Source organism: Clostridium sp. AF50-3 (genome assembly GCF_003477445.1).
Lineage (GTDB): Bacteria > Bacillota > Clostridia > Lachnospirales > Lachnospiraceae > Otoolea > Otoolea fessa.
Genome location: NZ_QUDH01000012.1, coordinates 1 through 57,671 on the forward strand (window position 1 = coordinate 1; position 57,671 = coordinate 57,671).

General features: G+C 50.7%; 57 protein-coding genes and 2 pseudogenes. 6 read left to right on the forward strand and 53 right to left on the reverse strand.

What is annotated here, in order from left to right:
• From DW085_RS12945 to DW085_RS12960, 4 genes and pseudogenes are all read left to right on the forward strand, one after another.
• Positions 1-391 (forward strand): annotated as a pseudogene (locus DW085_RS12945) (replication protein); the annotation flags it as partial.
• Positions 388-1,226: pseudogene (locus DW085_RS12950) on the forward strand (ATP-binding protein). The pseudogenes DW085_RS12945 and DW085_RS12950, both read left to right, overlap by 4 nt.
• 12 nt (positions 1,227-1,238) lie before the next feature.
• Entirely contained in the window at positions 1,239-1,430 is a 192-nt protein-coding gene (locus DW085_RS12955; RefSeq protein WP_005946147.1) for a transposon-encoded TnpW family protein, read from the forward strand.
• 134 nt (positions 1,431-1,564) lie between these two features.
• Positions 1,565-3,172: a recombinase family protein gene (locus DW085_RS12960; protein WP_118493002.1), complete on the forward strand. Its 1,608-nt coding sequence runs from the start codon at positions 1,565-1,567 to the stop codon at positions 3,170-3,172.
• A 55-nt stretch (positions 3,173-3,227) separates the two neighbouring features.
• Here the strand turns inward: DW085_RS12960 and DW085_RS12965 are convergent, their stop codons facing one another.
• From DW085_RS12965 to DW085_RS13070, 20 genes are all read right to left on the reverse strand, one after another.
• Positions 3,228-4,727: a SpaA isopeptide-forming pilin-related protein gene (locus DW085_RS12965; RefSeq protein WP_118493004.1), complete on the reverse strand. Its 1,500-nt coding sequence runs from the start codon at positions 4,725-4,727 to the stop codon at positions 3,228-3,230.
• Positions 4,728-4,801: 74 nt separating this feature from the next.
• The gene (locus DW085_RS12970) at positions 4,802-5,497 is read right to left on the reverse strand and encodes a hypothetical protein (RefSeq protein ID WP_118493006.1); all 696 of its coding nucleotides are present in this window, start codon (positions 5,495-5,497) and stop codon (positions 4,802-4,804) included.
• A gap of 254 nt (positions 5,498-5,751) precedes the next feature.
• Entirely contained in the window at positions 5,752-6,564 is an 813-nt protein-coding gene (locus tag DW085_RS12975; RefSeq protein ID WP_118493008.1) for a hypothetical protein, read from the reverse strand.
• 91 nt (positions 6,565-6,655) lie between these two features.
• Positions 6,656-7,555: a hypothetical protein gene (locus DW085_RS12980; RefSeq protein ID WP_118493010.1), complete on the reverse strand. Its 900-nt coding sequence runs from the start codon at positions 7,553-7,555 to the stop codon at positions 6,656-6,658.
• 13 nt (positions 7,556-7,568) lie between these two features.
• A complete protein-coding gene (locus tag DW085_RS12985; RefSeq protein ID WP_347475096.1) occupies positions 7,569-8,600 on the reverse strand; it encodes a ParM/StbA family protein in 1,032 nt (343 codons plus the stop codon).
• Positions 8,601-8,608: 8 nt separating this feature from the next.
• Positions 8,609-8,800 (reverse strand): hypothetical protein, encoded by a 192-nt coding sequence (locus tag DW085_RS12990; RefSeq protein ID WP_118493014.1) that lies wholly within the window; start codon positions 8,798-8,800, stop codon positions 8,609-8,611.
• Positions 8,801-9,219: 419 nt separating this feature from the next.
• Positions 9,220-9,900, reverse strand: coding sequence for a class B sortase (locus tag DW085_RS13000; RefSeq protein WP_118493018.1), 681 nt, complete (start codon positions 9,898-9,900; stop codon positions 9,220-9,222).
• Positions 9,901-10,244: 344 nt separating this feature from the next.
• Complete coding sequence (locus tag DW085_RS13005; RefSeq protein ID WP_118493020.1) at positions 10,245-11,189, reverse strand: hypothetical protein; 945 nt, start codon at positions 11,187-11,189, stop codon at positions 10,245-10,247.
• A 276-nt stretch (positions 11,190-11,465) separates the two neighbouring features.
• A complete protein-coding gene (locus DW085_RS13010; protein WP_147353953.1) occupies positions 11,466-13,253 on the reverse strand; it encodes a hypothetical protein in 1,788 nt (595 codons plus the stop codon).
• A gap of 136 nt (positions 13,254-13,389) precedes the next feature.
• Positions 13,390-14,172 (reverse strand): hypothetical protein, encoded by a 783-nt coding sequence (locus DW085_RS13015; RefSeq protein ID WP_118493024.1) that lies wholly within the window; start codon positions 14,170-14,172, stop codon positions 13,390-13,392.
• A gap of 48 nt (positions 14,173-14,220) precedes the next feature.
• Entirely contained in the window at positions 14,221-15,957 is a 1,737-nt protein-coding gene (locus tag DW085_RS13020; protein ID WP_118493026.1) for a hypothetical protein, read from the reverse strand.
• Positions 15,958-15,973: 16 nt separating this feature from the next.
• Positions 15,974-16,189 carry a hypothetical protein gene (locus tag DW085_RS13025; RefSeq protein ID WP_118493028.1) on the reverse strand — a complete coding sequence of 72 codons (216 nt, stop codon included), beginning with the start codon at positions 16,187-16,189 and terminating at the stop codon, positions 15,974-15,976.
• Positions 16,190-16,365: 176 nt separating this feature from the next.
• The gene (locus tag DW085_RS13030) at positions 16,366-17,259 is read right to left on the reverse strand and encodes a 3'-5' exonuclease (RefSeq protein ID WP_118493030.1); all 894 of its coding nucleotides are present in this window, start codon (positions 17,257-17,259) and stop codon (positions 16,366-16,368) included.
• 11 nt (positions 17,260-17,270) lie between these two features.
• Positions 17,271-19,157 (reverse strand): hypothetical protein, encoded by a 1,887-nt coding sequence (locus DW085_RS13035; protein ID WP_147353954.1) that lies wholly within the window; start codon positions 19,155-19,157, stop codon positions 17,271-17,273.
• 133 nt (positions 19,158-19,290) lie between these two features.
• Complete coding sequence (dnaE, locus tag DW085_RS13040; protein ID WP_182430877.1) at positions 19,291-23,355, reverse strand: DNA polymerase III subunit alpha; 4,065 nt, start codon at positions 23,353-23,355, stop codon at positions 19,291-19,293.
• A 123-nt stretch (positions 23,356-23,478) separates the two neighbouring features.
• On the reverse strand, positions 23,479-24,288 hold the full coding sequence (locus DW085_RS13045; protein WP_118493036.1) for a hypothetical protein: 810 nt from the start codon (positions 24,286-24,288) through the stop codon (positions 23,479-23,481).
• 76 nt (positions 24,289-24,364) lie between these two features.
• The gene (locus tag DW085_RS13050; protein ID WP_118493038.1) at positions 24,365-26,494 is read right to left on the reverse strand and encodes a hypothetical protein; all 2,130 of its coding nucleotides are present in this window, start codon (positions 26,492-26,494) and stop codon (positions 24,365-24,367) included.
• Positions 26,491-26,712, reverse strand: coding sequence for a hypothetical protein (locus DW085_RS13055; protein ID WP_118493040.1), 222 nt, complete (start codon positions 26,710-26,712; stop codon positions 26,491-26,493). The genes DW085_RS13050 and DW085_RS13055 overlap by 4 nt, the downstream gene beginning before the upstream one ends.
• On the reverse strand, positions 26,709-28,355 hold the full coding sequence (locus DW085_RS13060; RefSeq protein WP_118493042.1) for an AAA family ATPase: 1,647 nt from the start codon (positions 28,353-28,355) through the stop codon (positions 26,709-26,711). Before DW085_RS13060 ends, DW085_RS13055 begins: the two co-directional genes overlap by 4 nt.
• A gap of 278 nt (positions 28,356-28,633) precedes the next feature.
• A complete protein-coding gene (locus DW085_RS13070; RefSeq protein WP_118493046.1) occupies positions 28,634-29,788 on the reverse strand; it encodes a hypothetical protein in 1,155 nt (384 codons plus the stop codon).
• Between the two features lie 912 nt (positions 29,789-30,700).
• Here DW085_RS13070 and DW085_RS13080 point away from each other — a divergent pair.
• Together DW085_RS13080 and DW085_RS13085 are read left to right on the forward strand one after the other, a co-directional pair.
• The gene (locus tag DW085_RS13080) at positions 30,701-31,156 is read left to right on the forward strand and encodes a sigma factor (RefSeq protein ID WP_118493050.1); all 456 of its coding nucleotides are present in this window, start codon (positions 30,701-30,703) and stop codon (positions 31,154-31,156) included.
• On the forward strand, positions 31,153-31,602 hold the full coding sequence (locus DW085_RS13085) for a hypothetical protein (RefSeq protein ID WP_118493052.1): 450 nt from the start codon (positions 31,153-31,155) through the stop codon (positions 31,600-31,602). The genes DW085_RS13080 and DW085_RS13085 overlap by 4 nt, the downstream gene beginning before the upstream one ends.
• A 121-nt stretch (positions 31,603-31,723) precedes the next feature.
• Here the strand turns inward: DW085_RS13085 and DW085_RS13090 are convergent, their stop codons facing one another.
• The 33 genes from DW085_RS13090 to DW085_RS13240 all read right to left on the reverse strand — a co-directional run bounded on the left by DW085_RS13090 (position 31,724) and on the right by DW085_RS13240 (position 57,587).
• Positions 31,724-32,155 carry a single-stranded DNA-binding protein gene (locus DW085_RS13090; RefSeq protein WP_118493054.1) on the reverse strand — a complete coding sequence of 144 codons (432 nt, stop codon included), beginning with the start codon at positions 32,153-32,155 and terminating at the stop codon, positions 31,724-31,726.
• A gap of 108 nt (positions 32,156-32,263) precedes the next feature.
• The gene (locus DW085_RS13095; RefSeq protein ID WP_118493056.1) at positions 32,264-33,520 is read right to left on the reverse strand and encodes a hypothetical protein; all 1,257 of its coding nucleotides are present in this window, start codon (positions 33,518-33,520) and stop codon (positions 32,264-32,266) included.
• A gap of 127 nt (positions 33,521-33,647) precedes the next feature.
• Positions 33,648-35,867: a VirD4-like conjugal transfer protein, CD1115 family gene (locus tag DW085_RS13100; RefSeq protein ID WP_118493058.1), complete on the reverse strand. Its 2,220-nt coding sequence runs from the start codon at positions 35,865-35,867 to the stop codon at positions 33,648-33,650.
• Positions 35,868-35,944: 77 nt separating this feature from the next.
• Complete coding sequence (locus DW085_RS13105; RefSeq protein ID WP_118493060.1) at positions 35,945-37,252, reverse strand: type IV secretory system conjugative DNA transfer family protein; 1,308 nt, start codon at positions 37,250-37,252, stop codon at positions 35,945-35,947.
• A gap of 78 nt (positions 37,253-37,330) precedes the next feature.
• Complete coding sequence (locus DW085_RS13110) at positions 37,331-38,650, reverse strand: type IV secretory system conjugative DNA transfer family protein (RefSeq protein ID WP_182430878.1); 1,320 nt, start codon at positions 38,648-38,650, stop codon at positions 37,331-37,333.
• A gap of 366 nt (positions 38,651-39,016) precedes the next feature.
• Entirely contained in the window at positions 39,017-40,393 is a 1,377-nt protein-coding gene (locus DW085_RS13115; protein ID WP_147353956.1) for a hypothetical protein, read from the reverse strand.
• 11 nt (positions 40,394-40,404) lie between these two features.
• On the reverse strand, positions 40,405-40,593 hold the full coding sequence (locus DW085_RS13120; protein WP_118493066.1) for a hypothetical protein: 189 nt from the start codon (positions 40,591-40,593) through the stop codon (positions 40,405-40,407).
• Positions 40,594-40,672: 79 nt separating this feature from the next.
• Entirely contained in the window at positions 40,673-43,015 is a 2,343-nt protein-coding gene (locus DW085_RS13125) for a hypothetical protein (RefSeq protein WP_118493068.1), read from the reverse strand.
• 3 nt (positions 43,016-43,018) lie between these two features.
• Positions 43,019-43,765 carry a hypothetical protein gene (locus DW085_RS13130; protein ID WP_118493070.1) on the reverse strand — a complete coding sequence of 249 codons (747 nt, stop codon included), beginning with the start codon at positions 43,763-43,765 and terminating at the stop codon, positions 43,019-43,021.
• A gap of 209 nt (positions 43,766-43,974) precedes the next feature.
• Positions 43,975-44,199 carry a hypothetical protein gene (locus DW085_RS13135; RefSeq protein ID WP_118493072.1) on the reverse strand — a complete coding sequence of 75 codons (225 nt, stop codon included), beginning with the start codon at positions 44,197-44,199 and terminating at the stop codon, positions 43,975-43,977.
• Positions 44,200-44,227: 28 nt separating this feature from the next.
• Positions 44,228-45,010, reverse strand: a complete 783-nt coding sequence (locus tag DW085_RS13140; protein WP_347475097.1) for a DNA/RNA non-specific endonuclease — start codon at positions 45,008-45,010, stop codon at positions 44,228-44,230.
• Complete coding sequence (locus DW085_RS20630) at positions 44,905-45,249, reverse strand: hypothetical protein (RefSeq protein WP_347475091.1); 345 nt, start codon at positions 45,247-45,249, stop codon at positions 44,905-44,907. Before DW085_RS20630 ends, DW085_RS13140 begins: the two co-directional genes overlap by 106 nt.
• A 75-nt stretch (positions 45,250-45,324) precedes the next feature.
• Entirely contained in the window at positions 45,325-45,921 is a 597-nt protein-coding gene (gene recR / locus DW085_RS13145) for a recombination mediator RecR (RefSeq protein ID WP_118493074.1), read from the reverse strand.
• Complete coding sequence (locus DW085_RS13150) at positions 45,918-46,163, reverse strand: DUF4314 domain-containing protein (RefSeq protein ID WP_243034030.1); 246 nt, start codon at positions 46,161-46,163, stop codon at positions 45,918-45,920. Before DW085_RS13150 ends, recR begins: the two co-directional genes overlap by 4 nt.
• A 232-nt stretch (positions 46,164-46,395) precedes the next feature.
• The gene (locus DW085_RS13155; RefSeq protein ID WP_118493075.1) at positions 46,396-47,019 is read right to left on the reverse strand and encodes a hypothetical protein; all 624 of its coding nucleotides are present in this window, start codon (positions 47,017-47,019) and stop codon (positions 46,396-46,398) included.
• Positions 47,020-47,061: 42 nt separating this feature from the next.
• Complete coding sequence (locus DW085_RS13160; RefSeq protein WP_118493077.1) at positions 47,062-47,589, reverse strand: hypothetical protein; 528 nt, start codon at positions 47,587-47,589, stop codon at positions 47,062-47,064.
• Between the two features lie 107 nt (positions 47,590-47,696).
• On the reverse strand, positions 47,697-48,479 hold the full coding sequence (locus tag DW085_RS13165; protein ID WP_118493079.1) for a hypothetical protein: 783 nt from the start codon (positions 48,477-48,479) through the stop codon (positions 47,697-47,699).
• A complete protein-coding gene (locus tag DW085_RS13170) occupies positions 48,419-48,802 on the reverse strand; it encodes a hypothetical protein (RefSeq protein ID WP_118493080.1) in 384 nt (127 codons plus the stop codon). Before DW085_RS13170 ends, DW085_RS13165 begins: the two co-directional genes overlap by 61 nt.
• 331 nt (positions 48,803-49,133) lie before the next feature.
• The gene (locus tag DW085_RS13175; protein ID WP_118493081.1) at positions 49,134-49,739 is read right to left on the reverse strand and encodes a hypothetical protein; all 606 of its coding nucleotides are present in this window, start codon (positions 49,737-49,739) and stop codon (positions 49,134-49,136) included.
• A 4-nt stretch (positions 49,740-49,743) separates the two neighbouring features.
• Entirely contained in the window at positions 49,744-49,998 is a 255-nt protein-coding gene (locus DW085_RS13180; protein WP_118493082.1) for a hypothetical protein, read from the reverse strand.
• Positions 49,999-50,008: 10 nt separating this feature from the next.
• Positions 50,009-50,341, reverse strand: a complete 333-nt coding sequence (locus DW085_RS13185; protein WP_118493083.1) for a hypothetical protein — start codon at positions 50,339-50,341, stop codon at positions 50,009-50,011.
• A gap of 14 nt (positions 50,342-50,355) precedes the next feature.
• On the reverse strand, positions 50,356-50,790 hold the full coding sequence (locus tag DW085_RS13190; RefSeq protein ID WP_118493084.1) for a hypothetical protein: 435 nt from the start codon (positions 50,788-50,790) through the stop codon (positions 50,356-50,358).
• A gap of 69 nt (positions 50,791-50,859) precedes the next feature.
• On the reverse strand, positions 50,860-51,147 hold the full coding sequence (locus DW085_RS13195) for a hypothetical protein (RefSeq protein WP_118493085.1): 288 nt from the start codon (positions 51,145-51,147) through the stop codon (positions 50,860-50,862).
• Positions 51,148-51,357: 210 nt separating this feature from the next.
• Positions 51,358-51,795 (reverse strand): DUF2493 domain-containing protein, encoded by a 438-nt coding sequence (locus DW085_RS13200; protein ID WP_207663896.1) that lies wholly within the window; start codon positions 51,793-51,795, stop codon positions 51,358-51,360.
• Positions 51,785-52,105 carry a hypothetical protein gene (locus DW085_RS13205; protein ID WP_118493086.1) on the reverse strand — a complete coding sequence of 107 codons (321 nt, stop codon included), beginning with the start codon at positions 52,103-52,105 and terminating at the stop codon, positions 51,785-51,787. Before DW085_RS13205 ends, DW085_RS13200 begins: the two co-directional genes overlap by 11 nt.
• Before the next feature lie 125 nt (positions 52,106-52,230).
• Positions 52,231-53,586 carry an IS200/IS605 family element transposase accessory protein TnpB gene (locus tag DW085_RS13210; RefSeq protein ID WP_118493088.1) on the reverse strand — a complete coding sequence of 452 codons (1,356 nt, stop codon included), beginning with the start codon at positions 53,584-53,586 and terminating at the stop codon, positions 52,231-52,233.
• Positions 53,587-53,740: 154 nt separating this feature from the next.
• Positions 53,741-54,244, reverse strand: a complete 504-nt coding sequence (locus DW085_RS13215) for a hypothetical protein (RefSeq protein ID WP_118493090.1) — start codon at positions 54,242-54,244, stop codon at positions 53,741-53,743.
• A 74-nt stretch (positions 54,245-54,318) separates the two neighbouring features.
• A complete protein-coding gene (locus DW085_RS13220) occupies positions 54,319-55,074 on the reverse strand; it encodes a hypothetical protein (RefSeq protein WP_118493092.1) in 756 nt (251 codons plus the stop codon).
• Positions 55,075-55,298: 224 nt separating this feature from the next.
• A complete protein-coding gene (locus tag DW085_RS13225) occupies positions 55,299-55,895 on the reverse strand; it encodes a hypothetical protein (protein WP_118493094.1) in 597 nt (198 codons plus the stop codon).
• Positions 55,896-55,914: 19 nt separating this feature from the next.
• Positions 55,915-56,406, reverse strand: coding sequence for an LPD11 domain-containing protein (locus DW085_RS19410; RefSeq protein ID WP_207663897.1), 492 nt, complete (start codon positions 56,404-56,406; stop codon positions 55,915-55,917).
• A complete protein-coding gene (locus tag DW085_RS19195) occupies positions 56,396-56,572 on the reverse strand; it encodes a hypothetical protein (protein ID WP_182430879.1) in 177 nt (58 codons plus the stop codon). The genes DW085_RS19410 and DW085_RS19195 overlap by 11 nt, the downstream gene beginning before the upstream one ends.
• Before the next feature lie 10 nt (positions 56,573-56,582).
• Positions 56,583-56,963, reverse strand: a complete 381-nt coding sequence (locus tag DW085_RS13235; RefSeq protein WP_118493096.1) for a hypothetical protein — start codon at positions 56,961-56,963, stop codon at positions 56,583-56,585.
• A 42-nt stretch (positions 56,964-57,005) separates the two neighbouring features.
• Positions 57,006-57,587 (reverse strand): hypothetical protein, encoded by a 582-nt coding sequence (locus DW085_RS13240; RefSeq protein ID WP_118493098.1) that lies wholly within the window; start codon positions 57,585-57,587, stop codon positions 57,006-57,008.
• Positions 57,588-57,671 lie beyond the last annotated feature (84 nt).

Here is a 57,671-nt window from a genome sequence, read left to right on the forward strand (position 1 = left end):
CGCCGCAAGGCTTGAAAATAAGGCACTTTTGCCGCCGCGGACAAATGGCGGACATTTGTCCGACATTCGTCCACCAGAGATAGAGATAAAGAAAGAGATAGATATAGAGTTAGAAAAAGAGGGAGAGTTAAAGGGACAAGCCCTCGCCCGCAGCTATGGCAGATATGAGAATGTATTTCTGACTGATACGGAGCTTTCCGAACTGCAAGCGGAGCTGCCCGAAAAATGGGCGTACTACATTGAGCGGCTTTCCGGCTATATCGCGTCCACGGGCAAGAAATATAAAAACCACGCCGCCACTATCCGCAGATGGGCGGCAGACGATACCGCAAAGGCTGCCCCGAGACAGGGCATACCCGAATACACCTGCAAGGAGGGCGAGAGCTTATGAGTAATCTGTTTACAGAACGAGTTTTGAATATGGCGGCTGTTACCCCACAGCCGGAGGACTACACGGGCGAGGACGGACTGCTTTACTGCGGCAAGTGTCACACTCCGAAAGAAGCCTACTTCCCGGAAAAGCAAGCCGCCCTGTTTGGGCGTGACCGCCACCCGGCAGAATGTGACTGCCAGAAAGCCCAGCGTTTGAAGCGTGAAGCCGCCGAACAGCGCAGAAAGCACCTTGACACCGTGGAGGACTTGAAACGCCGGGGATTTACCAATCCTACCATGCAGGAATGGACTTTCGCCAACGACAACGGGAAATGCCCGCAAATGGAGATTGCACACTTCTATGTGGAGCATTGGGAAATCATGCGCGAGGAAAATATCGGCTATCTGCTATGGGGCAAGGTCGGCACAGGAAAAAGCTATTTTGCCGGGTGTATCGCTAATGCCCTCATGGAGCAGGAAGTCGCTGTCCGCATGACGAACTTCTCCGCGATTTTGAATGACCTGACCGCCAGCTTTGAGGGGCGCAACGAGTATATCGAGCGTCTTTGCCGTTTTCCTCTGCTTATCATTGATGATTTTGGAATGGAGCGCGGCACAGAGTACGGTTTAGAACAGGTCTACAATGTGATTGACAGCCGCTACCGCAGCCGCAAGCCTTAATCGTTACCACCAATCTGACATTGGACAGCCTGCAAAATCCGCTGGACACCGCCCATGCCCGGATTTATGACCGCCTTTTGGAAATGTGCGCCCCTATCCTCTTTACGGGAGAGAACTTCCGCCGTGAAACGGCGCAAGCCAAGCTGAACAGACTAAAAGAATTAATGAAATGAAAGGAGTTGCCTATGGCAGAGAACAAGCAGAACACCACCCCGGAACGCCGCCCGGACTGCGTGACAGAGATCCGCATGGGCAACACCGTCCTTGTCGTTTCCGGCTTTTTCAAAAAAGATACCACCGACACAGCAGCCGATAAGATGATGAAAGTGCTGGAGGCGGAAGCCGCCGCAGGACACAAAGCCCAGCTTTCGCCCTAACGCTACAAGCCGCACAGAAAAATCACCATTTTACCGGGCGGTAAAGAAGCAGAAGCCGCTATACAGACAGCCGCCCCATGTGGTATAATCGAAATACGGAATAGTGGGGCTGGCTGTCGGAAACGGAGAATTTTATGTTAAGACAGGCCACCCAGAAAATCACTGCCCTTTATCCAAGACTATCCCATGAGGACGAGCTGCAAGGCGAAAGTAATTCCATTTCCAACCAGAAGCGTATCCTTGAAACCTACGCAAAGCAGAACGGCTTTTCCAATCTGCGCTGGTACACGGACGATGGCTATTCTGGTGCGAACTTCCAAAGACCGGGCTTTCAATCCATGCTTGCGGACATTGAAGCCGGGAAAGTGGCTACCGTTATCGTAAAGGATATGTCACGGTTAGGGCGAAACTACCTGCAGGTGGGAATGTATACCGAGATGATTTTCCCACAAAAAGGCGTCCGCTTTATCGCCATCAACGATGGAGTAGACAGCGCACAGGGCGACAATGATTTTGCCCCTCTGCGGAACATTTTCAACGAATGGCTGGTGAGAGATACGAGTAAGAAAATCAAAGCTGTAAAACGGTCAAAAGGCATGAGCGGCAAGCCTGTTACGAGCAAACCCGTGTACGGCTACCTCATGGACGAGGACGAAAACTTCATCATTGACGAGGAAGCCGCACCCGTGGTCAAGCAGATATACCGTCTGTGCCTTGCCGGGAACGGTCCGACCAAGATAGCCCGTATGCTGACCGAGCAGGAAATCCCAACGCCGGGAACGCTGGAATACCGCAGGACGGGCAGCACACGCCGCTATCACCCCGGCTATGAGTGCAAATGGGCGACAAATACCGTGGTGCATATCCTTGAAAACCGGGAGTACATGGGCTGTTTGGTGAACTTCAAGACGGAGAAACCGTCCTACAAGACCAAGCACAGCATAGAAAATCCCATTGAGAAACAGGCAATTTTCGAGAACCACCATGAGCCTATCATCGACACCCAGACATGGGAGCGTGTGCAGGAATTACGCAAACAGCGCAAGCGTCCGAACCGCTATGATGAAGTGGGCTTGTTCTCTGGTATGCTCTTTTGCGCGGACTGCGGCAGCGTCATGTATCAGCAGCGTTACCAGACCGATAAGCGGAAACAGGACTGCTATATCTGCGGGAACTACAAAAAGCGCACCCATGACTGCACCGCACATTTTATCCGCACCGACCTTTTGACTGCGGGCGTTCTCTCCAATCTACGGAAAGTGACGAGCTATGCGGCAAAGCATGAAGCCCGGTTTATGAAGCTGCTGATTGAGCAGAACGAGGACGGCGGCAAACGCCGGAACGCCGCCAAGAAAAAGGAACTGGAAGCTGCCGAAAAGCGTATCGGTGAACTTTCCGCTATTTTCAAGCGGCTGTATGAGGACAGCGTAAGCGGTCGCATTTCTGACGAGCGTTTCACGGAGCTTTCGGCAGACTATGAAGCCGAACAGCAGGAATTGAAAGAGCGTGTTGCCAGAATACAGGCGGAGCTTTCCAAAGCACAGGAAGCTACCGTAAACGCAGAAAAGTTTATGAACATTGTCCGCAAGCACATGAACTTTGAAGAACTGACCCACACCCTCTTACGTGAGTTTGTAGAGAAAATCGTTGTGCATGAGTGCAGCTACGATGAAAACGGCACACGCAGACAGGATATTGAGATTTACTATTCTTTCGTCGGCAAGGTGGACTTGCCCGAATGACCGCCTGCCCAATCCGATACCAAAGACAAGTATCGGATAGGAAAGGCAAAATTTTTTACACTTCTATTACTTCTTTATCACACATAATCAAACCATCCGGGGATGTCACCTCTGTTAAGGTATACGTGCCATCCGACATGTTTTCGATCACATGCGGGGTTGTGGTTGACGTCCATGTTTCCACGGTCGTGCCGTCCTTTGTGATCGTAAGCTCTGCACCTGGAAGTTCGTCGGAGGTTGCAGCATCTTTTTTGGAAATGGTAACCGTCTTCGGCACTGGTGCGTCATACATGATAACCGTGTTGTCCGTCCAGACTCCGATTACTTTGCCGCCTTCGATCGCAAAATCAATGCTTTCAGCTTTCTGGTAGCCATCCGGTGCCGTCACTTCCGTGAAACGGTAAGTGCCGTCTGCCGGCATCTCGATGGTCTTCGGGGTGGAGCCGGAGGTCCACTGTGCGGTCACCTCGTTGGTTGCCGTATTGGTCAACGTCAGCTCTGCACCCGGCAGTTCCTCTGTTCCGGATACTGCTTTTTTAGAGAGGGTGAGTGTTTCAACCTGCGGGCGGACAACGATCGTATATGGGACGGACGCTGTTTCCGTGTTGGTTGCGGATACCAGGACATGCTGGTAATCACTGCCCTGCGCCGGGTCGTAGTAATCGAGTGCTGCCTGCTTATAGGAGAAGGTAACCGGCTTTGCGTCTGCGGATGTATCCGGTTTTGCAGCGGCGCTCAGACGGATCGTCTCTCCTGTATGGAATACGTTTCCTGCATGGTTTACAACGGTAAAGCCACTGCCTGTCATGGTCATTTCGATCTGATAAGCATCTGTTTTCTGACCGTCACCGTTATATGCATAAACAGAAAATTCATCGCTTAAGTAGCTGCCATCCTCCTGTTCCCGGAAGGTAAGGGCGTTGCTCTCTCCACCAAGCTCAAATACAGGGGTAAATGTGTATTTCTCGCTTTCATTTGCTGCTGTTTCAAGGTCACTTAAGTAGGAATCGACATTCTCTTTCGTGAAGCAGTCAATGGAGCCGATTCCCTGGATCGTCTCGATGGATTTACCGGATACCGTTTTGTGGATCGCGGATGCCACGGCGTTTAAGGCTGCATTATCCTTTTTATCGGATGCGGCCAGTCTCGCCAACGCCTCGTCGTAAGAGCAGCCAAAGTTCTTTTTAAAGAGTCCTGCTCCGTCGTACGGGACGCCTGCGAACATGATTGCGTTCACCTTCTGATATTTGTCTTTTCCGATAAGTTCGGAGAAGTTGCCGTGCTTTCCGTCCTGCAGATCCAGGTTGACAACGCTGTCCGGGACTGCCTTATCGTAATTGAAGCAAAAGCCCACATCGCCGTTTACCATGAATACGCTGTTGTTCTGGTTATAGAACTGGAATACGGTGTTTTTCATGGATGCCTTGACGTTGTCCGGGATTTCCGGGTACAGCTTTTGATACTGCTGCAAGCTGTCAAATGCGTCCTTGGATACGGATGTGATCTTTGTCCAGTCAACATTTGAGATTTCTGCGTCGGAGGATAATTTTAACAATTCTCCGTCATCCGTGTACAGACAGTCGCCGTTTGTTTTCAGGTAAGCGCCGGAATCATTTTTCGTTGTTTCTGCTACGACAAACTGTTTGGCATGGAGCCATGGCCTGAAAAATGGACGTTATTGCTCCCGCTTTTGGTCTTTAAGTTATTACGCAGAGTCAGCGTATCGACGTACGTACCTGCAAAGGAATCGTACGCTACAAGGTTTACCTGGTTTAAATCCAGAGAACCGAATTTGGCATTATCCATGGAATAGATTACCGCGGTCGCGTCTGGCACCTTAAAGTCGGTTTTTTCTGCTGCAGATGGGTAATCCATGAGGACAGTACCATCGTATCGGTATAGGACCGGATTCTCTCCCGTTTCTACTTTCAGAATTCTGCTTTCTGCGTTTACCTGATATCCTTTGACGGATAACGCCTCCAAAAACGCATCCGAGTTAAAGGCGCGGATGTTTTTTCCAATCGTGACTGTTTCAGCGCCAGAATTTGCCATGAAACGCCGATTCAAAGCGTATACTGGCTTGCCATTTGCTTCGTCTGGGATCGTCAGCGTTCCGCTTTGGATGGCCGCAGCAGAAGCATTCTCCACTGCGTATCCGGATGGCAGGGTCGTATCACTCGGCGAATAATCCGAATAATCGATGCCATCTGCGCTATGCGTGATCTTTACTGACGCTCCGGATGCCATGGACTGGATCGGAGTCGTGAGTGCCATCACGCCGCATAAGGAGCAGGCGATCGCTTTTGTGATCCTCTTCCTTTTCATAATGACATTCTCCTTTCTGTGTCTTTTCTCTGTTTTTTGACCCCGGAAAACAGAACCGGTGTCCGACAGATTTTTTCACAGTTTCAGTATGGAGGATGGATGCGAAATGGCGGCTTCAAAATTCTGGTTTTGCGGATACGGCATTTGTGATTTTTGCGGATAACACTTTTTGGTCACAAAAAAAACAGCCGGATGGCTGTTTCTTTCTGGGTGCAGCAGACCGTGTGCCGGCCCACTGCGTATATACTGACGGGTTACATTTCTTCTGCCTGTTCCGCTTCCAGTTTTTTGTCCTTGCGTTCCTGTTCCCTGCGAAGTTTTTCTTCGATCGCGCGGCCAAAGGAATCGTCCCCGCATTTAATGTTCTGGCAGAGAAGGTTGATTGCACGGTATGCTTTCTGCTCCTGTGCGCGGTTATCCTGCTTGATGAGCGGTTCGTTTCCTTCCCAGGTGAACTGGCAGGCTGAGAAGTTCTGGTTTGTATCCTTGACCATGGTTTTTAAAGCTTCCTCATTGACGATCGGCGGCATGAAATGCGGCGCATCGGCTGGTACTTTCTGTGCGTTGTCCGCTTCCGCATCTGGAAGCACCTTTTCCGGTTCCTTGGACTTCCGTACGGTATCCTGGAGCATCTGGCGGATGCTCTGGTCAACAGCAGCTTCATCCGCTTCATCTGTGTCGTCCGTGATCGGTTCCAATGCATCTTCCCCGATGATGGATTCAATCTGCTCTTTACTATATATGGAATGGACGTCCGGCGTCTGCTTCGCGAGCTCTTCATCCGCCTGGATGGTTGCCAGGGAACGGTCTTTTGAATATACGGTTTCAACGCCGTTGGTTTCAAAACCGTTGAACAGGTTTAATGCCTCCCTGAAATAATCCTGTGATAATGTCAGTCCTAATGGTCCCGGGCTAAAAATCTTCATATTGTATTCTGTTTTTTTACCGTCATCCGCAGCCGCACAGATGAACACGAATGGGATCCTTTTGATTATCATTTTCTCCAGGTAATCCTTTTTTAATCCCTTATAAAGTTCGTCACATTCTTTCTTTTTGTCAAAGCCCATGTTTTATACTCCTTTCAGATGAATTTGGCTTTTTCTTCTGTACTTTTTTCTTTCGTGTGATTTGTCCGTTTTTGCGGATAACGGTTTTTGATCAGTTGTTTTTTATACTCTGGAACATCTGGTACACATCGTAATCGTCATCTGCGTCTTCATCGTTCGTCAGGTTATCGTCCGGTTCCTGCGTTGTGGCAGCAGGTGCGGGCGTCTTTTCTGGTTTCTCTTGAAGCACAGGCTCCTGTGCTCTCATATTTTCCCTGGTATCCGGTATGGTTTCCAGTTTTTCTTTCTTTAATACGGACCCGTCCAGTTCTTCTGGTGTGGCTGGTTCTTCTTGTATGATACCATATTCCTGTCCATCTGGCGCATCTTTTTTACGGATCACCGATTCCTGTGGGAACAGATCCTCTGCTGTCATATCTTCATCCTGCCGTTTTTCCCACTTTGGCCGCTGCGGGGTTAATAACTCCTGCAATGGGGCTTCCCGGATTTCTTCCACGGCTTTCTCTTTTGCTGCTCCAGTAAGCCCGTGCCTGGTCTTCCCGGTACTGATACGGTCCAGCCATTCATCCGGGTCTTCCTTCTTTCTGGTCCGCTGAAGGAGTGGGACTTCAATTTCCTTTACGTGTTCCGGACTGGCCGGCGCCCATTTCCCGGACCGGTAAAAGGCATTGAACGGGCTGATCCCGCCCGCATACAGATACATGCGGGCGATGTTTTTGATCGCCTGGTTGCGGTAATATGGCTCGAACCCCTCTAACCACGTGCAGAGTTCGCTCTGCGTCCGGTCATCCAGCCAGATCTTAACCCTGCTGTTCTTTTTCCTGGTCTTATTCAGTGTCAGCGGTTTCGGGAATGTAAAGCAGATCTCTTCCTGTAAGAAGCAAGCTCGTAAAGCCCTTGTGAAAATAAAACCCAGGTCAAGCCCGTTTAAGCGGATCTGCAGCAGGTCGTCATCATGGTAATTATACAGCCTGATCTCCATGTATGCCACTTGCTATCCCTCCTTATTCCCCGTCTGCCTTGGCTGCGTCGCGTTCTTTCCGGCGCAGGCCGCTGACTGCATACAGATAATATCCGCGGACGTTGGTATAGATCAAATCCGTCGTATCCTTGCAGTTCTCATTACCCATTAAAATGGTTAACCCGTTGCCGCCGATCTCGCAGAGTGCGCCGAAATACTCCTTCATGGCCTGCTCCCACGGGGCGAAGGTTCCGCCGGTGAGTACCAGGTAGCGGTATTCGCTGATGCTGTCCTTGATATTTTCCCCGATTTGGCTGCAGAGATCATCGAATACCTCATTGACCGCCTCTTCCAAGAATGGCGCGATCTCATGGTAAACACGGCGCGGACGCCCGTTGCCCGGGTTCCACTCCACCATGGAGACTTTTCCTGCTTCTAAAGCTGCCTGGATCGTCAGCTGGTCCACCTGCACACCACCGCATTTTTCCTGCATTTTTTTGATAGTCTTATCCAAAATCGCGTGCATGCCGACGCTTGTGAACGTCGCACGTCCGCGGATCTGGCGGTTGTAGAGCTCATAAAGGTCTACGGTCTCAAATCCGGCGTCTGCAATCAGTACGTTGGAAGAAAAATAATTTCTTGCGGATTTGGTGCTTCTCGTGTCATCGTTCATGCTGATGCTCATGAGCGTACCTTCCGGCTGCGCCATGATACCGATATCCTTTTCTTCCAGTGTAAAGTCAAAGGACTGGGTCCGGTCTCTGAAGCGGAGGGTAAATTTATGGTGTCCGGTCAGTGCCTGGGTGAGTTCCTGGCGGTCCGTTCCTTTTAAATAAGCTGGCGGAAGTCCGGTCTGTACATACGGCGCGAGACCTGCATTATAAGCACCCGCTCCCGTGTTCATCATGCCGAAGCCAATACCGGTACGGGCGATGATGCGGAACATTTCAGAAAGGTAACGGTGTCTGCTGAATAATTTCTCATCCGTTTCGTTCGTGTCGTTCGCGCTGACGGAGCGCATGGCGGATTCTCCGACCCTCCATACCTCATTTGTAGTATCGTCGATATACCAGATTTCATCCTTTACCGGGGATCCACGATCGTTTCACGCAGTCCCAGCTTCTTCGCATAGGAAGGGAAGCAGCTGCAGGCATTCGGGGAATAGGTTTTTACTGCGGAGTATCCGATATCGATGGCAACCGGCCAGTAGGTGCGGCAGGATGCGTGCTTGACGCTTTTAAATTCTGTTTTTGTTCTGAAATCCAATGTTTCCAATGATGGTTCCTCCTTTGCGTAACAAACTTATCTTCAGTATGTCTTACGGATATCAGTCATTTTTTTGCGGATAACACTTTTTGGTCATTTTCCGTTTTGGATGTCCGCGCCTTAATCCCCGCACAACGGGGTGCTGGTATTTTTAATGCCTGGTGTTATCAATTGACAGACAGGTTTCTTGGTGTTTCTGACATTGTGTCAAGAAATCATCCTGATGCGTCTGGCCGTCCGCAAGACTGTGTTCACCGTCCGTACGGATTCTCATGGTGTTCCCCGGGAACACCACCTGCCGGAGCGGTTTTAACATGATCTCTTTCAGTATGTGATATAAAAATAGGGCGTATTTTTGCGGATAACACTTTTTGGTCATTTTTGTCATACAAAAAGCCCCGGGAAAAATTCCCGGGGCTCATGCTGAATCATTGTTCCGGCACGCAGTATAAATACGTGCGTTCATCCTGGCTACCATAAGAACAGGTCACCAGAACGTACAGGTCATCGGCATCGATATCAAGCCCCGTATGGGACTTAATAAAGTCGATGACCTGGCCATGGTTTTCCAGTACATTTCGATAAGAGCCGTCCGCTCTACCTGCATAACAATATACAGGTTTTAAGCGGACTTCCCGATCGGAAGCCTGGATCGTAATGCTCTGATGTTCCGCAAGGTAAGACGCGTCTGTGAAACGCGCTACATCACGGAACATCGAGCCATTTCTCATGTGGTGGCCATAAATTACATGCAGCCCCTTCTCATGAATATCATGATTAGAGTCCATGTAGATGCAGCCACCGACTGATTTCTTACCCTCCATGTCGCGATGAAGGTAATATTCATTATCTTCATTCTGCATGATCGGGTAAGAAACCTTCGTCCCCTCAATGGTAATGTATCCGATGCAGTCCGGATACTGCTCCATGAGGGCCCTTAATGTTTCAGATGGTTCGTAAGCCGGCTCTGTCGGCTCGTCCCCACCCTCTTCTTCTGTTGCGGGTTCCGGCTGCGTCTCCGGGACAATTTCTGTCTCAGACATCGCAGCCTGGATCGCCGCAAAGTCCTGCGCCTCCTGTTTCAGGCGCAGGTTTTTCTTTACGATCATAGTACCAGAGATTGCATGATGGCTACCAACAGTACCATGATCATGGTTTTAATATTTTTCATATAACCTCCTTGGGGCGGAAGCTGAGTAAATTACAGCTTCCGTCCTTTTTTAATATTTTTTCGTTTTCTTACCGGGTCTGCAAAAGCAAATTATTTATCAGAGACCGGATGCTCTCAATGATTTCAGCATGTTGTACTCAATGCCTCATCACTTATATATCATCAGTATGTATCACGTGTTCAGGCTTTTTCTTCCCGTTTTCGGCCTGTATCAGCGCGTAATCCGGATGTCCGGCAAAAAATAAGGGCAGGATACGATCCTGCCCCGAAATGGTCATCTGGTTATTCGTTTGCGCTGCTTCCTTCCGTTTCCGTTCTTTCAGCATCCGCCTCCTGGATATCTTCCGTCTCCTCGTAGGAATCGGAGGTCTCATAAGCCTCTGTTTCGGATGCGACCGCTTCCTCTTCGGCGGTTGCTTCCGCCTCGTCCGGGGTTACCGGCTCCTCATAAGCAGCAGCTTTTGCGCGCTCAGCGGCATCACGTTCCCTCTGTGCGGACTGCGCCTTTTCCTGTTCCTTGCGCATCCGGTTATAGGCGGCTAAAACATCGCTCTGTTTTACCATCTCATGGATGACAAAGGTCTGGAGGAAATAGATCTTACCGCGGAACTCATTTCTCGCGGACTCCATGGTACCGATCACGTAAACGATGTCATTCATATGGAAATCATTCTCCAAGTTACGCGGGGAACGGTAATACATGGCCGTTACCGGGTAGGTACGCCCGTCCTTCTCGCATTCTAAACGGAGTTCGTAGATCGTATCGTAGCGCTTTGTGATACCGATGATCTTGGCCTCAACGCGGACTTCACAGGTCGGTGTCGCATAGCGGCTTCCAAATCCGGGAACGCCGAGCAGCTGTTCCATCTGGGTATGGTCATGCTCCACTGTGTCGATGAAGAGCACGGTATGTTCGTCATAGCCGGTACCGCTCGGGGTGGCATAGGAGCCTAAGTACCCCTTGATGATCACGTTGTCGTTTTTGCTGAAATCCTGGATGATCTCCTTGGTCACGGTATACTGGTTGTACAGAGCTTCCGGGAAAAACGTATTCGCGGAATCCACGAAAGTCACATTGCCTTCCTCGTCACGGACAGGTTTGCGGGCCGGTACGGAATACGGGACCGTTAAGGATCCACCGCGTTCACTTCCGTACACGTGGGAAATTCTTCCCCTTAAAAAAACTTCATTCAGTCTCGGTGTTGTGTTTGTGTTTTTCTTTGCCATAAGTTTCTTCTCGTCCTTTCATTCTTTTTTGCCTGATTGTTCTTGTTTGCGCTTTCAGTCCGCTCCGGGAATTGACGGACCGTCTTCCTTCTTTTTTTCTTCTGCTTGTTTTTTTATTCATCTTTTCGTCCGACCGCCGTGGCAGGTGGCTGTCTGATATCAGTATGTCGACTGTTCCGGTTTTGCTGGCGGGTATTTTCAGATATCCGTTTTTACTGGCACGATGGCAAAAAAAGAGCCTGCCCGTTTTCCGGGAAGGCTCCTTTGTATGGAATGCTAAACTCTTGTCACGCCTGTCTTGTCATTGAAAACTTCCATGACATCATGGTTATTGACGCCGCACACAAAAACGTGGTCATATCCTTCCAGGAATTCCTTGGAAGTGATCGTCTTATGTACGTACTCAAGCGTCTGCCGGTCCAGCTGCTCCAGGTTATCGATGAATGCCATCCGCATGCCGGTCAGGCTGTTTAACATATCGATCACCAAGAATGTCACGATAATCTTCTCACCGCTTGACAATCCCATGTAGTAGACCGGTTCCTTGCTTGCCGGGGTGGATGCATAGACTTTGATACCATTATCCAGCTTAAAGCTGATCTGGTAGCCGTTGGAATGCTCCGCGTGGGCATTGCATACGGATTCAAAGTCTTCCACATAGTGCTTAACGATACCCTGTTTAACCGGTCCTTTTTCCGCGAGTGCGTCAATGAGGACGGTATACTGGGCAATCTCGTCCGTCAGCTTCCGGTTCATCGCTTCCATCCGGCTCTTCATGACGCCGTTTAGAATATTCTGCTTTTCGGCTTCCAGTGCCTTTCTGCGTTCTGCGATGTCCGTTTTGCCGGCTGCGATCGGTTTTACCGGGAGGACCGGGAGTGTATCCTTTAAGGTCTTGACCTTTTCCTGTGTCAGACGGACATTATTATAGGCTTTCGCCTGCTTTTCCTCTGCAAGGATCTGGTCGTTTAACTCCTTGATCCGCGCGGTTGCCGCCACAATCTCTTCCTCCGCTTTTTTAAGGGCTGCTTCCTGGGTAGCCACTGCCTTGGAGATCTCATCTTTCACGGTTGTTTTGTCCGTGGTACAGGTAAGCTGCTTTGAAATCGGGCATACGGTGGATTCCAGGTTGGTCAAGGTTGCGCGCAGGCTCTTTAAGGTTGTCTCCGCGGTGGCCCTGGTAGTCAGCGCTGCGGATTTGGACTGATCCAGTTTCGCAAGCTCTGTACGGCACGCCTTTAAAGTCTCCGGATCAGGTTCCGCTACGGAATGGATCAGCAGCCAGTCCTCACACTTTTTGATCAGCGCTTCCTGGTCATCGCGTTTCTTTTTCGCGATCTCATATTCCTTCAGCCTTGCACTGTTATCCGCGTACATCCGGTCCTGCGCCTCCAAGTCATACCGGTCAGCTTCCACTTCCTCTAAAGTCCTGGCAGCCGGCTCGCATTTCATGGCTGCGATCTGCACCTCATTCTGCTTGACTGTCGCTTTCTTTGCCTTTCTGGTATCGGTAAGTGCGTCCCTGCATACATCCAGCGCATAGATCCCAAACGGGAAACCGTCCGGGCAGAGGTACTGCTCTAAGATGGTGCTCTGCTCCTCCGTAAGTGCCGGCATGTAGGATAAGATATCCTGGAAGGTGAATTCCTCCGGGAGGTACTCCAAAAGGAGTGCCAGGAATTCATCCGGCTTCATGTGTGCGAAGATATCGCTGGAGCTGATCACCTGCAGGTTTGACGGGGATACTCCGGTGATTTCGGAGACCTTGGCGTTTAACTGTTTCTCTGCCATGCGGTTCCCGTCCGGCCCGCCGATCTTACAGGTCGTGCTTCCGGCCACGCGCTCCCGGTAAATATCCAGTCCCGTTTCCGCCTCCGTGAGTTCCACGGCACAGTCGCGGATCTCCGCGCCTTTTGGGAGGCTGCCGGAAATGCCGTAGCGCAGCGCGTTTAACAGGCTGCTCTTGCCGTAGCCGTTTTCATGGAATACGTAAACAAGCTTTTTGGGGGCAAATTCAAATTTCTTACCGTTCCAGTTATGGATCTGGACCTTCTTTAATTTCATGTTTTTTCCTTTCTGCATCCCTTACCGCAAATGCTGCGGGGATGTCTCTCCTCTGGTGTTCGTCCGTTTCCGCAATCTGACGCAGGCCCGCTATGGCGGGCCTGTGGATTGTCTTTCTTATGATGCGCCTGCCTGGTTACGCGCGGAGTGTCGTGATCTCACCGGTTACGATATAGTCGGTCGCGAAAGCACTTTCCTGCTTTTTGCCAGGCTCCGGTTCCTGCGTGATGCCACAGTCCGCACAGCACATGCAGTTATCCGTCGGGTCATATGCCATCGGTTCCCCGCAGATCGGACACGGTACTGAATGATAATAGACCGCGATCTTTCCGCAGCAAAACGCTGCTTTTTTCCTTGTGATGGTATCGTCCGCGTTGGCGACCGGTGCTAAGTCCGTCCTTGCCATGATCGCAAGGTCATTCATCAGCGTGACGGTCACGTAATGGAAGGACGGTACCCCGTTAACATTGCGTTTTCCGACGTAAACATTGGCACGTACCGCGTCACTTCCGCATACGGTAACATCCTTCAAGCTTGAGACCGTACCGAATACCACGTTCCGGTTTTCCTCATCATGTTCCCCGTCCGGCTTTATTTTTACCAGGCCGTTATAGTACATGGAGTATCCAGTCGCATTCTGCATGGTCTCATTCTGGAATTTGCAGCGCATCATTACAACGCTGCCTTTTCTCGGTTTCATATTCAGGACGCGGTCAGCAGTATGCCGTCTCCAGTCTTCCTCAGCATCCAGGTCATTCCAGAATGTCACATCCGTGCGTTTCCATTCCCCGTCCACTTCGTGCTGGATACGGATCGTACACCGTCTGTCATCCTTTTTCGTGACGCTTAAGACCGTCCCGATCAGCATGACCAGACCACCGGTCCGGTTGATGTTCAATATAACTCCATTTTTTCTCATGGTCGCTCCTCTCTTGTATGGCGGCCGGGAGAGCCCGGCTGCCGTCCGTTAATCCGTGGCGTTGCCATCTTCCTCCCGGTCAGCACCTTCGGAATCCGGATCCTCTGACACTTCCTCGGTGGCTGCGCCATCATCATCCATATCCTGATCCTCCGCAGTAAAATCTTCTGCTTCATCCGATTTCTTCCGGTTTTTCTTTCCGGCCCGTACCCTTCTTTTGGAAAGGACTTTGGACAGAATTTCCTCGTAATCCAGATACGGCAGCCCGGAGATCGCTTTCTGCGTTTTCTCCTCACTCTCCGCGCTTCCTTCAAACGGGGTATCCAGGATCGCGCATACCAAATCGTATGCGGTATAGATTCCGGTCGGATCCAGCTTGTCGATGATGCGGTCACGCCATGCTTTTTTCGTGGCATAGGTTCCGGACTTGACGCGATGCAGGGTCGTTAACACGATATTCTCTAACAGGGTCTTGTGTTTTTTGATCGCAAGAGCCATGTCGTTGTCCATCCGTGTGTACTCCTTCGTGCAGTTTGCCAGTTCCTTTTTGAAGCTCTTAAGCTGCTCCTTATCCGTATCCGGTGCCTGCTCCAGACGTTCGACCGTCATCTGCAGGGTGCGGATGCGTCCATCCAGCCTTTCTCGGTTCCGGAACACCTCGGAAATGCTTTCTGGGGTGATCTCGACGCGCAAAAGCTTGATCAATGCCTTCGGCAGCTCCGTATAGCGGGAGAAGATCGTATTCTTGACTTCCGTGATCAGGTCATCCGACGTGAATTTTCCGGAATGCTTCCTTGCAACCTCTTCCGTATACAGGATGGTATGCGGGAATTTCCAGTAACCGCGCACGATGAACGCACAGTCCCCGATATCTGAGGATTTAATCTCGATGCCTGGTTTCGGCAGGACATCCAGCCCGTACGTATAATCAAACGTTTCCAGTTCTTCTTCATACGCAGTCCGCAGTTCGTCGATCACGGTGTTGTTGTCGAAGGAAAACCGGATACAGGAAATGCTGTGGTTCAACAGCCATCCATCGCAGGTCATTCCGGTAAACCCGCTCGCCTGGGCAAACATGAAATATAACTGCTCGATCATGGTGAGCGGCAGCTCATTATAAGTTGTCGTCGTGACCATGAAGATCTTGGACAGTTTGTCCTGTACCCGGACAATGAATTTTACCATCTTGGAATTTGCGAACAGGGACATCAAAAGGATATCCCTTGCGAATGTGCTTTCCAGTAAAAAGTCGCCGGATGCACGGACCCTCTGTCCAAGCGTCGGAAGTGCGTAACGGCTCATGATGTACAGGCGGTTTTTGGTTACGTCTGCAAATAACAGCCCTGTGGACTGCAGCTCTGCCAGCAGCTTCTTGTTGATCGTCTTCTTTTTATTGGAAGTCGTTTTGAAGTTCTCATACGGAAAGCGTTCAATCACTGCGGTTTTTAACTGCATTTTGGTCCAATTGAGTTCTGTTACTTCATCCCCCTCATTGGAGGGGTAATTCAGTTTGTCATTTGCCCTGCACATGGCGTAATACCAGCGCCCGAAATCATTCGGCGGAAGCCGGTAGGCCAGCAAGGCATCCTTTTCCGTCTGGTATTCTTCCGGAAGCACGCTGTAGATGCAGATGTTCGTTAAATTTGTAAGGTCAGAGACCGTCTTTGAGGCAACTTTCTGTTGCAGCTTCATGAACAGTCCCGCATCATTCCCGTATGCTTCGAAAGTATCCAGTAAAAAGCCATCCAATGCCCTCTGCAGGTCTTTTTCGTCTGTTACTCTCATATTTCTCCTTTCTTGCTCATCCTTCCTTTAACAGGTCATAAAGCTGCACCATGTCCGGCTGGTCACCGTTATGGAGCAGTTTGCCTGCCAGGATCCGGATCGCTGTTTTGCACCCCGGCTCCGATTCCACGGAGGACAGGATCTGCTCTTTTTCATCTCGTGTCACTTCATTCCGCATAAAAATGGCGGACATGAGCGGCGCCGCTCTTAACGTGAGCATGTTTCTGGTCATTTTTGTTGCGTCTCCTTTCATTCCTTATGATTATTTGGTTCATGTTCAGTATGTATACGCTTTCCGAATTTTCTCCGACAAAAAAAGAGTGATTTTTTCCGCAAACCTCAGATACAGCTTTTGAACAGGATATTTTAACATTTCGGCTTCAGATCCAGACGAAAAAAAGCACCGTATCAAACGGTGCTTTTGGATTTCCCGTATTTTGTCAGCTCCTGCTCGGAACCAACACGGGCAATTTTTAAAACCTGGGCGATCACGTCCGGCATGTTAAACCGGTCCGTATCGATGTCTTTCTGCTTGCAGTTCCACTGCAATGACGGAATCTCCATGTAAAAGGTTACATCCGGAGTCGTCGTGTTTGCGTAGATACGCTGCAGCTTCCCTCTCTCATACCGTGAGATGCCGGATACCTTCACTCGGATCCCTCCGGTATACGGCGGGATCAGGATTCCGGTCTCCCGGTAATTATTTTCCAAGCGCCGCATCAGGTACTGCGCCACATCGACAGTCGCGTCAACATCGTACGCGGCGTCATGGTACATGTCCTGTTCCGCGCCGCAGTAGGTCGATATGGTCTGGAGCTTGTAATTGACCACTTCGGACGGAGCGATCATTTCCTGGGCGAGTCTGTACACATCTAACGACATCATTGGGTTAAATACCTGCTGATACCGTTTATACATCTCGAATAGGAAGAGGTCATCGAACCGCAGGTTGTTGTATCCACAGACGATGCTGTTTCCGAAAAACTCCATGATCTGCGGGAAAACTTCTTCTTCCGCCGGCTGGTCCGCAAGGAATTCATCCGTAATTCCGGTAAGTTCTACGATTTTCTCGTTGAGCGATTCGACCGGACGGATATACCAGAGCCGTTCTTCTAACGGCAGGAAGCCGACAAACGGCATGTACATGAATTTCTTTGCGGACAGCTCGATGACGTGTGCCTGTGGTTTGTTACCACTGCTGACCGGGTTTAACCCGGTCGTTTCGCAGTCGTATACGATAATGTCCTCTGCCGATTCGAAGAATTCCGCGAACTGGTAGATGACGGTGGGTGTCTTGTACATAGACCTCCTCCTTACTTATGCGGCACTCCGTAGGAATCCAGCACGCTTGCGGCAACCGGGTCACCACTGCAGTCCAGCATATAATGCTGTGACTTTAAGTACGCGATGCAAAGTCCAGCAAGATGTGACATCGGGCCTGCTTCCACGTAGCGGATGATGCTGCGGATGTGTACCGGATTGTACTTCAGTACCTGGCTGATGTACTTCGGGCCCGGACGCATCATGCGGGTCTCGGCCGGTTCCTGATCGGTAGCTTTTCTCTTCGGGTCAAACGGTCTTTCCTGTAACAGGACGTCATCCGGGTTTTCCGGAGTCAGTGACTGCGGGGTCTCCCAGTCCGGTTCATGTTCAAACCAGTAGACGCTGCTGCGATCCGGTTCCGGTCTTGCAGGGGTTGCAGGCGCATAAGCAGGAGCTGCGGCAGCTTCCGGAGTTGCGGATGTTACCGTTTCCTCTGCTGCGTTAGTTTCGGAGTCTGTAAGCGGCTCGGATTCAGCTTTCTCTTCCGCCGGTGTCACGGACGGAACGTCGGATGTTTCCTCTTCGCTGTTGTCCGTCTCCTCGCCAGTTTCTGGCTCCATTGCCGGCTCTTCAGCCGGGCTTTCCGGAATGTCTTCCACTGTCGGCTCGGACACATTCTCTTCCTGCGCGGCTGTTTCCGCCATCAGGGCCTCTTCCTTAGCTTTTTCTTCCGCCTCGGCTCTGCGCTTTGCTTCCTCGGCCATCGCCATGTCAGCTTTGCGTTTTGCCTCAAATGTCTCAGATTTTAAAGCTTCCAGTGCGGCTTCCGCATGGGTTTTTCCCTCCACGGCTTCCTTTAAGGCTGCTTCACTGGCTGCGTTCGCCTCTTTTAAGGCTGCGATCTCGCCAGTTGCCTGATCTAACTGCTTCGCGGTTTCGGCTGCCTGCGTTTTTGCCTGCTCCAGTTCTGCCTTGTTTGCCTCACAGATCTGTTCCAGTGCGGCCTTTTCAGCTTCTGCCTTGTCCTTGGCTTCGCGTTCCTGGCGGATTGCGTTACCGTCGGTCTCCGCAGTTGCCTGGTATGCAGCTAACGCATCCTCTGCCTCTTTACGGGCGTCTGCAGCTTCCTGCGCCTTGCGGTCTGCCTCCTCTTTCTGCTCTACCGCAGCCTTTAAGTTGTTTTCCGCTTCAGTCAGGCGCTCCTGCATGGCAGTTTTTGCTTCGATCTCAGCCTGGATGGTCTGCTCCTGCTTTGTTTTTTCCGCATTTGCACGCTCATCCGCTTCCTTCGCAGCTTTTACCGCTTCCGCAAGTTTGACTCCCTGCTCCTCGCACTGCTTGGACAGTTCTGCCTGCTTGGCTTGCGCGGTTTTTGCCATTTCCTGTGCTTCTTTCACCTTTACGTCTGCATCCTTTAACAGGGCATCACTGTCTTTTTTGGCCTGCTCCATGGAAGCGACCTTATCCTGCAGGGTCTTATTCTCCGCTTCTGCCTTCTTTAATGCTTCCGAATCAGCAGCGGATGCTTTTTTACTTTCGTACTCGTACTGCCCCTTGATGTTCAGTGCCAAAAGACTGATATCGGCATTTTTTTCATCCTTCGTCTTTAACACACTGATCATGGCGCGGTCAAACGCCTGGTTTGCAGCTGTCTGTCCGTCCGCTCCGGTACCAACGCCGTAGCAGCGGGAACCGAGGTCGTTTGTAACGATACAGATCGTTACGATCTTCCCATCCGCATAAGTCTGCTGCGGAAACTCACAGCTCATGAACGCGTCACGGGCTAACTCTACGAGTCCGTCATGGCTGAGGTATCGGTGCCCATCTTTGTCCGCGTACTGGATATGGAAGATGGCGCCTCCTGCCTCAATCGCCATGGTCGGGTTCTGTGCCTGTCTGGTCTCCTTCGTTTCTTTTGCTTTTTCTTTTTCCATCATTGGAACTCCTTTCTTTTTCTGGCGTACTCTGTGCCTTATTACTGCTTACGGCTTCAGTATGTAGATTTTTTGAATGTTTTGCCCGCAAAAAAAAATCCCGCAGTCATAAACTGCGGGATTTGTGGTTTTTTTGTCATCTGGTTTTGGTCACGCTGCAGCGTACCGGTGCTTCCGTTACAATGAGCGGGTTTAACACCAGGTCCGTTTTCCAGATCTCCTGAAGCGACTCAAAGAAGACGCAGGCCGGGTTGCCGTTCGGATTGGCGTAAGTCACGACCTTATCCTTGGTCTCGTCCATCCAGTGGAACGGGTCCGTGTCCATGATCATGATCATGTCCTTGACCGGTTTTAACGGCTCCACGGTCTTTACGCTGATCTTACGGATCGGCTCTTCCGCGTCATTATCCGTATCCACCATGATCTCCCCGCTGATCTTTACGACCGTATCCTCCGCAAGCAGGTCGCTGTAGGAAGCGTACGGTTCCGTGAAACAGCAGATCGGGATGCTCCCGGTCTGGTCTGACAGGGTGAAGAATGCCATCGGGCGTCCGTCCGTGCGTCTTGCTTTGACCGTGTATTCCGTAATGATACCGGCTACACGGACACTGCTCTTTCTCCCGCGCCCTAATGCTTGGGAAATGGCGACGGTTTTTAATTCCTTGGGGCTTTCGTAGTGGTCCATCGGATGTCCGGTGAAATAATCACCGAGCAGTTCGCGCTCGTTCTTTAAGTTCTGGTATTCGTCATTGCAGACTGAAGTATCAATCTGCGTCTGACAGATCACGTCTTCCTTATCTGCCATCGACTTGCGGATCTTTGCCTGTTTGTCCGGCTCCGCAGTAGTGGCCAGTTTCTTATTGTAGTCCTTCAGGGACTTGATTGCCTTGGCATACACGGTGTCCCAGGCAATCAGAAGTGCCTGGCGGTTATCGCATAAATGTCGGAAAGCGTTTGCACGGACAAATTTCTCAAAGGTCTTAGCGTCCGGCCAGGTACGGATCACAAAATCCGCTATGCTCCGGAACGGGCCGTTCTTTTTTCGTTCTTCTTCAATCTGTGCCTGTGCGGCTCCGAGCCCCTTGATCTTACTGAGCCCGTAATACACCGCATTGTCATAGATCGTGAAGCCCGCTCCTGAAACATTGACATCCGGCGCCTCGAACGGGATCTGCATATATCGCATGTCCCCGCAGAGTTTCTGGATTCCGTCAAAATCAGAGGAGTTTAACACTGCCGCCATATACTGGAGCGGATAATGGTGCTTTAACCATGCAGTCTGGTACGCAACAACGGCGTAGCAGGCCGCGTGACTTTTGTTGAACGCATATCTCGCGAAATCCATAACCTCGTCAAACAGGTCATTTGCGGTTTCCTCGCTGATTCCACGCTTTTTGCATCCTTCGATCTTTCGTTCCGGGTCGCCGTAGATAAATGCCTGGCGCTCCGCTTTTAAGACCTTTTCTTTCTTTTTGGACATTGCTCTTCGTACCATATCCGCCTGTCCTAAGGAATAGCCGGCAAGGCTCTTAAAGATCTCCTGTACCTGCTCCTGGTAGGCGATGGCACCGTACGTATTTTTTAAGATCGGCTCCAGCTCCGGTGTCAGATACGTTACCGGCTGCTGTCCGTTCTTGACGGCAATGACATCCGATAAGAACTGCATCGGGCCCGGACGGAACATGGCAACAAGAAGCGTCAGGTCAAAGATCGTTTCTGGGCGGAAACCCTTTAACATGCCTTTCATGCCGTCAGACTCGAACTGGAAGACGGAGTTTGTATTTGCTTTCGCAAAAATCTCCCGGTATACATCCGCGTCATCCATCGGGATCCGGTCCATATCGATCAGTTTCCCAGTGTCCTTATAGATCTGGCGCACCGTGTTGGTGATGACCGTCAGGTTGATTAAACCGAGGAAGTCCATCTTCAAAAGTCCGATCTCCTCGGCCTGGATCATATCACAGGACGTCATGAGCATGGACTTATTGGACATGATGAGCGGAATGTAGTCGTCTACCGGGGCACCGTCCGCAATGATGATGCCTGCGGCGTGCTGTCCGTTGTGGAGAACGGTTCCCTCGATACACAGTGCGAAATGGATAATGCCCTGTGCAGCGTCGTTTCCAGCAAAGGAATTTTTCAACCCGGTTACGGAGATTTTCTCCGGCACCTTTGTTCCTGTATTTTTTACCTCACGCACGAAATCATCCGCGATCTTATGAAGGTCTAAATGCAGAGGGTCGTCTGTCAACTCTTCGGCTTTTTTTGCAATCAGTTTTTCGAGTGCCACGTAGTGCTGCGCGTCATAGCCGCGGCTTAACGCATAGGTTTTCGCTGCTGTCAGCAACGCCGCTTTTCCGGTCTGTTCGCTCTTGGACATGATCCTGCATACGGTGGCTTCTCCGTATTTATGCTTGACATATTCAATTGCGTACGGACGGACGTTGGACTCGATATCGCAGTCGATATCCGGCATGGATACACGTTCCGGGTTTAGGAAACGCTCAAACAGCAGACCGTAGGTCAGCGGGTTGATGTTTGTGATACCGGTCATGTAGCATACCAGGCTGCCGGCTGCGGAACCTCGGCCAGGGCCTACGGTCTCGCCGGGGCGGTCCTTGACGTATGCCGCGATCCGTTCCGTATCGAAGGTCAGTGCCAGTTTCTGCTCTTCCGGGTCATCCAGATATAATTTTCCTGCTACCCTTGCGTAGCGCAGGAAATCTTCCACGATACAGAAGTAATCCGCATACCCCATGGAACAGATGATGTTTAATTCATATTCCAGTCGGTCATAATCTGTAAAGTCACCGTCCGGATATCTCCATGCGATGCCTGCGTAGGTCATCTCGCGCAGATATTCCTCCGGGGTCTTCCCGTTTGGCGCCACGAATTTTGGATAATGTTTTTCCGTGTTCAAATGGAATTCGCACTTGGAAACAATCTCTCCGACGTTTTCCATGGCTTCCTGTACGGTTTCTTCCGGAAGGATCTTTAACAGTGCTTCGGAAAGCTCTGCATCATCCTTTACGTAGACTTCGTAATCCGCCGCGTCCGGCGTATACCAGCGCTCGTACTGGTATCTTGTGGACTGGGCGATCGCCCTGGCTAACACGGAATCCGCGGAGTTATCCGGGATGTGCGCGTCATTGGCCGCAACGACCGGGAGCCCGGTCATCTGGGCAACCCAGGCAAGCTTCGGATAAGCAGCCTTTTCAATCTCTAAGCCGTGATACTGCAGCTCAATGTAGAAATTCCCTTCTCCGAACAGCCTGCTATACCAGTCCGCTTCCGATAACAGCGCATTGTTTAAGGATGCGTCGTCCACGTAACGCTCACGGATCGCCGTGATCCTGCGTTCAATCTGCATCCATTTTGCGATCTGCTTTTCGTCTGCCGCAATGAAAGCCTTCAGATTTTTCAGTACCGCCGCATTTTTTTCATATGCAGCATTTACCTCGGCAAGCCTTTCTGCGGCTTCCGCCTTCTTTCTTTCCTCCTCTTCGTATTCTTTCTTTGCCAGTAGGCGCTTAGCTTCATCCTTTCCGGTGGTAGCTCTGCGGTAAAGTCCCTGCGTGCTCTTTTTTGCGGCTTTTTTCAATGCCGCAATTTCTACCGACATGGCGCTTTGTTCTCCCATGAGCGCATCCCGCTTCCAGCAGTTTTTCGCGTAGCTTTCCGCCTGTGGGGAAAGGAATGCATCCTGCTGTTCACGCAGTTTATTGATGTCGTCATCCACGGAGCGGTTAGCTAAGACAATGCTTGCCAAAACTCCCTGGACGCACGCGCTCGTGGCAATTACGTTCCCGTGTCCTTCCGAGCCCGGCCCGAAATACCGCATCAGCAGCTCTTTATTGCCTCTGGCAAATCCGTTTGCCAGCCGGTGCTGAGTGTCGGTTGTGAACTTGCTGAGTGCCCGGAATCCTTTGTCGTTTTTTGACATGAGGATCAGGTGCTTTCTGCCTTCCGACCCCTCTTCGATGTAGGCTTCGACGCCGACCACCGGTTTGATCCCGGCTTCCTCGCAGCATCTCGCAAAATCGATATAGCCGGTCATGACGCCGTGGTCCGTTAAGGCAACTGCCGGCGCACCAAGCTCTTTTGCCCGGTCGACTAATGTCTGCACGCTCATCGCGGAATCCCTTCTGGATTCCATGGTGTGGTTGTGCAGTAATCCATATTTTACTCTTGAACGTTCCATATTAACCTCCTGTTCCTTATCATTTGTTGGTTCCCTTACAGTATGGATACCGTTGCGTGCCGGGCAGCCGGAAAAATCGCAAAAAAAGAGACCCTCCATTTGGAAGGCCTCTATAGGTTTTAGTCAGGCGTTTAAGACCAGCCTTGCGTATTCACGCATCTGCTGTTCGCTTGCCCGGCCAAGGAAGATTCCGCGGTTTGCGAATTCTCCCTTTGACTGTAACAATTTCTGAAATGCCATGCGGTCGACCGTTGCAAAGAAATTTCGCAGCTCGGCTTTGGACATGGTCATTACATCCGGTTTTTCCGGCTCCTTTGTTTCCGGCGCCGGTGTTTTCGCAGGCTGCGTCATAGGCTTTTCCTGCATAACAGGTGCCTGACTGGCCGCCTGCTTTGCTGTCTCCCGGACCGGCTTTTCCGGTGTTTTTGCAGTCTGTGCGATCCCGCTTCCGGCGGTCTGTGCTGGCTTTGCAGGTTCTTTTTTAGGCTGCGGTGCTGTTTCCTGCGGTTTTGGTGCAGGAGCAGGTGTTTTCGCTGCCGGCTTTACCACACTTTTAGCACCCGGAGCAGCTGGCTCTGGTTTCTCAGGTTTTGCGGGTTTTGGCGGTTCCTTTGGTGCCGCTTTCTCCTCCGTCTGTTTCATGGCATTTTCCATGAATTTTGGCGGCTGGATCCCGGCAGTCAGGGACTGTCTTCTCTGTTCCGCAACCTTTTCCTGTCTTCCGGCCGGTTTCTCCGCCTGCCGCAAGACTTCATTCATGGCCTCATCCCCGGATTTTGGCTTCATTTCCGGCGGGATGACATGGGGCACATTGCCCACGTTTAAGGCCAGTTTGTTTAATGTCTGCAGGATCGGCGCAAGTTCTTCCTGGGTATAGCCTTCAAAAAGAACCATGACGCGGTTTCCGGAGCAGATCATCCTTGAATATCCCATAATTTCTCCTTTCTTCTATTCCTTGCGGATTTAACATCTTCAGTATGTGGATGGAATTGCAAAAAATCGGCCCGATCTACCAGTCCTGCACGATCTTTTTGATCATTTCCGCCGTCTGGCCGGCTAAAAGCTCAAAATCCTGCACATTCATGTAAAAATCCTTCCCATACATTTTTGTGAAATCCTTGTTATTCTGTTTCCCAATCGCCGTCCCAAATACCTGGATCTTTTCCCTCCTGGCATCCTCGATGGCAAGCATATTCTGCCGGATGCCTTCAGAGCCGCTGAAATATGCGCTTGGGAGACCGTCGGAGATGATGTTCATCAATTTATGTTTCTCTCTGCGGCGCTTTAGGAGTTCTGTTGCATAGCGGATGCTGTAAGAATCGAAGTTACTGCCGTTACCTTCGATGTAAGGCAGCGTCTCCCGTTCTTGTAACGTGTTCGCCCACCTGATAAAATGGAGCTGTTCCACGTTGGATGAAGTGGTGTGAAACCCCATACAGTATGTCGGAATCCGGAAATACGCCATCGTTTCCGCAATCGCGGTCGCCGTGATAATGGCAGCTGTCGTTTTTTCTCCCCGCATGGAGCCGGAACAGTCGACCAATAGCATCAGACACATATCAGCCTTATCTGACGGAAGACGCTTCCGCTCAAACAGACGGGATGTCACCCGACCGGAAGAGGCCCGCTTTAAGCTGACCATGCCGCTCTGCGTGTACATTTTCCGGTTGCAGTCATCCTGGAAGATTTTTTTCAGTTTGACGATCAACGGTTCGTAAATGATCGCTGCCCTTTGCGAATATTTTGCATAAAGCTCCGGGGCGGAGTCTTCCATCACTATATCATCCGGTATAACGTCCGAAAACTGCTTATGGTTGGCTGCGATCTCTTTGACAGCCTCATTCATGGCTGTTGTTATCTCTTGCCCTGCGGACTTACCACAGGTATCCTCATAGGATTCCATCAGCTGGTCTAACTGCTCGGCAAGTGTTTCCGGATCGATAGCTTCCGGCTCCGCTTCCGGGTCTTCCATATCCTTCGAGGTAAGATCCCGCTGTTCCTTCCCGGATTTGTCACCAGGAATGGGTTCTTCGTTCTCGTCCTCGCCTCCAGTATGGTTTTGATTAGTGTCTGTCTCAGATGATTCTTCCGATATCCCAGCTGACTGTCCTGTGGTTTCTTCCGGAACTGTTCCGGATGCATCGTCCGCACCGGACTCGGCCTGCGTCATTGTGGAGGCTTTCTTTTCCGTCTCCGCTTCGTCACCTGCTGTTCCTGGACTGTTCTTAGCATCCAGGCTTTCACCTTCCTCCGGATCTTCCTGTTTGTCTGTGATTCCCGCATCTTCTCTTAATTGATCCTGCATTTTTCTTTTTTCTTTTTCCATGCTTTGTTTTCTGGCCTTGTTACGTCTTTCCGACCGCTTGGAGGAATCAGAAACATTCGCGGCTTTCCGGCCTTCGCCGTTGCCGTTCGTACTGCGTTTTCCGGTCGCATTTGTCAGGTCACTCATACAAAGAGAGGCGTTCCAACCGTTGATCGGTGTCAGGATCCGCAGTGCGGTCTGGAAGATTTCCTCAGCTATATGGACGCGTTTTTTGCCATCCGGCTCATTGATCGCCTGGTATACCAATCCGATCGTACGGTCGAAACAGCGCCTGGCCGCCTGAGACGTAAAATCGCCCTTCACGAGTCCTCCATCGCCGAAGTGGACCAGCGCGGTCATGTATTCATACCATGCTGTGCTCAGAGGATTCGTCTCAGCATGTTCTGAGACCGGTATTGCCAGGTCATAGCATCGGTCGATCGTAAAATACAAGGCATCTAATGCCGGCCCTCCGACGATCTGGTCCGCGAAATTTTCGATGGCCGGATCTTCGATTAGGTTTACGATCGTCATAAAGAGGTCCTTTTGCTGGTAATCCGAGATTTCCCGCAGGATGCGCTCCGTTTCATCAAAGTCCGTAAAAACCTGATGCATGGCTTCATGGATGTTAATTCCCATCTGCATGATGCGCACTTCCGGCTCCGTGACTCGGTTAAAAAAATCATGGTCCCTGGCCACATGGATGATCCCGTCTTTTGATGTATATCCAAGCGCGGGGTGTTCCGCATCCTGGACGATCGTTCGTCTGCCGATAAGAGAAGTGTCTAAAAATCCCATGATGCGGCACCTGGTATTCCATTCTTTTTCTGTCATAACTGCCTCCAGCCCCCTTTCCGGACTTTTTCTGCGATCTCTTTCCAGTCATCCGGCGTGGTTTCCTGAAGCAGGATCACGATCCCGGCTTCCGGATTCCAGACTGCCCCGTTTACCACGGTCGCGTCGCATTCCCAGCCGGTATAACTCATGATCCCGGTATCTTCCGGTATCTGGTTGGCTGCAAACAGTTCCATTAATTCTCTATATGTTCTCATTTTCTTCCTTTCGCGTTCTTAGGCGGCCTGTAATTTGGCAGGTTCGTCACAACATTGGTTTCCAGCATGTCTGCCGTCTGCGGGTCCACGATCCCGACCGCTCCGACCAGGGTATCCGTGATCGCTGTTTTCGGGTCGTCGCCTTCCGCCATGTTCTCAAGGGCACCAAGACATGCTCGCGTGCTTAAGTTCAGGGCGTATTCGGCAGTTGACCGGTTTTCAAGCAGAGTGCTTTTGATCTTTGTGTATGCGTCATAGACGTATTTCGCGTCATACTGCGTGTACCCGTATTTGGTCAGGAACCGGATAAAGTCATCCGGTGACGGATCCGCGATCCGGTATTTCTGCTTGAAACGGCTTGCAAATGCCTGGTTTAACCACATGGTTCCTTCCGTGCCGACGTTCATCGTGGCGATGATCACGGTCATTGGATGACGGGTTACCTTCTGGTATCCGTTTTTCATAATAAAGGACGGATATTCGATCGCATTGTTCAAAGTACCGGTCAGCATGTTCTGGTCGGCACAGTTGATCTCTTCCATCAGGATGATTCCACCGTTTTCATAACCTTCCAGAAAATCCGTTTCCGCAAACGCGAGTTTTCCTTCCACGATCTTATTCTTTCCTTCGATCTCATCCGACTCCGTATATTTGTCGAACTTGGTCTCGTAAAGCGGCAGCCCCGTGGCGGCTGAAAGCGCATGCGCCAGTACAGTCTTTCCGGTACCAGGGTTTCCGTATAACAGAACGTTTACGGCATCCCCGCGGGTATAAGCCGGATCTGTCATCCCGACTTCCCATAACGGCAGGATCCGCTCCCGCAGCCGGTAGTCCAGTTTCCGCATCAGCCTGAAAAATTCAGGGACCGGTACGAAGCTGTCCAGGAAATCAGGCGGAACGACGCGTTCCTGCTGTCTTTCGGTCCAGCCGAAACTGATCCGGTATTTTCCATCCCGGTACGGTTTTAACGGGTCCTCTGCGGTTTCCGACTCTGCTTTTGTTGTTTCCTCCTGAGGCTTTTTAGCCTCTTCCTTCTTTTCCCGCTTGGCGCGGTTTCTGTCCTGCTGGGTCTGTGCCTCGTACTCTGCCAGTGGCTTGATGCCAGGGATCGCGTGCGCATTGCCTGTCTGTACCGCCATCAGGCACTGTGCGGAAAAATTGTCGCTTGCCTGGACTTCGCAGGTGCATGTCAACATCGTCCGCAAATAATAGGTCACGGCATCGCAGAACCGGTAACAGGAATCAGAAAGTGTCAGTGCGGAAGTAGGGGTTGTGACCTGGTGGTAACATTCCGTGAACGTCGACCGGCATTCCTGATCCTTATCCATGGCCAAGACCGTAAAAATCACGGATGCAAGCGCCTTGAATGTTAAATTGTCCGTACGCAGACTGATTCCGGAAATCTTTGTAAAAACAATCCTCTGTACGCTACTGTCTGTTACGCAAAATGACACAGATTCCTTCTTTAACTGAAGCCGTCCGTAAATATCACCATTGCTCAGCCGGACAGCGCGCAGCTGTTCGGATTTAACAAATTCCAGCATGGACACGGAATTGGTAAGCCAGACGTTCCTTGTGACAGCGCCGGACCGGAAGCCAATGGATGACTTTGCCTCCATGGCATCCTTATGGCGTTTGCTCATTGGCGCAACACTGGAACAACTCTCCTTTGTGAATCCGGTTGCTTCCCCCTTCGAGAGAATGGTATCCCCGTGCTCATTGGATCGAATGCAAATTTCATTATGTGTTTCTCCTTTCTCATTTCCTTTTTCTTCTTTTCGGTATCAGTATGGGATAACGGGGGAATCAAAAACGGATGTTTTCCTGTATCTGTTGCCATCAAGAGGAAAACGTTGCCAAAAAGTGTTATCCGCAAAAAAAAAAGACACGGCCAGTTTCCTGACCGTGCCATCCTTCCGGCTTATTCGCCTGCCGGACCTGTTGCCGTTTCTGTCTTTTTTGCAAAAGCTGGACCGGAATTGGAATAATCCTCCTCCTCATCCCCGCTCATGCTGTTCGTTTTGCTGGAATCCTTGATTTTCCCAACCAGGATACCGTCTTCTCCTGCCTTCCTGCCGTCTGGCACGGTCATGTTCCTGGCCATTTTGCCGTCCTCGCCGAAATAGTAGTCATCCGGGCCCCAGTGGACAGTCGTGTTGGAAACCATGTATCCGTCTGAGCCGAAGAAATACCAGGCCCCGTTTAATTCTACCCAGTTGTACTGGACGTAGGAACCGTCATTATTCTGGTACCACCAGCCGTGGTCGTCCTGTTTCCACCCTGTGTTCTTGTAAATGACCTCTGTTGTGCCGGGACCATTTGTCTCATCCATACCTTCAATGGTACGTTTTTCCGTTTCGACGGCATATTTGGCACGGTATTCCGCTGCCATCTCCTTGCTGACGGAAAAGGTACCCGCTTCTGCACCTTCCGCCTTATCGCCGGAGCGTGAGATCGGACGGACGCGCAAGCGGTAATCTCCGGCCGCCTGCATGACCGGCTTAAAGTCATACGTGGTACCGCCGGTAAAATAAATCTTGCTACTGGAGTTTCTGGTCAGTATCAGCTGGTATTTGACCGCGTTTGTGGAAGCCTCCCATCTTGCGGTACCGTCGGAATTCCAGGATGCGTCGCTGATCGCGGTGCATACGTCCTCTAAGTCTGTAAGCTTAATGATCAGGCGCAGGGTCGTTCCGTTATCCAGCCTGGACGCTTTTACATACTCAGCGCCTGCGCCCTGGAGCTTTACCTGGCTTGCCTTGGTTAAATAAAAGGCATATCCATCATCTGCGGAAAGTTCCACCACGTAATTTTCTTCCGCTGCGCTCTTTTTCTTTTTGGTCGTAAAGTCATCATCGTCCTGATCAGCTGTCTCCGACTCCAGTTCTACGCTTCCTACCGAATAGTGTCCGGAAGAACTTTCCGCCGTGATCTCCGGATATCCGTCCTCATCATATCCCTCAATGCAGAATCTCACATTTACTTTCTGGATCTTTTCCGTTGCATTTACCTGTACCGGACATACTGCGGTTGCCAGGACCATGCATGCCAGTGCGGCTGTAATCTGTTTTCTCATATCGCTCGGGGCTATACCCCTCCTCCTTCCTGCTTTTCTTTCAGTATGTCTGCTGATGGAAAAATTCCTGATCTCCAGAATTTTTTTGCGGATAACACTTTTTGGTCATTTTCCATTGGATTTTACAAAACAATTTCGTATAATATAGATATAAGAGAAACATGGATATCCAAAACCGGTCAGGAAAACCGGTATTTACTGATAAATCACTGTATTCCGTACTACAGGAGGAAATGATATGTATACCACCATCAATATGTTAGGCATGATCCGCGGACACGTAGACCGCATGGAATTATTAAAGAAGCAAGACGCACTTGTAACCGAGACTCCGGACGAGAAAGTAAATCCGGCCATTCTTGTAAAAAATATCGTCGGGACCGCGAATGTTCCAATTCGCGCCACTATCAACGCGCCGGAAGCTTACGGCGGGATCCGCCTTTTGGGCATCCCTGGCTGCGGCACGGTCGTATGCCATGCGGACCAGATCGAAAACGTATACAAGGCGGTCGATACCGCAACCGGCGTCCGTGTCCGCAGGGTTTTACGGGACGTCCTCGGTGATGACGCTGCCGATAAATATGATGTCTCTGCCATGACTTCGCTTGAAAAGCAGAAATTCCTGGAGCAGTTTGGCCAGCCTATCTCCACCGGCAAACAGATGTCCAACATCCCTCCGATCACCAGGAACCATATGGTGATCAAAAAACAAAAGCGATGGCAGACGGAACTCCGGCATTTTACACACAGGGGCGCACTCCGTTCTGGCCGGAAGATCTTGAAATGGACCGTTAATACTCTTTTTTCAGACCCGTATCCCGCGGGTCTGTTTTTTTGTCCTTTTTTTGGGTCGTCAGGATACCATACTGTTATCAGTGTCTTATATCAAGGAATGAGAGAAAGGAGCAAGATATGCGAAAGATTTTTGAAGTGGCAGACGCCCAGCCGGATGCAGATGATATCTGTTTCGTGTCCGATGGATGTACTGCCTTACAGATTGCAGCCCTGTATCCTCCTCTCACGGAGCAGGAAGAACAGGAACTGCTAAGTACCAAGGGGACGCCGGGCTGGGAAAGTGCGAGGGAACGGCTTGTGCTATGCAACCTGCGTCTGGTCATGTGGGTCGCAAACCGGTATCCGGAAAGCGGCGGCTTCACAACGGAAGACCTGATCGAATACGGGATCGTCGGGCTGATGCTCGGAATCGACCGGTACCAGGCATCGCAGGAGACGAAGTTATCCACTTACGTCATCCCGTGGATCCAGAAAACGATCCGGGAACAGGTCATGTTACGACAAGGGTTAATTACCGTACCAGCCATATGGCAGGCCAGGTTGCCAAGTTGCAAAAAGAACGGCACCGAATGATCGCGGAAGGCATCCTGGAACCGTCCATGGAAGAGCTGATGATCAGGAGCGGAATCGATCCGTCCATGTCGGAACAGCTGCAATCCGCCATGGAAGCGTCCATGTGCGGGTCTTTGGATACGCCGGTGGCATCCGGCAGTTCACGCGGTTCATCCGATACCGCAACAACGGTCGGCGATTTTATTGCAGACCAGAAAAAGAGTACAGAAGAAACGGCAGTGGACGCTGCCATGGTGGCAGATATCCTGCGTTACATGGAGTGCTTTGCGGATTCCGAACAGCGTGTTGTCCGTCTCCGTCTTGGAATCGACGACGGGGTGCAGAAAACCTTCCAGGAATGCGGTGAGATCCTTGGCTGCACGGCGGAATGCTGCAGACAGATGTATCTGCGCGCCATTCGTAAATTACAGACTGCGTTCGCGCCGGCATCCATCGCAGATGCTTGACAAAACAGGTTCTTTCCCGTGCGGAAAGGATCTGTTTTTTATTTTGCGGCAATAAGAAAAAAGGCAGGGACCATAGGGTCTCTGCCTTTTTAAAAGGTTTTTCGCCAACCGGAGCTTCCGTTTAGTTAAACGGAAGACCTTCGTCCTCAACGCCATCCGGGATGTTCATGAAGCCGTCACCCATCGGCGAACTTGGGGCTGCGCTACTACCGGAACCAGAACCAGTGCCTTTGCTATCCGCAAACTCCTGGCTGTTTACCACAATCTCGGTGGTATAGACCTTCTGGCCTTCTCTGTTAGTGTAGTTGCCAGTCTGGATTCTGCCGGACACCAGGACACGCATTCCCTGACGGAAATAGCGTTCTGCAAACTCGCCCGCCTTGTCAAAGGCAACGATGTTGATGAAATCTGCGGTCTGCTGGTCGCCGCTATTGTTACGGCCTCTGCGGTCCACCGCAAGAGTGTATCTTGCAACAGCCATGCTTCTCTCTCCAGAGGTATAACGCACCTCCGGGTCCCTTGTTAAACGTCCCATCAATATAACTGTGTTCATCTTGCTTCCTCCTTGGAATAAATTTTTTTGCATTTTAAAGTTCTCCATTCCTTGAACTTCATGCTGTCTTCAGTATGTGCACGCTTCTGTTTCAAAAACGCGAAAAAATTATCCGTTTGTGATCTCGTCGTCCGTGGATTCCGCAAGGAGTGACTGGTAATACGGACAGTGTTCACAATCCCTCTTATAAAGGCATTCCTGCTTTCGGTTGAACCGGCACTGCTTCCGGCGTTTTGCGATGATCCACGTGATGATTGCCGCCAAGAGTACGAACTGGATTGCTGCCAGGATCGGATGTTCCGTGATCGCCCGGATGACCGCCTCATACGCTGCCGTGATCAGTCCGGCAAGTTTCTGCCAGAAGGTCTGCTCCGCTGTGGAGATATACGTGGCATTCGCCTCATACGTATAGACCGCCGAATTTTTCTTCGTCAGTTCTTCCGTATAAACGCTTTTCCAGGCGGCGCCGTCCTGGTGCGGAAGTGTCACAGTGCCGGAATAGACGGCGTTCACATCCCGCACGTACTTGCTTCCGATGCCATCCGCGTTGCGCATTGGGATGCCGTTTTTTTCGTACGGATCTCCTGCCCAATCAATGGCATTGATCCGGTAATAATCCGGGTCAAGCCCGAGCATGGCAAGGAACTGGTCTGCATAATCAATGAGTGGCGCGTCCGACGGAATCTCCGTTCCGTTTAAATCCAGGACTTCCGCATCGTAATTACTGATCGTGATAGGGAACTCGAAGTCCACCCAGTGCCATTTCGTGTCACTGGAATCCGTAAGCGGCAGTGTCGTTTCGATTTTTGCCTTCGTATCTGCGTCTTCGTAAGTGTAGTCGATGGTCTTTGGGATTGGGACCCCGTTTTCCACATCCTTATATGCCCTGGTGGCTACAGCATCCTTGACGATATCCGGGATCTCGCTGTCCACCAGTTCCTTGGACGATAACTTCCATGTGACGCCATCCTGTTCCATGGTCTCCTGCGGCAGGTAAGACTCTTCCTGCCCCTTGATAAATGTATCCGACGTGACTTCCATGGTCCGCCGTTCCGGAGTCCGGGAATCCACCATCTTAAGATTTGATATGGAATCCAGTTGGAAGACCGTATCCCCGATCGTGACCTGTTTTGTCTCCTTGTTGAATCCGTCATCTGCATTATTGTAGGATTCAAAGCGGATCGTCGTTTTAAATTTCCGGTCTTTTTCCGACACGCCGTCCGTATCGATCTTGCAGGCCAGCGCCTCCGCATCCGATACGGTCGCCTGCGGCGCCGCGTAAGCGTAAGAACCCGTGCCGGCTACCATGCATGCCGCAAGGAGCACGGCGCAGGCTTTCCGGTACTGTTTGTGTTTGTTCAGCATAAAAATCCCTCCATGTTTTTTCCTGCTTTCAGTATGTCGCAAAAAAGTCCCGCGTATGGCGGGACTTTTCTTATGCTGCGTCTTTTGCGGATAACACTTTTTGGTCACTGCCTCCATCCTGTCGGCATCAGGTTCCATTCTGCTTGTTACTTCGCTGTTCACATGCGCTCAAAAGATCCGCAAGGTTCATTTCATTTGCAATCTGGCTTGACCGGTTGAGGCTTTCCGCTTCGTGGCGTTTGGCTTCCTCACTTGCCGGCATCGGGTTGAACTTTGGAGGGAAAGGCGCACGGTACAGTCCGCCGGCACGTCCGTACGTGGTTTCCCGGAAACGGTTTGGCCCGGTGTTCTGGATGACGGTTGCATCGGATTCCTTCGCCGCGTTTTCGTTCACCCCTGTAGTGACCGGCATCTGAGCCGCGGTCTTCTTCACTTCTTCCGGATTATCGTGAAGCCTTTCCATTTCCTCGCGGTTTAATTCCTTTGGGGATGAGATCGGCCTTGCGCTTGGCACGCGGCTCTTTTGCAGTTCCTTTTTCTTTTCTGCCAGTTTTTTCCGGTTTTCTTCCAGCCGTTTTACGCTGCTGGATTTTGCATTGCAGTAATTGAACTCATACAGGTTCTCATGCGTTTTGAGGTTGCCGAGGTATTTGGCGTTTGGATGGTTCTGGGTTGGGTAGCGCTCCTCATAAAGCGGCTGCTGGCCGGCGATCATGCAGATTGCCCAGCCGGGCCTTAATCGGCGGACCTCGTCCAAAGTGATCAGGTCACGGCCGGTGTACTGATAGTTCCTGCTGTCCGAACCGGTGCCCTTTCCGCTTGATGACTGCCCGACACTCTTGGTACGGATCGTTTCCTTTCCGGCCATCTTTACGATCTCTTCGTGGGTCGAGGTCTCATTACCGCCCAGGTACAGCTGTACCATACAGGCACCCTTGATGGTCTCCCAGTCATCCTTGTACAGGTTCTTGATCTGTCCGATGGCCTGGATGAAGATCATACAGGACAGGCCGTATTTACGCATGGTGGTCAGCTTCTGCTGGAAATTCGGAATCACGCCAATGTTTGCAAACTCATCCAGGATGAAACGTACCGGGACCGGCAGCGGGAACTGGTTTGTCTTTGCCGCATGCTCGTACAGCGTGGAGAACATTTGGGAGTACATCATGTTGACCAGAAATGAGTAGGTATTATCACCCTGCGGAACAATGATGAATACGGCGGATTTCCGGTCACCAAGGGTCTGTAAGTGCATCTGGTCTTCCGTGGTCAGGTTGCTGACCGCATCAATATTAAAAGGAGCCAGACGTACTGCAGCCGTGATAAGGATGGACTGTGCGGTTTTATCGGAAGCCTGTTTGAAGATATCATACTGTCTGACGCAGATGTCGTCCGGGTCGATGTCACGGATGCGGTTGAATAAGTTATCCAGCTTGGAATTTCCGTTTTTATCCGCCTTTGCTTCCGATAGCAGCCTGGAGACCATGGTAAAGTTCTGCTCTGTCTTACTGCGGTAACGGATCAGGTAAAAAATGATCGCTTCCAGAAGTGCCGTCTCCGATTTTTCCCAGAACGGGTCGGAACTTTTCTGCCCATCAGAGGTACAGTTGATCAGACAGTTGATCAGGGTCATGACGTCCTCTTCCTTCTCAATATACCGGAACGGGTTATAGGTATTGGAATGTGCCATGTCCACCAGGTTCAATACGCGGATCTGGTAACCGCGTTCGATTAAGAAATTTCCGCACGTTGCCAAAAGCTCGCCGGACGGGTCCGTGATGACGTAGGAGCCATATTCCTGCAGAATGTTCGGACGTACGACCGCCCAGGATTTACCGGTACCAGGACCACCGATGATCAGGATGTTATCATTTCCCAGTTTTCCGAATCCAACCCGTCCGTTCTTGGTCAGGATGATGTTCTGCTCGCTCTTCGGTCCCTTATCTGTTTCCTTGGAGCCTTCCGGATAGGTATATTTCATGTTATACATATCCAGCATTTTGGTATCCATGAATTTTGCCGTACCCTGCTCCGTTCCATGCAGCTTGTGCTTATCGCGGACCTGGGTATCATAAGCGCCGAATACCATGAACCCGCATACCAGCGTAACAGGGACTACAAACGGGACGAAGTATTTTGGTGAGAAATTTAGATTCAGTGGATTCCCCTGCATCATAAGGGCTGCCATCAGATGCGCGATCGTGGTTCCATCCGCTCCTGCGTCCGCGGCATACCAGGCCGCCCTTGCGCAGATGTATACAAGTATCAGGATTGCGGCGACTGAGCAGACGATGATCAGGATCTTTTTCTGCCGCAGCCGGTCTTTGTCGACATAGTTTGATGCCATCTTGTTTCCTCCTTCTAAGTTGCTTTAAGGCCCGGTATCTCGCTATCCGGGCCCGTGCGTCAAATAATGGATACCGGTTACGCTTCCGGTGCGTATTCGTCATCCACGACCGCGTCAAACCCGCCGATCAGGCAGAGGACCTGTCCCGGTGCCAGTGTCCTTACCTGGTCTGCCGTCAGGACCGGTCTCTTCTCGCCAGAAGGCATCCGGTCATATCCGGCGCGGTTTGCGATGTATTCCGGATTGGAGATGGAAGCATCCCCAAGCGGGACGGTTACGCCTGCTTTTTTCTCCTCTTTGCTGCCGGCGCCGGAATAGACGCAGGCCATGCATCCGGTATCTAAGATCAGATCAGCATCATCATGGTAGGTCTGTTTTAATTCCGATGCGGATCTTAACAGGAGAATACAGGAGATTCGGTAATGTTGCATGGTCAGGAATTTACTGAGAAAATCCGGAAGTACGCCGATGGATGCAAAATCCGGCAGGATCATCTGGATCGGAAGGGCCGGCGGGATCTGCTTGAGTGCCTGCGCATGGCTGTACACCGCTTCTACAAACTGCGTCAGGAACAGGTTTGTCAGGATACGGGAAGCCGGGTCTTTAGTCGAAAGCGACAGGAAGATCGCAGTCTTTTCTTCTCCGGTTGTTTCCAGATGAAGGGCGTCCTCCCCTCTTTTATCCGCAAATTTGCGGAACACATCCTGAAGCGAGATTAAGACATTGCATGCAGTCTTTTCCGGGATCTGCTTAAAGATTTCATACTGGACCACACATGCAGCTTCCGGGTCCTGGGCTTTCACGCGTTCAAAGGCCAGATCTAGCTCTGTTTTCCCTTCTGTTTTCTGATTCGCCCTTTCTAACATTTCGGATACGGCAGCCAGGTTCTGGTCTTTACTGGAACCGTCATGGTACAGATACAGGAGTACTGCGTACAGCAGTGCGCGCTGCGCATCCAGCCAGAATTCATCCTTGGTCTCGGTGACGGCCAGGGCGTTGATGATGCTTTGCGCCATCACGGCGATGTCAGCATCCTTTTTGAGGTACCGGAACGGATTATAGGTATCCGGCGCATCCTGCGGCGTAATGGTCAGGATACGGTATCCGTCTTTTTTCAGTTTTTCCTCTGTCTCACGTTTGATCGTCCCATCCTGGTCGAGAACCACGTAGGACCCGCAGCACTGCAGGACGTTCGGCACCGCGGCGGAGCGGACCATATGAGACAGGTCTTTTCCGATCACGGCCACATGGTCATTCGCGTGGCAGCCGCGGCCAAGGCGGACGCGCTTGGAGAGGATAATATTTTTGTTGCTGTCGGTTTTGGTGGAACCGAGCGGATGCGTATAATTGGTAAGGTAGATTTCCGGGAACTGAGTTTTGATCATATTTTTCTCTCCTTCTGGTTGTTCTTATTTTCCTTATGGTTTGTCTTATGAGAAATGCCTATCATTGCGATACAGTATTTAGTCAGGATCGTGCGATGTCATCGCATATTTTTCGTCCATGTAGACCGGCATGCCTGGAACACAGATCAGGCACATATCCGGCGGGATCTGACGGATGCCGGATGTAAAGACCGGTTCCCCACCCGCGGGGCCGGTTGGGCGTTCCTGATCTTCGTCCCTGCGACGGATGGATATGGAGCTCAGTGGCTCTGTCGCATAAATGCCGCATTCCAGGTCAAACCCGAAAGCAGCCGGCATATAAACGACAGCCCCGCAGACACTCAGAATGGCAGTGGCGGTTTTCGGGTAAACATCTGCAAGCTGTCTGGATGACTGGACCGTCATAATGGCGGTGAGCCCCGCTCCCCTCATGGTGGCCAAGCTGCGGTCAAATTCCGGAATGTATCCGAGACCGGTCAGGTCATCCATCAAAAGTGTCAGCGGATAATCCGCGTGTCCTTTGCTGCATTCGTATGCTACGTGGTAAGCCGTCACTTTGAAGATCTGTGTGAACAGGAGCGGTACGAGGATAGCCTGTTTCTGGGCAACATGGAAGCCGGTTAAGAATACAGCCGTCTTCCGGTCACAGAGCTGGTTCAGTTCAACCGTATCATCAATGCTTAAGTCCTCTTCCGATTGTCCGTTAAACGCCATCAGGCAAAGGGTTACAGCCGTGCGCGCACTCAGGCTTGTTTTTGAGGACGCAAGATTTGCGGTGTCGTAAACCGCGATTGCACTGTCACGGTTATTGATCTTGCGGGCTTTTTCGAATAAATCGTCATACTGTTTCGGGTTATCCCTTGCAAGGATCGCAAGGTTCAACACCTGCCTCATTGTCTGTTCTTCTTTCGAGCAGAAATGCAAAAGGTACAGGATGATCGAGGATAAAACCGCGGTTTCCGTTTTGTTCCAAAACGGGTCCTGGCACTGCGGCGAGCCGTCCCCGAGATTATCCAGGATGCAGTCCACCAGGAGCATGACGTCCTCATCAGTACGCACATAACGGAGCGGATTATAGCGGTCGGAAACCTTCGGGTTCCCAAAATCAATGACTTTGACGGAATATCCGTTCCTGCTCAGTTTCCTGCTACTTGCAGCAAGCAGGCTTCCGTCCGGGTCCGCGACAACGTATGAGCCGTGGGCACGCATCAGGTTCGGAAGAATCACGTGGCGGGTCTTTCCGGAACCCGGGTTGCCAACTGCCATGATATGCGGGCTGCCGCAGGCTTTTTTGTTATCCTGGGACAGGAAGACGTGCTTGGAAACAATCAGATTTTCGTCTCCCGCCGCATAATCTTCTCCAAACGGAGCATTGTGGTCGCGGTTAAAATCCGCCATTTCCGCCGCCGACCATGACAGATTACCCATGGCGACTTTTAATTTTCTTTTTTCTGTTACCATAACATTGTTTGTGGGGCACCTCCCCACTCCTCCTTTTCGGTTTTTGCGCCGTCCGCGCGGTGAGGGCTGGCAAGTACCTCGCACCACCGGATACCGGGCGGCATCATCAGTATGTTGCCTGTTCATCAATTTGCTGGCAGGTATCCGCGAGCCGGTGCGCCTCCTCACATCTTCGGCGTCACTGCATGCGTGGAAGAGCCGGAGTTGCAAATGGCCAAAAAAAGACCCCGTCCATTGAACGGGATCTTTTTGCATTTTTGCGGATAACACTTTTTGGTTATCTTCGGCCGATTTCCGGCATCGTTAACGTACGATATCGAGTTCGGTCTCTTTTTCTCTGGACTGGGCCAGTTCCTCGCGCAGATCCACGGTCTCCACTGTGAGGCCTTCCGATTCATAACGGTAATCACGCTCGAAGATATCACGCGTGGTCTGCTCAAATTCCCGGATAAATGCTCTCTGTACTTCCGGTTCCTCCTGGCTCATGCCGTCTGCCAGGTCATCGAAGAGATCCAGGTAGCGGTCTCTCACGTCTCTGGTGCGGTAGTCTAACAGCAGACGTTTCTCCAGCAACTCCTTCCAGCCCTGGGAATCGTTTAAGTCGGATAAATCCTTTGTGCTTTCTGCGGCAACCGGGGACAGGATCATACCCTTGATCTGGTGCATATCGCCGCGCAGGTCTCCAGCCGCCGCGGACAGTCCCAGCCCGTCTGCAGACATTTCATCCAGGCTATTCTGCATCCGGATGATGTCATCTTTCATACGTCCTTTGAATGCCTCTTGCTGTTTTTCCATCACTTCCGCCTGGCGGTACGTCTGTCCAATGATCTCACCTGCCTGGGTCATCTCCTCGATGTAGCGGCGCTTTAACTGGTGGACGCGTTCTTCGACCGTGATGCCGTCCAGTTCCGGCCCGTGTTTCTGGAGTGCGTGCAGCTTTTCCATGTTTTCCAGTTCTGTACCTTCATATTCCTTGCAGGCATGCATGCCGCACAGGATATCGTAAAGGCTCTGCTCATAATTTCTATCCTTGCGCAGGCAGCGGTCCACCATCTGCGGGCCCTGCGGCGTGTCGATGAAATGGCTGTATCCGTCCCGGTCGAACGTGACGTACTCGGACGGGTTGGAGCGGTCAACGATCATGCTCAAATGACGGTCGTTCTTGGATCCGGCTAACATCTGTTCCATGGCTTTTCGCCTGCTTTCCTCACGTGTATCCTCCATCGTACGGAAGGAGCCGGAGTACAGCGCTTCTGCTGTTTTTACCGTTTCCATGACACTGCTTCCCATGCCCGCCGGCACGCAGATCTCCATCGTCCGGTCGATTTTGTTTTCCCCGAGTTCCGTGCGCGGGATATTCAACATGTGCGTGCGGCTCATGAAATCATATACATCCCGGTCGATCGCAATCTTTCCGACCTGTGTGTCACCGGCCTGGTTCTGTTTCAGCCAGTCAAGCATTTCTTCCTTGGACATCGGATCCGCCATGCGCTGTTTATCCGTAAAGTCCTTGATGACCTGCTCCATCTGTGGCGTCTCTGAGCGCGGGAATACAATGAAACAGTGCATTTTCGCAAGGTCTCCGGGCTGTTTGGCCGGCTCGATGTAGGTCGGCCATGAGATCGGGATTCCTGCCTTTGTAACCGCGGTCTTAAATTCATCCGCAAGCTTCGGATCCACCTCCATCACCATCAGGTTTTCGGATGCCTTTTTCGGGTCGAGGTCTCCCTGGCTGTCAAGCGCCAGGACAGGATGTCATCCTTGCCGCGGAATCTCGTGTACGCAAGGCGGGTGGAATCCATTTTGTCGAGCATCTCAAGGAGCGCGACGAAGGCCCTCGTCCCCATTACCATGTTTCTTGATACTGTTAATTCTGACATTGATCATTTCCTCCGTTCTTTCCTTTGTTGCATAAGCAACGGTCACGGGTTTCTTCTTTCCCCTATATACAGGATGTATTTATGCGTTCTTAAGATCGCTATCAAAAAACCGTTTGTATAATTCCGGATACCGGCGGAGCATCGGCTTTACTTCCATTTCCGTGTCCATCGGGCGCAGCTCGACATGCCCGTTTTTATCGTGCCGGTCATAGCGGACGCTGCAACAGAAGAAATGGCCGTTCTGTGACCGGTAATTGAAATGGATGCAGGGACGGTCAAAGCCGTATGAGCTTTCCTTTCTGAGGAACATCTCGCTCGTATCCGTATCATATAACAGGTCCCCTACGATCTCCTGACAGTGGGGAGCCTGATACCGTTTCACAAAGTCTTTCTCCACGGAAATGGGGGTATCAGTCGGTATGTTCACGGCATCCGCTAAAAAAGGGATCCTTGATACGACCCAGGCGGGCAGATGCCTTGCGATGGTCTTGCGGAATCTTGCCGGATCCGGCTTAGGTCCGGTTTCCTGTCCGGATAACTCCTCCGCATCTTCTCCGTTCTCTGCCACGTTTTCAGGTTCCTGCGGCTTTTCCTGGCTGGATGTTTTTTTCGTATCTGTTTTCGCCGTTTTATCTTCCGGGTTTGTCCCTTCTGCATTTAAAGACTCCGCACCTTTTCCCAGTTCCGGAACTTCTACTGCCTTTTCTTTTCCATCGGCAGCTTCTGGTTTTTCTGCCCTGGTCTCCATGGCAGCAGCCTGTTCTTTCACGGATGGGTCTGGCGCTGTTTTCTTTTGTTCCTGTTCTTTTGCGGTTGTGGGGTTATCCGCTCCCGTCCTGTCGTTTTTCTTTTCTGATTCCGCTTTTTCCTGAGCAGTCGCTTTCTCGGCTGCATCCTGCGGCTCCTGTCCCGGCTTTCCGTCGGCTTTTTTTACAGGTTCCGGTTTTTGTGCCGGGGTTGCTGACTGCACCGGTTCCGGTTTAAGTGCAGGCCTTTCAACTCCTGTTACCTGTCCGTTCTGCTTTGGAGTCTGGCTTGCGTCCTGGGCCTTGTTACGGGCGGCTGCATCATTCTGACTTCTGGTGTCGGCTAGTTTCTGTGGCGGGGTCGTCTGCATCGGTCGTCTGCCTGCCTCACGGTTCGTTTCCTGAGGCTGCGGTCTTTGTGGGCCGGCATTCCTTGGATCCTTTCCGGTTCCCTGGGACGGCCCGTTCTGGGATTTTTGTTCCGGCTGTCTGTTCTGTCCCTGAGCCTGTGCATTTTTTGTCCGCTCCGGATCCGGACGTTTCTCTCCCGCGCCCTTTTCTATCTTCACATCCGGATTTTGGATATTTGCCGACTGCTTTTCCGCCGGCTTTCCATCCGCGTTATTTTTGATCGGTGGCTGCGACTTTGCGCCCTGGTCTTTCCTTACATCAGCAGATGGCTGTCCTCCGGCTTTCGGCATATCCGCACGCTCGGGTCTGCGTCCATCCTGACCACGGTTTTTACGCTTGTCCCTGCGGTCGGTCTGCGGTGCTACGGACAGTTCTTCTGCAAGAAGATATTCGTCCACGTTCTGCGCAGTAAGGCTGCTTGCCGCTTCCAGTCCATTTTCCTGGATGATTTCGCGGGTCTCTGTCATATCGAGCAGGTTACTGATATTCTGGGCGGCGCTTGAAGTTAAGTTTAAGTCCGACATCCCGAACCGTCCCCTGGTGATCGGGAGTTCGCCTGGTCTTGTCTTACCGATCGGCAGCCGGTCTTTTAATGCCTGCGGGATGCCGCCTGTGTTCTGTTTTGGCTGGTTCTGTTTTGACTGATTTGGCTTTGGCTGGTTCTGTCTTGCGGGGTCCTTCCGTCCGGCCTGTTCCGGCTGTTTTTTTTGGTCTCCGCGGTTTTTCTGGTCTTGCGGGTCCTGACGCCTGTTTACCGACTCCGGATGCCCTGCCGGTCCTTTTGGGGGTCCCTGCGGCTTTGTATCCGTCGGTTTTGCGTTTCCTGCCGGAGCCTGGGTTACGGAAGCTTTTTTCTCACGGTCCTGGGACGGGTCCTTTTGCCGCACAGCTTCCGGGATAGCCTGTTCTTTTTGTTCTCCTACCGCCTGTTTTACCTGTGCGCTTTTTGCCTGCGCAGTTATGGCTGCCTCTTTCGGAAGGAACGGATGCTCCTTACGCGGCTTTGCCTGCGCAGCATTTCTTGCTGCAGCCTCTTTTGCGCGGATATCCTTTTCCACGGCATACCGTGCGGAATGCCTTGCGATTTTTGCCTCTCCCGGGACCATGATCTCAATGCCACAGTCCTCACAGTAGCGGACACTCGCCCAGACGTCGTACTGCTCAAAATCGTGTTCTAACAGGATCGGGGCCTGACGGTAATACATTGGTGCGCCGCAGACCGGGCACGCCCCTGCCTGTGGTCTGTTGAATACTGACATACCCATAAGCTACACCCCTTCCTTTTTACTCTTCTCATCCTGCTTCTTGTTTTGGTCTGCTAAGAGTTTTTTCTTTTTGCGTTCGTACCGCTCCATGTAATACATGGATTTATAGCGCTCCCTGAAAAACATGCATTCCTCGTACTTTGATGGTATCATCGGCTTTTCTGTCAGTGACTCAAAAATGTAATCAGCCATCGTACCAAAGAAATGGACATTCTGTTTCAGACGGTACTGCGCGATCCATTTCCGCCCTTCCAGGGTACTGAAAAAATCAAAAATCTCCTGGTAATCCTTAAAGATCCGGTAATGGTTGAGCATGTACCGGAAACAGATCTTAGCCCGCTTCCGGCCTTCCTCAGATGCGTTAAAGAAGCCCTTTGGCATGTCCTCCCCTTCTTCTATCATCCTCCGGTATGCCTCTTCCGTCGACATTAACGGATCAAATTGATCACCGTCCGGGTACAGTTCCTTTATCAGGTATTCCACCCGCATGTTTTCCGTCAGTTCCACCGGGAACGGATAGAGCTTCATGACCAGATTATATAACTTCATCCGGCGGAGTACGTCTGTTGTCAGATAGCGCGCCACGTCTTCAGGTGTCCACTTCAGATAATATCGGAATGCGTATCTGCAGATGCTTAAGATCTGGGACGGCTGCATCTTCGGCTCCTGTTCTTCGTAGAATGGCTTGAAGTCATTGCACATCCCGGACCAGACACAATCATACATATACGCAATACAACCCTGATCCATATCCGTGTTCCTCCTTATTTTTATCCTTTTTTCAGTATGGGGTACGTTCGTGGATTTTCTGCGCCGATTTTTGCTGGAACAGGCGCATCGGATATGTGTTTTTTTGCGGATAACACTTTTTGGTCATAATAACGGAAAAAGTTTTTTATAGGATGTGAGACAGCCATTTTGACGCAAAAAAAAAGAGCGCACGGTGTGTGCGCTCTGTGTCAGGATGTAGTCCCCGTTCTTTTGAGGTATCTGCGTCTTCTTTCAATCAGAATGATCCCGCCTCCCATGACGATGATGACTTCCAAAGCCGCCAGCTTTAAAAACGATAAGGACAGGACACTCATTCCTGTCTGTACGGCGATTCCTGCCGTGCCGATCAGTAAGACGGCCTGCAATAACATGCAAACAGACCAAAAACCGATATAACCTTCCTTCTTCTCCATATATTATCCTTTCTTCGCGGGTTACCACTTATGGCTTGCAGATGCCGCATGCGGTATACCCCTGTGTGATGAGTGTCTCCCGGTCAGTTTTCATATCCTTCCGGTTCTGTCTCGCGATCTTTTCGACGGCATCGCAGCCTGGACGGTGGAACTTACCGGTATTTGTATTTACGACATAGGAAGATGTCTCATGATTGGACATATCATCTTCGCCTGCCTGTCTTTCTTCCTGCCAGGATGTAGTCTGTCCGGACTCGCTTCCTGCAACATGGCTGTCCCCGGTTGCATAATCGATCTCGATCCCCGGCTGCACATTGTAGACGAACACATGGAAGGAAACACCCTCCCCGTGGTCTTCTACCGAATATGCTTCCATTTCTACTCCGCGACATACCAGGTCATTTCCCTCAAAGACCGGGGTGACACGGTATAAAACGTGGTGGTCAGTTTCCTGTACGTAATCCGCGACCATGTTCTCAAAAGGGAGCATGCCGTCCACATTCATGTAACGGGTGCCGGTCACCAGGTTCTTTTCGTTGGCGTTTTCCCCGGCGAGCTGGAACCCGATTAAGTGGCAGCGGTTATAGAGGTACTTGTCCTGAATGATGTCGTCATACCGGACTGTGCGCCAGCCGGTCGGCTTGATCATACCGATCTCACCGCGTTTTTCAGTTGGCATGAGCTCCTTGCAGATATTGGCGTATGCTACGCCACATCTGCCGAGACTGTCAAGGTCCGAATAGTACTCGAATGCTTCCGTCGTTTTGTCAGCGTCCGGGAAGTCCGTTTGTTGCCGTCTAATACACAGTATGGCGAACCGAGGTAGGATTGTACCGCTTCTGTCTGCTCCGCCGTTTCCGTCCGGCGTTCCTGCATGGAACCTGTCGTCTCTTCTCCGGCCATGGATTCCGCTACGCTCCGGATAGCTTCCTGAAACTGCTCCGTCCGCTCGGCGGACATGGTCGGAGCTATAACGGTCCCTGATTGGCAGGCGCTCATAAATATGGCGGATGCCAGGAAGATGGATAGGATCTTCAGCCTGTTCTTCATGTTTTTCTCCTTTTTCTTATAAAAATGCGGTGGCACGCCATATTGCATGCCGCCCGCATTTCGTTTCCCAGTAACTTACGCGTCCTGGCGTCCCTGATATGCCTTGGTTAAGGTTGAGGAATCCAAAACGTTAAAATCCGCCCCAACCGGGATTCCGGTCGCTAATTTGGTAATCTTGATCCCACTTGGCTTTAAAAGCTTCGTGATGTAGGTGGCCGTTGTCTCGCCCTCTAAACTGGAGCTTGTAGCCAGGATGATCTCGTCCACGTCGCCTCTGGCTCTCTGGACTAACTCCATCAGGCGGATTTCTTTCGGTCCGATCCCTTTTTCCGGACAGATAGCACCCTGTAAGACGTGGTAAACGCCGTCAAAGACGCCGCTTCGCTCCATCTGTGCCATGTCGTCATCGTTTTCTACGACCATGATCTTTTTGTGGTCGCGGTTTTTGCTTGCGCATACCGGACAGATATCCTCATCGGAAGTGGCGCAGCAGATCTTACAGTATTTGACGTTTTTGCAGGCATCCTGAATGGCGTCCACCAAAGCATCCGTACGGTCTTTGGGGAGCTTTACGATGCAGTATGCCAGTCTCTCGGCGCTTTTTTCACCGATGCCCGGGAGCATCATGAGCTGTGCTACCAGTTTATTGATCTTATCACTGTAATATTTCACTCTTTTTCCTCCTCGATTTTGACAAATTCATCTACTCCGTAAATTACGGCGATCCCACTTCTGCCGTTATCCCAGTTTACCCAGACGTTTGCTCCGCCATCAACGGACCGCACGGTTCCCATGGTACCAGGTTCTACCGGCTGTGGTTCCGGCGGCACCATGCGGATCAGACGGATCCTGGTACCCGGCGGGAATTCCCTTCTTGCCTGCTCTACCTGTTCCCGCATTGATTTTCCCATCATGTCGCATTTCCTCCTTCGTACGATTTTTCTTTTTCCGTATCAGTGTGTCGGATCGATATCACGGGAATTTTTGCGGATAACACTTTTTGGTCATTTTCATCCTTTTTCTCCTTTCTCCATTTCTTGATTGGGCTTACGTGTTCAGTATGCCGTTACGGAAACGGAAAAATCCGAAGAAAAAGAGGGCGGTTTCCCGCCCTCTAAAAAATGATGATGCTGTCCAAGTTCCGGTCTAATTCTCATAAAAAATTAATTCATCCGCATACGGCAATGTGCGCATCCACTCCATAAATCCGATGCGCCATTCATCCAGCTTGTGACCAGCCCTGGAATGGGCAATGTTCCTCAGTGTTTCGTAACTTAAGGTACAAGTACGCATCTGATTATAGCTTTCCGGGAGCAGTTGGATTAAGTCGTACCAATACGGTTTGTCCTTGGTCTCCACGTAACGCTGTCGGATGGATTCCAGATATTCCACGATTGCAGCCAAGTAGCGTTCACTTTCTTCAGTCAGATGATCATGACTGAAATCTGACAGCTCGATCGGCTTTGCATGGATCTTGTGCATGGTGCTGGTGGAATTAGCAGTGGTGGCTACCTTGTAGGTATCATATTCCTTCCACCAGTACAGAGGTGCGGTGATATTGACGGACACGAAGATCTGGCGCAGGAATTTGCGGTGGTCACTGCCGGATCTGATCAGGCGCTTCGCCAGATCCATGTCATTTGGTCCAAACTGGAACGTGCCGTCCGGCAATTCCACACTGTCAGAACGGTCCCAGCTGTTCATCGGGTTTCTTGCGCCCATCACGGCGTTTTTCATATTCATGACACATGTATTTTCAAACGTAATCATATCTTCTCCTTTTTGCATTAGTGTGTATGACGGTCAGACGTATTAGCTCTCTTCGGATGCGATGATGTATCCGGCCTGTTCCAGGAGTCTTAAGTCTTCCTCGATGATGCTGACATCGTCGCGGTTCTGGGATGCAAGCCAGTCAGCCGTAAGCTCCGGCCACTCCGGATGGGCAAGGATGCATGCAAGGATGCCCTTAGCAGAAAAGCTTAACCTTGGGTCTGCCAGGTAACCGTAATCATTCGGACACCCATCTCCAGCTCCTCTCTTATGTGTAAGGATGTATTTCTTTTTGTCTTTCGCTTCCATATTATTCTTTTTTCCTCTTTCTTTCTGTTTTTCTTCTGCGACGGAACAAATGCGCAGATCTTCGATGATTTCCTGCATCTCCTCTTCCTCCTCCATGCGTTTCCGGAATGCATAGCGTTCCAGTTCTTCTGAATTTTCCGGGCGCCATCCGGATAGTGCTTTTTCCTGAAGACGTTTCCAGGCATTTGCCTTTCCACGCGCAAATTCCAGCAATAACTGGTTGTCGCGGCATGGCATGGCGACTTTTTCTCTTTCGTCCATTTTTGCCTTCTCCTTTCCTTTGGCTGTTCTCTTGTTGCAATCTCAGTATGTGGATGGCACGATACGGACTGAACCGGATTACAGGCAGATGCAAACGCTTCCATCCATTACCGGATCATCCATTTTGTGTTCCCATCAGCTGTTTCCGCCACGATGAGGGGAATGCCAAAGCGGTAGCAGAAACGGATCGGTGCTGGCTCCGGAAAGTATTCCGGGTTTGGGGTTCCTTCCGCGTGGAATAAATAAGTATGGGCGAAAGCAGTCTGCAGTTGTCGGAGCATGTCCGCAGCATCCTGGTCCACCAGGGACGTGGAAAGGAAAAACCGGGTGGTCATGCGATCGGAAACATTGGAATCGGTCAGACAAAACCGCTTCAGACGGCGCAGGATCTGCCAGAGCAGCAGTCTGGCTCCGGCCTCCTGTTCCGGCGTTCGGATGCCACCAAAGCAAAGGATAGCGGGCCAGCGGATCTGTCCTTCCACTTCCGGCTCAATGGTCAGATCTTCGGACCGTAACAAAACGGCTTCGGAATCCAGTCCAAGCGTATCGCAGCCATTTCCCTGATCTGCGAATACCGGCAGCAGCTTTGAGACGATCCCGGCGATCTTTGGGGTTATGGACTTTACGCAGACCGGGGCATATTCCCAGATTTGGAAGAGCTGCTTGGCATATTCTGGCTGTGAAGTATCCCGGACCCTTAAGTCGCCAGGTTTCTTTATGAGATCGTCCGGCGTCTTCCCATCCGCGATCTTCCGTAAAAGCTCCGAGAGCGCGGCAGGATGATGTTTCGTCTCATCCGGATCCAGATGCAGGTGCCAGACCAGTGCTGTCAGGAGGATTTTTTGTACGCGCAGGGCCTCCGTATCCCGAGGCCTAACAGCAGGAAGCATTGTTTTGCAAGCTCCGCCGCGAATTCGGAAGCATCATAGGTTGTGTGGATATATGCGAACGGATTGTACCCGTACTCATGGAAAGCCGATGAAAAATCGTACCGGACGGTCTGGATATCGAACTGCGCATAATAATCACGCATGGCATAGTACAGCCTACCACTTCTGTCATCGATCACGGCTGTCCCGAAGGGCAGCGCGCAGCCTACCGGAAATACCACCTCGTCTTCCCATTCCTTCCTGGTCGCTCCGCTCACTATACAGTAAGATTGGTCATGCAGCAGTAAAAGTTTTGCGGTTTCCCGCTTCTTTTTCGAAAACATCCCGGGTCCCTCCTTTGTCGTTGCTTGTAGAATGGCTTATGCAGAACGTGTCCGCCGTCGACGTTCCAGCATAAACTACTCAAAATCATGTAATCAGTATGTCGCACATAAGTACATTTTGTATTTTGCGGATAATACTTTTTGGCGCAAAAACGCAAGAAAATTGTATAAAAAGAAGGGCGCACATCTGCACCCTTCTGATTGTATTTTTAGGCTCTTGTTACGATTTTTCGTCCGTATTTTAGGCAGAAATGAATGGATCGGTCCATTCCGTCCACGTCAAAATCATATCCGCAGCACTATGTGCTACGGGCCTTTTTGTCAAACACTCTTAGTAATCCATCTGTGTTGTAAAGTCTTCGCCGATCATACTCTTGACGGTCTTTAAAGCTACATCCTCCATGTTCACGAAACGGATTTCTTTGTTGGTGACGATTGTAACCAGTCCTACTACGTACCGAAGCTTCTCGTTACCCACTTCCATAAGGATCATCGCTTCCTGATCCGGAAGAATCTTCTGAAGTTCCCGATAAAATTCGAGCATGCAGTCACCATCAAGGCTTACATCCGATTCCTCATCGCAAGTATGGATTTCGTACTCATCTTCTTTTTCGATTGCCTCATAAACATACAGTTCCCCAATGGCCTCCGGGTCCGGATCTGGGATCGGAACCCAAAGCCATTCTCTGTTTACACAGGTTTCCTCGAAAAATACCGCCGGCTTCTCATGTCCCGGTTTGCTCATCCATTCTTTCACAGTCGGGATATCCCTGTATTCTAAGCTACCAAATCCGCCGAATCCATGAAGTTTCGGATTATCAGAACTATCAAAACTTTCCAGATCCTCTCCACTCAATCTGGCAAACAGTTTTTCGTACTGTTCCTCGTCGGTAACTTTAAAGTAGTTTGTGCGGTACGCACACTCATAATTTGCCATAATCTTACTCTCCTTTTTCTTCTCTTTCTTTTGGTGGAAGCATAATATCCAATACTTCTCGCACTTGTTTAAACAGTTCCTGATCTGCCATGTTGGCTTTTAAAAATCCCTTCGGAAGCCCGAGCCGGATCTGGATCACGCCAGCAACTTTCAGATATATCGGATACAGTTTTGGCGACATATGTCCACCGTAATCATATCCATACTCTTCCAATCGTCTGCAGATCATGTCTGTGATTCTTTCTGTTGTAAATGCCATCATCGCCCTCCTACCAGATCAGCTTGGTGCCGCAATGTTCACAATGAGCCGGCTTTCCAAAATAATCCAGATTATCATTGGTTCCAATTTCTGCGTTGCAGTGCGGGCAACGGATGACATCATCCGCGTCATCTCCATCTTTTGTAACCTGCATTCCATCGGTAAATCGCGATTTTACCGAAACAGGCTTCAGATAGAATCCGTGTCCGTTCTCAACAAAAACCAGCTCGCAGTCCTGCAGGGTCCCATCGATCAGAACCTGAACATTTGTGCCTGCCGTTTTGCAAAACGGCTGCTTGCCGATCTTCTCATACAGCGTCGACCATTTTAGTGCTTTTCCCATGGCTGTTTCCTTTCTTATGCTGTTTTTGAAATACCGCCGTTTTTCGGTTTGTATTCCCCGTATCCAAATTCGGAATACAGCGGTTCGCTCAAATTGATTGCGTAAATAAATGCAATGCCGTTCTTGCTGTCTTCCAAGGTATCCTCAAATGCATCCAGATCACTCGGCACACACAGGCAGTCCAGAACGGTTCCGTATGTCGCGTGGTAAAGGTAGGCGTGGTAAACTAAAACGCCGTATTCCTGTTCCAGTTCGTGGACTTTCTCAAGCCACTCCGGTTTGTTGCTTAGCCAGTAAAGGACTCCGTCAAAGATCTGGTTGTGGCGTTCTGAATAGAATAGTTTGTCTTCCGTCATGAACTGCTCCTGGACCTGATCCATCAGTCTGAAGTTGCGTAAGCACTCGCGGGCGATTCGTTTCTGTTCTTCTTTTTTCTGTTTTTCTTCCATTTTCCTCTCCTTTTGGTTCTGATGATTTTTTTGGTTTTCTGTCTGCTACCGGTTGCCTCTTTGTCGCTCTTAGGTAGTCGCGATTGATTCCGGAACTTCCACAAAGTCCTCACCGATGTGCAGTCCGAGGACGTTATCCGCATCGTAATGATCGGTTACGCCCCAGCCGTTGAAATAATCACCCTCCTCATCGACCCCAACACCGAAGTTTAAATCCGACAGGATGCCTTCTACATCCGGCAGATGCGTTTCGTCTGCCGTGTCTTTTCCGGCGTCCAGAATTTCCTTCCGTTTTGCGGCGCAGTTTCGGATGTAATCATCCACGATCTCGCGACCACGTGTTGTCAGTACATACATTTTTTCTTTTCCTCCATTTCTTATTTTGATTGTTACGTGTTCAGTATGGAAACGCAGAGAAAGGAAATTGGCAGCTTTTCGGTAATCTGATCGTCAATAGTGCGTATCAGGGCGTAGCAGGTACGTGTCGGCATCATAAAAAGCTCCTCCGGTTATTGGGAGGAGCTTTGAGAATAATTTGTTATTTTTCTGGTGCTATAATTTCGATGCTCATGGCTTACGCTCTGTTTTCTTGACATCGGCTGCTTCATACGGGATTACGCGGACAAAGGCTTTGCCTCGTCTGGCAGCCTGGATCATATTATCAGTTCCGCGGCTTTTTCCATCCCAAAATGCAACCAGCGCTGGAATGCCTTCCTTCGCGTACGCTAACATCTGGGCATTTCGCATGGGACCGGCAGCTTTGCCGTACTGGTGCCATTGGGCGGGGAACCGGCGGAAAGATAGATTCCGCTCCATGGCATACCGGATGCCAAGCTGATCGGCGCCTTTTGCGTTACCGGAAATGATCACAACCGGCGCGCCTGAATAGTCTTCCTGCAATCCGAGGATGATCTGGTCCAATTTTTCTCGCATCAGCACATAATCATCAAATGTCCTGGTCCCGGCCACGATCAGCCGGATCTCATGAATTTTGTTATTTTCCACATTCTCCTCCTGCATCAATTCCATCAAGGAAAAATTTCACATCGTTCAGTTTGTGCAGGCAATCATGTAATGTATAATGATTCTCCTGCGCCAGTGCATCGGTTCCATCAGGGAATGCGATTACGATTGCGAAATCATCCCAGTATTCCGGCAGAGTTTCTTTACTTATCTGGATCCGTGCGTGCGGATCGTTATGTTCTGCTGCCCACTGGATTCCGTCATACTGGCTTGCATCTTCTGTATTGACATAATAGTGAAGCCTCTCATGACTGGAAGTCACAAGCATCCTTTCATGGACTGACGCATCCATGTTGGGCAACGCCCATTAAAAGACGCTTTCCAGTCGCGGTTTTCCGATACCTCCCTGTGCGCGCCAGCACAGGGAGTTTTTCCCTTTAGGGGAAACGGACTGCCCTTCCACCATACGGGCTCATCTCAGCCGGCTGTGACACCGTCAGCTGCAGGGGTGAATCCCTGCAGTTCCGCAATGAGCCTAATCAGCGTGGATAAGGTATTTGTGCTTCTATGGGCCAGTTCCGGGACTTTTGCCGTAACCGCCTGCCCCACTGTTGCCGGCAGGGTCTTTAAGCGCTCACGGATAAAATACCGGGCGCCGATGTTATAGGAAGCATTCAGGTCGCAGTTATACTGCTTCCCGGATGTGAACCTGCATAAACTGTAACTTGGAAGGTCTGCTTCTTTTCCCCTGGATACCCGTCCGGAGCCGTCAAAGGCAAGCCTTGACGTATTCCAGGCACATACCCTGGCAACCCGGATCAGATTCCGGTGGGCTTTCTCCATGACCATGGACTGGACGTACTGCGCCTTCCAGAGATGGAGACGCATCTTCCTGCTTCCCCGTTTCCTTCCGGTAAGGTCCAGACGCTCCATGACGATGCAGTCCACGTCATATTTGACGGCTGTATCCACAATGAACTGCGCGGTCTTTACCGCGATGTCATCGTTAATACCTTTTGCCTGTGCCCACAGTCTCGGAGTACGTCCGGCGCAGAGTTTCTGTGCATGCTTGATATGGCTGATGGCATGGGACAGGGAGTCGTATTCTCTTGGAAGGGATAAGAATTCCCTTCCAAGGACCGTGCCCTCTGCATCCATGACACTGCACGTACATGCGCTGTTTAAGCCTAAGTCTACTGCCAGGATCCGTTCCACCGGGTTTTCTGATAACTTCACGGTCGTCTGGAACACAAAGTCCAGGAACCATTCCTTCCCGCGTTTCTGTAACGTAGGAACGCATTCCTTGTAGTTCCCGCAGTGACGCAGGATATAATCCACATCGCTTTTCCTTAAGTCCACCAGGATCCAGTCCCACGTATTCCGGATGAATACCTTTAAGGCTGCCTGGTACGTACCGGTCCGAATGAACATGTTCTCCCGGTACATGGCCGGATAAACGATCCCTGCCTGCGGCAGTCCCGGTTCTTTTCCGCGGGAAGCCGGATCGGCGGCTTCCCATCTGGCCAGGTTACTCTGGTAGGAAGAAACTTTGCCAAGGGCTTCCGCGATGGCAGCACGCCGTAAATAGCACGGGAACTTGTAGAAATCCGCACCGAAGTCATAGGGAACCGATGGGTTTTTCTTACTGGATACCGTGAAGAATTCCACCAGGTTCACCCGTTCCTTCTGGCCGTTCCAGGAAGATACGGTATCCCATTCCTGCAGGCATACGTCCATAAAAAAGGAGACTGCCTGACGGTATAAGCGAACGGTATCCATAAAGATATGGTTCAGCCGTTCGATCTTGACGGAATATGTCATGCTTAATTTCATGCCGCAGCCTCCTTTCCAAAAATCGTTACGCCGTCAGTATGGAGCATATTTCCAGACGGTATTTTTGCGGATAACACTTTTTGGTCACCGAAAGATAAAACATGGGTCTTCTTAGATGTAAGAACGTCTGCATCCGCCTAACTCACGACTGAAGTCACAAGAATGCGGCGGATGAATCTTCAAAAGCCATGACCGCAGCTCTTTTCGCATCATTTTCGTACAGCCCGTACTGGCTTTCCAATTCTGACTCCATAAAACTGCGGATGTCGTCGTTGCAGATTCTGCGGTTTAAGCCACGGCGGTAGATCTCTCTTAACAGATCCTTGTCATCCATCTGTCGGAGATGGTAAGCGTCTTCGCCAAGGCATTCATACACCCCGTCATGCAGGACGTATGCGCCCTCTGCATCTCCAAAATAATGGATTTCAAAATCCACACCGAGATTTGCCTTAATGATCTTATCCGCAACCTCATCCATCTGCGCCTCGATATCCCCGTAACGTTCTCCAATCTCCAGACAGAATTTACCGTCTGTTTCGTAGGCGTCATCCGGGTCATACCCGTATGGGGATAAATCGGCATCATTTAAAATCGCAACCAGTTTGACTAAATCTTCCATGGCTTTTGCAACAAAGCTTCCTTCGTTATAATAATTCATTTTTTCCTCCTGTTATATTTTTTTTCTTGGGTTCCCTGCAATGCTCCTTTCCCCAGGAGCAGGGCCACATTCTGCTATTCTGCTTCCTCTGGCTCGTCCGGCTGTGCTGCAAAGAACTCGTCATAGCCGGTAAAGACGGTCCGGTCTTTTTCCTTGTAATCTTCCTGGCGGACATCCTGCCAGCAGCGGCATACCAGGACCCCTTTTTCTGCCATTTCCGGATTTTTGCATTCCGGGAATTCTGTATGGGAAAAATCAAGCAGTAATAAAGGTGCCCCTGCCCGTTTGCCGTCACGCTCCAGGTCGATGTAAATACCAGGATAGTCCGGATCGATCGCCGGGTACGCGTGCAGTTTTCCAACCGGTGTCTCGACATATAAGGATGGGTTAGGTATCCGTTTTCCATCTGCTTTCGGGTTAAAGATTTTCTTTGCCCAGTCGCTTAAATGATAAATCCCGTCATACGGGTGCCAGAATGCGCTGACGACCAGACTGCCAAGATCTTCGTCTGAAAAGGAACTGACGTATATTCCGTCTTTCAGATACTTTTCATCCGCAAATGTCACAACTGCATGACCGTTTATGGTGATCAGGATTTCTCCCTGTGTCACGGAGTGGTCGATCCGCTTCGCTTCCACGATCCATTTTCCGTTATGCTTCGGTTTTCTCTCACGTACCGCCTGTACGATCTCGTCCGGCAGTGTGCATGTTCGGCAGCACCATTCGATCTCGGAAGTGCGCTCATCAATGACCGCTACCTCCTTGTCATTCCAGTACCAGTGAGTGCCGTCCGCACGGCAGTAACCCTTTAAATCATTTGTTTTTTTCATGTTTGCCTCCATTTCTTATGGTTTTATTTGATAACACTGTCAGTATGGAGACCGCACGCTTCAAATCCATAAGAAAATACAAAAACACCAAGCGCCAAAAGCTGGACCGCTATATGGCAAGGCTCCAGACTCCGGTTATAAAAAAATGAACCCTCTCTGATTTCTCAGAAAAGGTCCATTGGTAGGATTTTTGCTTAACTCATGAAATAGCAAAAGGCCTGACGTCATTTGTCCTGCGACTGGCACGCCCAACCGTTCTGCAAACATTCTTCCATGGTTTTGTATTTGGCTAACGCTCCATTCGTGTCTTTACGGAAATAAGAATATTCGTGCTTGCCGCAATCGTATAACTGGACGCAAGGGTATGCGTCGACTACCTTCAGTATTTCTTCCATTGCTGCGGTAATATCTGTATAGCTCACTGCGTATGACGTGGTTGCCTCTCGCTCAATACCCCTGACCCGGTATCCCACCCAGTCGAAGTCATCCAGATGCTCATTCATAAAGTTAAACGTGGTATAGATAAGATCTGCAAGCAGTCTTGCCATTTCCCGCATAGCCCCCTGGTTATCCTCCAGAGTCTTAAAGGTACCGAGCGGAATGACTGTGCGCTCCGGATTCCGGAACTCCAGCCCGATATCCAGATATATGCCTTCGCTCGTTCCGTAGTTTAAGGAATTCCAGAAATTGCATTCGTAACTCTTAATCTCCACTGTTTTTGAGCTTGCCAAGGAATAGTCGAGGATTCTCGGCAAATCCACTCTCGCACAAAGTTCCGCAAAGAATTCCCGGTTTGTGTATGGTTTTGTTCTTTTCTCCATCATTTTCTCCTTACAAAAATCATCTTCGGATTTCTGCCAGACGCCCAGCTCTTCTTTCGAGCATGCTTTTCCGGTATTCCTGGATCTGCTCCATGGTCAGCCATTCCGGTTTTTTATCAGCCGGCAGCTTATTCCATGTCTCTTCCATTGCATCACAGATTTTTTCCACGGATTCAAAATAAAGGTGCGGTTCGAACCCATTCCCGGCTCCAAGAAAATACTCGCAGTCCATCTTCCATCTGGAAAGCATTCTGTACTCATGTTCGAATACGGAACGGACGAACGGCTGCTCGCAGATCACCGGGCAGTTCACCTGGTATTCCGGCTCCCCGCAGATCTCCCCACATTCTTTGTCCTTCCAGGCCCCCGTATACAGATCCAGCGTTCCATGTCCGTTATTTTCATCAAAATAATAGCGGCCGTTCTGGTCCATATAACACGGGGTATCGAAGACACCTCCGCGTCCAACGTAGGTGACGGTAATTGGTTCCTTTTTCTCTTCAGTTCTCATATCCATTCTCCTTATTTTGATATCTGCCATCGGCTGTGTTGTTTTTGGTATCGTGTTCTGCTGGCAGTCCGCCAGGGAATCCCTGACGGCATTGCCGCTTCCACTCGCACTCCTGGCAGTCCGGGTACAATACCGGGTCCCCGGTGACCGGACAAAACCTGGCCATAAGCGCCTCCTTATTCCATTTCCGGAAGGATCAGTACCTGGGAAGGATCCATTTCTTCCATGACTTCCGTTCCGTAAATCTCGCAGAGCGTCTCGTAGGCGCGCCCGTACAACTCACCGAACAGGGCATCTTCTCCACTGGCACGGTACTCAAAAATGCCGCCGTCTCCTTCGCGGAAACAGTTTTCGTCTTCATCCCAGTCGGATACCTTGTAATCGAGATATCCGTCATAAAGAATACCATCCTCGTCCACATCCCCGTCTAACTGGCTTCCGTCCCCAACCTGCATATAAACAACTGCATTTTCGACCGGCAGGAAGAAGCGCATCTCCAGGGTATCGGATAAGATACAGCTCTTTTCCATCTGTTTCTGTAATTCTTTCTTTGTCATATCTTTTTCTCCTGTCTTCTTTGTTTTTCTTATGTGGCACTCCTACTGTTCGTCATCGTAAGTGATGAACTCTTTTTTCGGAAGCCCGTAGACCTGGTGCGCAAAATGCGGCAGGGTGGAGTACCGTTTTACGATCTGTTCGCAGACATCCCACTCGGAACGGTTGTCGCTCTCGCGGGTGCTGTACGACCAGTTTTCATAATATGCCTCCCCGGCTTTCGTAACCTTCCGGATTTCAAAACAGTTGGTGCCGTCATGATGGCTGCACTGGAAGAGAAAATGGCCGTTCTTATCGGAAAAACGGTAATAGTCGCAATCCTTCGCTGTTTTTGTCAGAAGTTCGGAGAAGGTGTGAAACAGAATGTGTCCACTACGTTTCCCGTTCCAGCGTTCCATGGTTCCGGATAAGATCCAGGTGAAGCCGTCATCAAAGAAGTTGGTCATTTCACATTTGACGTCTTCCCAGAAATCCTGGTCCAAAGCATCGACTTCGTTCCACATTTCTTCCTCGGACGGGGCAGTGATTCCCCGCTCCTCTAAGTTTTCCCTTGCCGCGCTCTCCCATGCCTCAAACACATAGTAATTGTCATAGATCTCGCGGTCCTTTGCTCTTTTTGTTTTCATGTTTTTTGCTCCTTTCCTTGTATCTTTTGATATACGCTATCAGTATGGAAACCATATTCTGGGAAATAGGCGGAAAATCAGATA

Bases quoted from the DNA above. Each gene is read 5' to 3' on its own strand.
- DW085_RS20630 (WP_347475091.1), bottom strand. From the start codon at position 45,249: ATGAAGAACAGGCTGAAGATCCTATCCATCTTCCTGGCATCCGCCATA.
- DW085_RS13165 (WP_118493079.1), bottom strand. From the start codon at position 48,479: ATGCTTCCTGCTGTTAGGCCTCGGGATACGGAGGCCCTGCGCGTACAA.
- DW085_RS13135 (WP_118493072.1), bottom strand. From the start codon at position 44,199: ATGGAGAAGAAGGAAGGTTATATCGGTTTTTGGTCTGTTTGCATGTTA.
- DW085_RS13085 (WP_118493052.1), top strand. From the start codon at position 31,153: ATGATCGCGGAAGGCATCCTGGAACCGTCCATGGAAGAGCTGATGATC.
- DW085_RS13055 (WP_118493040.1), bottom strand. From the start codon at position 26,712: ATGAGAACATATAGAGAATTAATGGAACTGTTTGCAGCCAACCAGATA.
- DW085_RS13110 (WP_182430878.1), bottom strand. From the start codon at position 38,650: ATGGCGGATTTTAACCGCGACCACAATGCTCCGTTTGGAGAAGATTAT.
- DW085_RS13095 (WP_118493056.1), bottom strand. From the start codon at position 33,520: ATGCTGAACAAACACAAACAGTACCGGAAAGCCTGCGCCGTGCTCCTT.
- DW085_RS13155 (WP_118493075.1), bottom strand. From the start codon at position 47,019: ATGATTACGTTTGAAAATACATGTGTCATGAATATGAAAAACGCCGTG.
- DW085_RS13010 (WP_147353953.1), bottom strand. From the start codon at position 13,253: ATGAAATTAAAGAAGGTCCAGATCCATAACTGGAACGGTAAGAAATTT.
- DW085_RS13000 (WP_118493018.1), bottom strand. From the start codon at position 9,900: ATGATCGTAAAGAAAAACCTGCGCCTGAAACAGGAGGCGCAGGACTTT.
- DW085_RS13045 (WP_118493036.1), bottom strand. From the start codon at position 24,288: ATGGGATATTCAAGGATGATCTGCTCCGGAAACCGCGTCATGGTTCTT.
- DW085_RS13020 (WP_118493026.1), bottom strand. From the start codon at position 15,957: ATGAGAGTAACAGACGAAAAAGACCTGCAGAGGGCATTGGATGGCTTT.
- DW085_RS13175 (WP_118493081.1), bottom strand. From the start codon at position 49,739: ATGGCAAATTATGAGTGTGCGTACCGCACAAACTACTTTAAAGTTACC.
- DW085_RS19195 (WP_182430879.1), bottom strand. From the start codon at position 56,572: ATGGCCAGGTTTTGTCCGGTCACCGGGGACCCGGTATTGTACCCGGAC.
- DW085_RS12960 (WP_118493002.1), top strand. From the start codon at position 1,565: ATGTTAAGACAGGCCACCCAGAAAATCACTGCCCTTTATCCAAGACTA.
- DW085_RS12970 (WP_118493006.1), bottom strand. From the start codon at position 5,497: ATGAAAAGGAAGAGGATCACAAAAGCGATCGCCTGCTCCTTATGCGGC.
- DW085_RS13205 (WP_118493086.1), bottom strand. From the start codon at position 52,105: ATGGATGCGTCAGTCCATGAAAGGATGCTTGTGACTTCCAGTCATGAG.
- DW085_RS13125 (WP_118493068.1), bottom strand. From the start codon at position 43,015: ATGGGTATGTCAGTATTCAACAGACCACAGGCAGGGGCGTGCCCGGTC.
- DW085_RS13210 (WP_118493088.1), bottom strand. From the start codon at position 53,586: ATGAAATTAAGCATGACATATTCCGTCAAGATCGAACGGCTGAACCAT.
- DW085_RS13080 (WP_118493050.1), top strand. From the start codon at position 30,701: ATGCGAAAGATTTTTGAAGTGGCAGACGCCCAGCCGGATGCAGATGAT.
- DW085_RS13130 (WP_118493070.1), bottom strand. From the start codon at position 43,765: ATGGATCAGGGTTGTATTGCGTATATGTATGATTGTGTCTGGTCCGGG.
- DW085_RS13015 (WP_118493024.1), bottom strand. From the start codon at position 14,172: ATGAGAAAAAATGGAGTTATATTGAACATCAACCGGACCGGTGGTCTG.
- DW085_RS12955 (WP_005946147.1), top strand. From the start codon at position 1,239: ATGGCAGAGAACAAGCAGAACACCACCCCGGAACGCCGCCCGGACTGC.
- DW085_RS12975 (WP_118493008.1), bottom strand. From the start codon at position 6,564: ATGGGCTTTGACAAAAAGAAAGAATGTGACGAACTTTATAAGGGATTA.
- DW085_RS13240 (WP_118493098.1), bottom strand. From the start codon at position 57,587: ATGAAAACAAAAAGAGCAAAGGACCGCGAGATCTATGACAATTACTAT.
- DW085_RS19410 (WP_207663897.1), bottom strand. From the start codon at position 56,406: ATGAGAACTGAAGAGAAAAAGGAACCAATTACCGTCACCTACGTTGGA.
- DW085_RS13195 (WP_118493085.1), bottom strand. From the start codon at position 51,147: ATGTATGTACTGACAACACGTGGTCGCGAGATCGTGGATGATTACATC.
- DW085_RS13160 (WP_118493077.1), bottom strand. From the start codon at position 47,589: ATGGACGAAAGAGAAAAAGTCGCCATGCCATGCCGCGACAACCAGTTA.
- DW085_RS13100 (WP_118493058.1), bottom strand. From the start codon at position 35,867: ATGGCATCAAACTATGTCGACAAAGACCGGCTGCGGCAGAAAAAGATC.
- DW085_RS13215 (WP_118493090.1), bottom strand. From the start codon at position 54,244: ATGAATTATTATAACGAAGGAAGCTTTGTTGCAAAAGCCATGGAAGAT.
- DW085_RS13030 (WP_118493030.1), bottom strand. From the start codon at position 17,259: ATGTACAAGACACCCACCGTCATCTACCAGTTCGCGGAATTCTTCGAA.
- DW085_RS13220 (WP_118493092.1), bottom strand. From the start codon at position 55,074: ATGAAAAAAACAAATGATTTAAAGGGTTACTGCCGTGCGGACGGCACT.
- DW085_RS13225 (WP_118493094.1), bottom strand. From the start codon at position 55,895: ATGGAGAAAAGAACAAAACCATACACAAACCGGGAATTCTTTGCGGAA.
- DW085_RS13150 (WP_243034030.1), bottom strand. From the start codon at position 46,163: ATGATGGGAAAATCAATGCGGGAACAGGTAGAGCAGGCAAGAAGGGAA.
- DW085_RS13090 (WP_118493054.1), bottom strand. From the start codon at position 32,155: ATGAACACAGTTATATTGATGGGACGTTTAACAAGGGACCCGGAGGTG.
- DW085_RS13235 (WP_118493096.1), bottom strand. From the start codon at position 56,963: ATGACAAAGAAAGAATTACAGAAACAGATGGAAAAGAGCTGTATCTTA.
- dnaE (WP_182430877.1), bottom strand. From the start codon at position 23,355: ATGGAACGTTCAAGAGTAAAATATGGATTACTGCACAACCACACCATG.
- DW085_RS13025 (WP_118493028.1), bottom strand. From the start codon at position 16,189: ATGACCAGAAACATGCTCACGTTAAGAGCGGCGCCGCTCATGTCCGCC.
- DW085_RS13050 (WP_118493038.1), bottom strand. From the start codon at position 26,494: ATGACAGAAAAAGAATGGAATACCAGGTGCCGCATCATGGGATTTTTA.
- DW085_RS13185 (WP_118493083.1), bottom strand. From the start codon at position 50,341: ATGGGAAAAGCACTAAAATGGTCGACGCTGTATGAGAAGATCGGCAAG.
- DW085_RS13180 (WP_118493082.1), bottom strand. From the start codon at position 49,998: ATGGCATTTACAACAGAAAGAATCACAGACATGATCTGCAGACGATTG.
- DW085_RS13005 (WP_118493020.1), bottom strand. From the start codon at position 11,189: ATGGCAAAGAAAAACACAAACACAACACCGAGACTGAATGAAGTTTTT.
- DW085_RS13105 (WP_118493060.1), bottom strand. From the start codon at position 37,252: ATGATCAAAACTCAGTTCCCGGAAATCTACCTTACCAATTATACGCAT.
- DW085_RS13035 (WP_147353954.1), bottom strand. From the start codon at position 19,157: ATGATGGAAAAAGAAAAAGCAAAAGAAACGAAGGAGACCAGACAGGCA.
- DW085_RS13060 (WP_118493042.1), bottom strand. From the start codon at position 28,355: ATGAGCAAACGCCATAAGGATGCCATGGAGGCAAAGTCATCCATTGGC.
- DW085_RS13070 (WP_118493046.1), bottom strand. From the start codon at position 29,788: ATGAGAAAACAGATTACAGCCGCACTGGCATGCATGGTCCTGGCAACC.
- DW085_RS13170 (WP_118493080.1), bottom strand. From the start codon at position 48,802: ATGTTTTCGAAAAAGAAGCGGGAAACCGCAAAACTTTTACTGCTGCAT.
- DW085_RS13190 (WP_118493084.1), bottom strand. From the start codon at position 50,790: ATGGAAGAAAAACAGAAAAAAGAAGAACAGAAACGAATCGCCCGCGAG.
- DW085_RS13120 (WP_118493066.1), bottom strand. From the start codon at position 40,593: ATGTCAGAATTAACAGTATCAAGAAACATGGTAATGGGGACGAGGGCC.